This window comes from Shimia sp. R9_2, from assembly GCF_017743735.1.
In the GTDB taxonomy this organism is placed as follows: Bacteria; Pseudomonadota; Alphaproteobacteria; order Rhodobacterales; family Rhodobacteraceae; genus Shimia.
The window spans coordinates 56,787-114,093 of sequence record NZ_JAGHRO010000002.1 but is presented as its reverse complement, the minus strand read 5'-3'; the positions used below and the strand labels follow the sequence as shown (position 1 = coordinate 114,093).

General features: G+C 59.2%; 50 protein-coding genes, 1 tRNA gene and 1 pseudogene (2 of these 52 only partly in view). 32 read left to right on the top strand and 20 right to left on the bottom strand.

Translation table 11 applies throughout. The features are described 5' to 3' along the window. Positions 1-1,061 carry the 3' portion of a DUF6456 domain-containing protein gene (locus tag J7400_RS05085; protein ID WP_209060460.1) on the top strand. 22 nt of this gene lie to the left of the window's left edge, so 1,061 of the gene's 1,083 nt are visible here — the last part of the coding sequence; its start codon lies beyond the left edge, outside the window; its stop codon occupies positions 1,059-1,061. 90 nt (positions 1,062-1,151) lie between these two features. On the opposite strand, the gene J7400_RS05080 is transcribed toward J7400_RS05085, so the two are convergent. After that, complete coding sequence (locus J7400_RS05080; protein ID WP_209060457.1) at positions 1,152-1,700, bottom strand: peroxiredoxin; 549 nt, start codon at positions 1,698-1,700, stop codon at positions 1,152-1,154. Positions 1,701-1,919: 219 nt separating this feature from the next. Here J7400_RS05080 and lipA point away from each other — a divergent pair, with 219 nt between their 5' ends. Further along, entirely contained in the window at positions 1,920-2,870 is a 951-nt protein-coding gene (gene lipA, locus J7400_RS05075) for a lipoyl synthase (protein WP_209060455.1), read from the top strand. A 127-nt stretch (positions 2,871-2,997) separates the two neighbouring features. Here the strand turns inward: lipA and J7400_RS05070 are convergent, their stop codons facing one another. From J7400_RS05070 to soxR, 3 genes are all read right to left on the bottom strand, one after another. Next, positions 2,998-4,536 carry a trimethylamine methyltransferase family protein gene (locus tag J7400_RS05070; RefSeq protein WP_209060453.1) on the bottom strand — a complete coding sequence of 513 codons (1,539 nt, stop codon included), beginning with the start codon at positions 4,534-4,536 and terminating at the stop codon, positions 2,998-3,000. 277 nt (positions 4,537-4,813) lie between these two features. After that, the gene (locus tag J7400_RS05065) at positions 4,814-6,001 is read right to left on the bottom strand and encodes an aminotransferase class I/II-fold pyridoxal phosphate-dependent enzyme (protein WP_209060450.1); all 1,188 of its coding nucleotides are present in this window, start codon (positions 5,999-6,001) and stop codon (positions 4,814-4,816) included. A 246-nt stretch (positions 6,002-6,247) separates the two neighbouring features. Continuing rightward, positions 6,248-6,727, bottom strand: a complete 480-nt coding sequence (soxR, locus tag J7400_RS05060; protein WP_209060449.1) for a redox-sensitive transcriptional activator SoxR — start codon at positions 6,725-6,727, stop codon at positions 6,248-6,250. 97 nt (positions 6,728-6,824) lie between these two features. On the opposite strand from soxR, the gene J7400_RS05055 reads away from it, so the two are divergent. From J7400_RS05055 to J7400_RS05045, 3 genes are read left to right on the top strand one after another with little or no spacing between them, the layout of a single operon-like run. After that, positions 6,825-7,199: a VOC family protein gene (locus J7400_RS05055; RefSeq protein ID WP_209060447.1), complete on the top strand. Its 375-nt coding sequence runs from the start codon at positions 6,825-6,827 to the stop codon at positions 7,197-7,199. Next, positions 7,192-7,719 (top strand): EamA family transporter, encoded by a 528-nt coding sequence (locus J7400_RS05050; RefSeq protein ID WP_209060445.1) that lies wholly within the window; start codon positions 7,192-7,194, stop codon positions 7,717-7,719. The genes J7400_RS05055 and J7400_RS05050 overlap by 8 nt, the downstream gene beginning before the upstream one ends. Positions 7,720-7,737: 18 nt before the next feature. After that, positions 7,738-8,184, top strand: a complete 447-nt coding sequence (locus tag J7400_RS05045) for an EamA family transporter (RefSeq protein WP_348540145.1) — start codon at positions 7,738-7,740, stop codon at positions 8,182-8,184. Positions 8,185-8,238: 54 nt separating this feature from the next. Here the strand turns inward: J7400_RS05045 and J7400_RS05040 are convergent, their stop codons facing one another. After that, positions 8,239-8,586: an MmcQ/YjbR family DNA-binding protein gene (locus J7400_RS05040; protein ID WP_209060442.1), complete on the bottom strand. Its 348-nt coding sequence runs from the start codon at positions 8,584-8,586 to the stop codon at positions 8,239-8,241. Between the two features lie 241 nt (positions 8,587-8,827). On the opposite strand from J7400_RS05040, the gene cysS reads away from it, so the two are divergent. The 3 genes from cysS (at position 8,828) to J7400_RS05025 (ending at position 12,752) form a co-directional block, all read left to right on the top strand. Further along, positions 8,828-10,216 carry a cysteine--tRNA ligase gene (gene cysS / locus J7400_RS05035; protein WP_209060440.1) on the top strand — a complete coding sequence of 463 codons (1,389 nt, stop codon included), beginning with the start codon at positions 8,828-8,830 and terminating at the stop codon, positions 10,214-10,216. 81 nt (positions 10,217-10,297) lie between these two features. After that, complete coding sequence (gene cimA, locus J7400_RS05030; protein WP_209060438.1) at positions 10,298-11,929, top strand: citramalate synthase; 1,632 nt, start codon at positions 10,298-10,300, stop codon at positions 11,927-11,929. Positions 11,930-11,969: 40 nt separating this feature from the next. Then, on the top strand, positions 11,970-12,752 hold the full coding sequence (locus J7400_RS05025; protein WP_209060436.1) for a squalene/phytoene synthase family protein: 783 nt from the start codon (positions 11,970-11,972) through the stop codon (positions 12,750-12,752). A gap of 74 nt (positions 12,753-12,826) precedes the next feature. On the opposite strand, the gene J7400_RS05020 is transcribed toward J7400_RS05025, so the two are convergent. After that, on the bottom strand, positions 12,827-14,041 hold the full coding sequence (locus J7400_RS05020) for an MFS transporter (protein WP_209060434.1): 1,215 nt from the start codon (positions 14,039-14,041) through the stop codon (positions 12,827-12,829). Between the two features lie 213 nt (positions 14,042-14,254). Here J7400_RS05020 and J7400_RS05015 point away from each other — a divergent pair, with 213 nt between their 5' ends. After that, positions 14,255-14,887, top strand: a complete 633-nt coding sequence (locus tag J7400_RS05015; protein WP_209060431.1) for a DNA-3-methyladenine glycosylase 2 family protein — start codon at positions 14,255-14,257, stop codon at positions 14,885-14,887. A 66-nt stretch (positions 14,888-14,953) separates the two neighbouring features. On the opposite strand, the gene J7400_RS05010 is transcribed toward J7400_RS05015, so the two are convergent. The 3 genes from J7400_RS05010 to J7400_RS05000 form a co-directional block, all read right to left on the bottom strand. Beyond that, positions 14,954-15,484, bottom strand: coding sequence for an aggregation factor core (locus J7400_RS05010; protein ID WP_209060430.1), 531 nt, complete (start codon positions 15,482-15,484; stop codon positions 14,954-14,956). 134 nt (positions 15,485-15,618) lie between these two features. Beyond that, complete coding sequence (gene glnA, locus J7400_RS05005; RefSeq protein ID WP_209060426.1) at positions 15,619-17,025, bottom strand: type I glutamate--ammonia ligase; 1,407 nt, start codon at positions 17,023-17,025, stop codon at positions 15,619-15,621. Between the two features lie 39 nt (positions 17,026-17,064). Then, on the bottom strand, positions 17,065-17,403 hold the full coding sequence (locus tag J7400_RS05000) for a P-II family nitrogen regulator (protein WP_209060422.1): 339 nt from the start codon (positions 17,401-17,403) through the stop codon (positions 17,065-17,067). A 175-nt stretch (positions 17,404-17,578) separates the two neighbouring features. On the opposite strand from J7400_RS05000, the pseudogene J7400_RS04995 reads away from it, so the two are divergent. The 7 genes and pseudogenes from J7400_RS04995 to J7400_RS04965 all read left to right on the top strand — a co-directional run bounded on the left by J7400_RS04995 (position 17,579) and on the right by J7400_RS04965 (position 25,736). Further along, positions 17,579-19,257 (top strand): annotated as a pseudogene (locus J7400_RS04995) (NAD(P)H-hydrate dehydratase). A gap of 104 nt (positions 19,258-19,361) precedes the next feature. Next, positions 19,362-20,417, top strand: coding sequence for a Hint domain-containing protein (locus tag J7400_RS04990; RefSeq protein WP_209060419.1), 1,056 nt, complete (start codon positions 19,362-19,364; stop codon positions 20,415-20,417). Between the two features lie 72 nt (positions 20,418-20,489). Next, a tRNA-Leu gene (locus J7400_RS04985) sits at positions 20,490-20,574 on the top strand. 1,196 nt (positions 20,575-21,770) lie between these two features. Then, positions 21,771-22,763, top strand: coding sequence for a tRNA dihydrouridine(20/20a) synthase DusA (gene dusA, locus J7400_RS04980; RefSeq protein ID WP_209060416.1), 993 nt, complete (start codon positions 21,771-21,773; stop codon positions 22,761-22,763). 129 nt (positions 22,764-22,892) lie between these two features. Continuing rightward, on the top strand, positions 22,893-23,720 hold the full coding sequence (locus J7400_RS04975) for a sulfite exporter TauE/SafE family protein (RefSeq protein ID WP_209060412.1): 828 nt from the start codon (positions 22,893-22,895) through the stop codon (positions 23,718-23,720). Next, positions 23,714-24,505 carry a hypothetical protein gene (locus J7400_RS04970; protein ID WP_209060409.1) on the top strand — a complete coding sequence of 264 codons (792 nt, stop codon included), beginning with the start codon at positions 23,714-23,716 and terminating at the stop codon, positions 24,503-24,505. Before J7400_RS04975 ends, J7400_RS04970 begins: the two co-directional genes overlap by 7 nt. A gap of 166 nt (positions 24,506-24,671) precedes the next feature. Next, complete coding sequence (locus J7400_RS04965; protein WP_209060406.1) at positions 24,672-25,736, top strand: calcium-binding protein; 1,065 nt, start codon at positions 24,672-24,674, stop codon at positions 25,734-25,736. Positions 25,737-25,796: 60 nt separating this feature from the next. On the opposite strand, the gene J7400_RS04960 is transcribed toward J7400_RS04965, so the two are convergent. From J7400_RS04960 to ccmI, 3 genes are read right to left on the bottom strand one after another with little or no spacing between them, the layout of a single operon-like run. Continuing rightward, positions 25,797-26,030: a DUF1289 domain-containing protein gene (locus tag J7400_RS04960; protein WP_209060405.1), complete on the bottom strand. Its 234-nt coding sequence runs from the start codon at positions 26,028-26,030 to the stop codon at positions 25,797-25,799. Beyond that, on the bottom strand, positions 26,027-26,512 hold the full coding sequence (gene ruvX / locus J7400_RS04955) for a Holliday junction resolvase RuvX (RefSeq protein ID WP_209060404.1): 486 nt from the start codon (positions 26,510-26,512) through the stop codon (positions 26,027-26,029). The genes J7400_RS04960 and ruvX overlap by 4 nt, the downstream gene beginning before the upstream one ends. Beyond that, positions 26,509-27,738, bottom strand: coding sequence for a c-type cytochrome biogenesis protein CcmI (gene ccmI, locus J7400_RS04950; RefSeq protein ID WP_209060403.1), 1,230 nt, complete (start codon positions 27,736-27,738; stop codon positions 26,509-26,511). The genes ruvX and ccmI overlap by 4 nt, the downstream gene beginning before the upstream one ends. A 178-nt stretch (positions 27,739-27,916) precedes the next feature. Here ccmI and J7400_RS04945 point away from each other — a divergent pair, with 178 nt between their 5' ends. Continuing rightward, complete coding sequence (locus tag J7400_RS04945; RefSeq protein WP_209060402.1) at positions 27,917-29,164, top strand: sarcosine oxidase subunit beta family protein; 1,248 nt, start codon at positions 27,917-27,919, stop codon at positions 29,162-29,164. 119 nt (positions 29,165-29,283) lie between these two features. Here the strand turns inward: J7400_RS04945 and J7400_RS04940 are convergent, their stop codons facing one another. Next, complete coding sequence (locus tag J7400_RS04940) at positions 29,284-29,481, bottom strand: hypothetical protein (protein WP_209060401.1); 198 nt, start codon at positions 29,479-29,481, stop codon at positions 29,284-29,286. Positions 29,482-29,516: 35 nt separating this feature from the next. Here J7400_RS04940 and J7400_RS04935 point away from each other — a divergent pair, with 35 nt between their 5' ends. The 3 genes from J7400_RS04935 to J7400_RS04925 all read left to right on the top strand — a co-directional run bounded on the left by J7400_RS04935 (position 29,517) and on the right by J7400_RS04925 (position 33,487). Next, positions 29,517-29,846, top strand: a complete 330-nt coding sequence (locus J7400_RS04935) for a sarcosine oxidase subunit delta (RefSeq protein WP_209060400.1) — start codon at positions 29,517-29,519, stop codon at positions 29,844-29,846. A gap of 67 nt (positions 29,847-29,913) precedes the next feature. Then, positions 29,914-32,928, top strand: a complete 3,015-nt coding sequence (locus J7400_RS04930; protein WP_209060399.1) for a sarcosine oxidase subunit alpha family protein — start codon at positions 29,914-29,916, stop codon at positions 32,926-32,928. Further along, positions 32,921-33,487 carry a sarcosine oxidase subunit gamma family protein gene (locus tag J7400_RS04925; protein WP_209060397.1) on the top strand — a complete coding sequence of 189 codons (567 nt, stop codon included), beginning with the start codon at positions 32,921-32,923 and terminating at the stop codon, positions 33,485-33,487. The genes J7400_RS04930 and J7400_RS04925 overlap by 8 nt, the downstream gene beginning before the upstream one ends. 96 nt (positions 33,488-33,583) lie before the next feature. On the opposite strand, the gene J7400_RS04920 is transcribed toward J7400_RS04925, so the two are convergent. After that, positions 33,584-34,042, bottom strand: a complete 459-nt coding sequence (locus J7400_RS04920) for a hypothetical protein (RefSeq protein WP_209060395.1) — start codon at positions 34,040-34,042, stop codon at positions 33,584-33,586. Positions 34,043-34,286: 244 nt separating this feature from the next. On the opposite strand from J7400_RS04920, the gene J7400_RS04915 reads away from it, so the two are divergent. From J7400_RS04915 to J7400_RS04905, 3 genes are all read left to right on the top strand, one after another. Continuing rightward, positions 34,287-34,886, top strand: a complete 600-nt coding sequence (locus J7400_RS04915; protein ID WP_209060393.1) for a superoxide dismutase — start codon at positions 34,287-34,289, stop codon at positions 34,884-34,886. Positions 34,887-34,890: 4 nt separating this feature from the next. Continuing rightward, positions 34,891-35,775 (top strand): metallophosphoesterase, encoded by an 885-nt coding sequence (locus tag J7400_RS04910; protein ID WP_209060391.1) that lies wholly within the window; start codon positions 34,891-34,893, stop codon positions 35,773-35,775. Between the two features lie 125 nt (positions 35,776-35,900). Beyond that, entirely contained in the window at positions 35,901-36,662 is a 762-nt protein-coding gene (locus tag J7400_RS04905; protein ID WP_209060389.1) for a siderophore-interacting protein, read from the top strand. A gap of 3 nt (positions 36,663-36,665) precedes the next feature. On the opposite strand, the gene J7400_RS04900 is transcribed toward J7400_RS04905, so the two are convergent. After that, positions 36,666-37,217 (bottom strand): TIGR00730 family Rossman fold protein, encoded by a 552-nt coding sequence (locus J7400_RS04900; protein ID WP_209060388.1) that lies wholly within the window; start codon positions 37,215-37,217, stop codon positions 36,666-36,668. A 99-nt stretch (positions 37,218-37,316) separates the two neighbouring features. Here J7400_RS04900 and J7400_RS04895 point away from each other — a divergent pair, with 99 nt between their 5' ends. Together J7400_RS04895 and J7400_RS04890 are read left to right on the top strand one after the other, a co-directional pair. Continuing rightward, positions 37,317-39,080, top strand: coding sequence for a LysM peptidoglycan-binding domain-containing protein (locus J7400_RS04895; RefSeq protein WP_209060386.1), 1,764 nt, complete (start codon positions 37,317-37,319; stop codon positions 39,078-39,080). Positions 39,081-39,164: 84 nt separating this feature from the next. Next, entirely contained in the window at positions 39,165-40,985 is a 1,821-nt protein-coding gene (locus J7400_RS04890; protein ID WP_209060384.1) for an ABC transporter ATP-binding protein/permease, read from the top strand. Between the two features lie 54 nt (positions 40,986-41,039). Here the strand turns inward: J7400_RS04890 and J7400_RS04885 are convergent, their stop codons facing one another. From J7400_RS04885 to J7400_RS04875, 3 genes are all read right to left on the bottom strand, one after another. Then, the gene (locus tag J7400_RS04885; RefSeq protein ID WP_209060382.1) at positions 41,040-41,330 is read right to left on the bottom strand and encodes a DUF1294 domain-containing protein; all 291 of its coding nucleotides are present in this window, start codon (positions 41,328-41,330) and stop codon (positions 41,040-41,042) included. Between the two features lie 158 nt (positions 41,331-41,488). Next, positions 41,489-45,439 carry an efflux RND transporter permease subunit gene (locus tag J7400_RS04880; protein WP_209060379.1) on the bottom strand — a complete coding sequence of 1,317 codons (3,951 nt, stop codon included), beginning with the start codon at positions 45,437-45,439 and terminating at the stop codon, positions 41,489-41,491. After that, positions 45,439-46,722, bottom strand: coding sequence for an efflux RND transporter periplasmic adaptor subunit (locus J7400_RS04875; RefSeq protein WP_209060377.1), 1,284 nt, complete (start codon positions 46,720-46,722; stop codon positions 45,439-45,441). Before J7400_RS04875 ends, J7400_RS04880 begins: the two co-directional genes overlap by 1 nt. Positions 46,723-46,947: 225 nt before the next feature. Between J7400_RS04875 and J7400_RS04870 the strand changes: the two genes are divergently transcribed. From J7400_RS04870 to J7400_RS04855, 4 genes are all read left to right on the top strand, one after another. Then, the gene (locus tag J7400_RS04870; RefSeq protein WP_209060375.1) at positions 46,948-47,628 is read left to right on the top strand and encodes a hypothetical protein; all 681 of its coding nucleotides are present in this window, start codon (positions 46,948-46,950) and stop codon (positions 47,626-47,628) included. A gap of 41 nt (positions 47,629-47,669) precedes the next feature. Continuing rightward, positions 47,670-48,971 (top strand): PQQ-binding-like beta-propeller repeat protein, encoded by a 1,302-nt coding sequence (locus J7400_RS04865; protein WP_348540112.1) that lies wholly within the window; start codon positions 47,670-47,672, stop codon positions 48,969-48,971. A 48-nt stretch (positions 48,972-49,019) separates the two neighbouring features. Continuing rightward, positions 49,020-50,510 carry a ribosome biogenesis GTPase Der gene (gene der / locus J7400_RS04860; RefSeq protein ID WP_209060373.1) on the top strand — a complete coding sequence of 497 codons (1,491 nt, stop codon included), beginning with the start codon at positions 49,020-49,022 and terminating at the stop codon, positions 50,508-50,510. A gap of 235 nt (positions 50,511-50,745) precedes the next feature. Next, positions 50,746-51,729, top strand: coding sequence for a fatty acid desaturase (locus J7400_RS04855; RefSeq protein WP_209060369.1), 984 nt, complete (start codon positions 50,746-50,748; stop codon positions 51,727-51,729). A gap of 140 nt (positions 51,730-51,869) precedes the next feature. Here J7400_RS04855 and serS read toward each other — a convergent pair whose 3' ends face one another. Further along, on the bottom strand, positions 51,870-53,162 hold the full coding sequence (serS, locus tag J7400_RS04850) for a serine--tRNA ligase (protein WP_209060367.1): 1,293 nt from the start codon (positions 53,160-53,162) through the stop codon (positions 51,870-51,872). 77 nt (positions 53,163-53,239) lie between these two features. After that, on the bottom strand, positions 53,240-54,658 hold the full coding sequence (locus J7400_RS04845) for a pentapeptide repeat-containing protein (protein ID WP_209060366.1): 1,419 nt from the start codon (positions 54,656-54,658) through the stop codon (positions 53,240-53,242). Positions 54,659-54,841: 183 nt separating this feature from the next. Between J7400_RS04845 and yajC the strand changes: the two genes are divergently transcribed. The 3 genes in view from yajC to secF are tightly spaced (at most 42 nt apart) and all read left to right on the top strand, a layout consistent with a single transcriptional unit that may run on beyond the window. Further along, positions 54,842-55,126 (top strand): preprotein translocase subunit YajC, encoded by a 285-nt coding sequence (yajC, locus tag J7400_RS04840; protein WP_209060364.1) that lies wholly within the window; start codon positions 54,842-54,844, stop codon positions 55,124-55,126. A gap of 42 nt (positions 55,127-55,168) precedes the next feature. Beyond that, positions 55,169-56,830, top strand: a complete 1,662-nt coding sequence (gene secD / locus J7400_RS21155; RefSeq protein WP_209078263.1) for a protein translocase subunit SecD — start codon at positions 55,169-55,171, stop codon at positions 56,828-56,830. A 3-nt stretch (positions 56,831-56,833) separates the two neighbouring features. Continuing rightward, positions 56,834-57,307: the beginning of a protein translocase subunit SecF gene (secF, locus tag J7400_RS21150; protein WP_247738635.1), read on the top strand. 495 nt of this gene lie beyond the right edge of the window; 474 of the gene's 969 nt are visible here — the first part of the coding sequence; its start codon is at positions 56,834-56,836; the stop codon falls past the right edge of the window.

Sequence of the window (57,307 nt, the reverse complement as noted above, 5' to 3'; positions counted from 1 at the left end):
CCGAATTTCCGGATTGGGTGCCCAACAGTGTGGCGCGCTATGTGGCGCATACGGAGCAGGGGGTCTCTATTCGGGCGCTGGCACGGCGGGATGGCTGCCACGCGTCCACCGTGCTGCGGCAGATCCGCAAACTGGAGACCATGCGGGAAGATCCGCTGGTGGATGCGGCCTTGGCGCGGCTGCGTGACGATCAGAAAAGCGGGATCGCCTCGCCTTTGCTGGCAGCGGATGCAGATGGGCAGGATCTGCCCGGGGAAGCGGTTCTGCGGCGCGAGGGGATGCGTGTGCTGCGGCGGTTGTGCGAGACCGGGGCGGTGCTGGCGGTGGCCAGTGACATGGAGAACGCTGTGGTGGTGCGTGATGGGGGCACGCGCACCGCGGTTGTCACGCGCCAGATCGCGCAGGCCATGGCGCTGAAAGACTGGATCTGCGCCACGCAGGTGGGGCGCATTTCGCGCTATGCCATCACACCTGCCGGGCGGGCGGCCCTTCGGGAGATGCTTGCGGAAGCAGAAAACTCGGCGCAGGGGTTTTTAGAGGCGCAAAGCGCCTTTGAGGGCGGTCTGTCGCGGTTTGGATCACGGCGCATTCACCATGGGGGGCGGGCGCGGCAGGTGCGGTTCAACCTTACGGAAAGCCCGCTGACCGCGCTGGCGCGGCGGCGCGGCAAGGACGGGGCGCGGTTTCTAAGCGATGATCTGGTGGCCGCAGGGGAGCGGCTGCGGGAGGATTTTGAACTGGCGCAGATGGGGCCACGGGCGGGGCAGAATTGGGAACGGTTTTTGAGCGGGCCGAGAGGGGGCAGTTATCAACCGGACGGGGATGCGGGGCACGGATCAGAGATCGCGCGCCAACGTGTGGTGGAGGCGCTGGGGGATTTGGGTGTCGGGCTGGGCGATATCGCGCTGCGCTGCTGCTGTTATCTGGAAGGCTTGGAGGCTGCGGAGAAGCGGTTGGGCTGGTCGGCCCGATCCGGCAAGATCGTGTTGCGGATCGCCCTGATGCGGCTCAGGGATTTCTATCAGGCCCACAAAGGCGGCGCGGGCGATTACATCGGCTAGCTGGCCGGGGAGAGGCGCCGCAAGAGAGCGGCAAAAGAAAAGGGTCGGCGCGCCTGGCACCGACCCTCTGATTTGCCTCTGGCAAAGCGTTTACGCGGCGGTTTCTACGTTGGCAGCTTCCAGATACTTCAGCAGGTTTTCCGGTGCGCTCTCGCCATACGGGTCTTCGCCGTGGTTGTCTTCGAGACCTGGCTCTTCAAACCATGCCTCAACAACACCGTTGTTGATGATGGCAGCGTAGCGCCAGGAGCGCAGGCCGAAGCCGAGGTTGTCTTTGCGCACCAGCATGCCAACTTTGCGGGTGAATTCGCCGGAACCGTCAGGGATCACGTCGACGTTTTTCACGCCCTGAGCTTCGGCCCATTTGTTCATCACAAAGCTGTCGTTGACGGACATGCAGTAGATGTTGTCGATGCCGAGTTCCTGGAATTTGGCGAAGTTTTCTTCAAAACCAGGCAGTTGGTAGGTGGAGCAGGTCGGGGTGAACGCACCGGGAAGGGAGAACAGGATGACGCGCTTGCCTTTGAAGTAGTCATCGCTGGACATGTCCTGCCAGCGGAACGGGTTTGGGCCACCTACGGCTTCGTCACGCACGCGGGTTTTAAAGACAACATTGGGGACTTTTACGCCAACTTGCATCGATGTTTTCCTTAACAGATATTTGATTTGCCGTGATCTATAATGATTCCAAATTGGGGTGCAATGCTGCAGTTGCGTAAGAGTCTTTTGATCTTTGAAATTAACCAAATAGTTGTGCATTCCGGCGTCAAATGCATAGCTGTCATGCACTTCTGGTAGTGGCTGCCAGATTGACGTATGTTACATTCTGCAAACCCAGACGGTCGGGAGGACCCAGAATTGCGTGATCTGAAGCTGCCAGAGCAGCGCCACCCTGAGAAGGCGCACCGCAAGGACAATGCTCAGCCCAAAAAGCCCAAGTGGATTCGTGTGAAGGCGCCAACCGGCGAAGGCTATAACGCGACCAAGAAGATCATGCGGGAGAACAAGCTTGTCACCGTGTGTGAGGAAGCGGGTTGCCCCAACGCCGGTGAATGCTGGAGCCAGGGCCACGCCACCATGATGATCATGGGCGAGATCTGTACCCGCGGCTGTACCTTCTGCAACATTGCGACCGGTAAGCCTGACGGGCTGGATGCTTTTGAGCCGGGCCGTGTGGCCATGGCGGTGCAGAAGCTGGGGCTGAACCACGTGGTGATCACCTCGGTGGACCGCGATGATCTGGAGGATGGCGGGGCGGAGCATTTTGCCCAGACCATCCGCGCGGTGCGGCATCGCTCGCCCAAGACCACCATTGAAATTCTGACGCCGGACTTCCTGAAAGCCAAGCCGGGTGCGCTGGAAACCGTCGTGGAAGCCAAGCCCGACGTGTTCAACCACAATCTGGAAACCGTGCCGGGGCTCTATCTGGAGGTGCGTCCGGGCGCGCGTTATTTCCACTCCCTGCGTTTGCTGCAGCGGGTGAAAGAGCTCGATCCTTCGATCTTCACCAAATCCGGCATCATGGTCGGGCTGGGCGAGAAGGAGCCAGAGGTGAAACAGGTGATGGATGACATGCGCGCCGCGGATGTCGATTTCCTGACCATTGGCCAGTATCTGCAGCCAACACCCAAGCACCACGGCGTGGACCGCTTTGTGACGCCTGAGGAGTTTGCGAGCTATGAGAAAGCCGCCTATGGCAAAGGCTTCCTGATGGTTTCGGCCACGCCGCTGACACGCTCATCTTACCACGCGGGGGATGACTTTGCCCGCCTGCGCGATGCGCGTGAGGCGCAACTGGCAAAAGGCTGAGCACAGGTAAGCAAGGGAGAGGGGGCTTTGCCCCCATCGCGTCAAAGCAGCGATTCCCCCAAGGATATTTAGGGCAAGAGGAAAGGCGCCGCGATCAATCGGGCGCCTTTTGTTATTGGCGAAGGTGTTATTGTGGGAGGTGGATGTTGAAGCGGGCGCGGATCGCCTGATCCAGCTCCGGGTCAAACCGTGCAGAAGCGGTGGTGGCGAGGATCTCCTCTTTGCGCTTACGGGCGGTTTCTATCAGGTCTGGTTTGCCCACCTCAGCCCATTCCTTGGGCGAGGCCCGGTCGCCAAAGGTTGGATAGACATGGTCTTTCTGCATGCGCGACAGGGTGGCGTCTGTGCCCAGATAATGGCCGGGGCCGCCAAGGCAGACTTCGCGGATCTGCTCCAGCGCGAGGGTTTCCTCATCGACCTCAATACCGCGCACACAGCGCAGGGCCTGACCGATCAGATCATCGCCCAGGATCAGGCTTTCATGGCAGAAGCCCAACAGTGAGGCATGCATGCCCGCCGCCTCATAGACCATATTGAGGCCAGAGAGACCGGCCATGACATTGGAACACATCTGTTCCCAGCCCGCCTGCATGTCCGGCAGTTTGGAATCGCTGGCCCCGGCCGCCGCGCCGCCGGGCAGGCCGTAGAATTTGTGCATCTGGGCGCAGCCTGCCGAGAGCAGGGCCTGCTCGCCGGAGCCAACCGTCATGGCGCCACTGCGCAAATCAAGGCCAAAGGGCCAAGTGCCAAAGATTGCCGGGTGGCCGGGAGCGAGCGCGTTCACATAGACGATGCCCGCCAGACATTCCGCCGTGGCCTGTACAATTGCGCCTGCCACGGTGGACGGCGCAGTGGCCCCTGCCATGCCAGCAGAGAGCAGCAGCACAGGCATGCCGCCGCGAATGCAGGCCTCCATGACCTCGCAGCTTTCGGTGGCGAACTTCATCGGCGGCACCACAAAGCAATTGGTGTTGCTGACAAAGGGGCGTGCCCGCCAGGCGTCTTCGCCACCTGCGATCATATGCAGAAGCTCCAGCCCGTCGGCGACGTAATCAGGCTCGGTGAAGTTGACGCCGATGTGTTTCTTGGTGCCGGCACAGCAGGCGTAGATGGTGTTGTAGTCCAGCTCGCGGTTGTCGGTCACATCGCGCGCCACCATGGGGCGCTGCAGGAAGTGGATGTTTTCCAGCTGATCGGCGACGCGGGCGGCGTCGTGCAGATCCTGCAGCGTGCTGTCGCGGTACTCTTTGCCATCAATATCGACCATATGCACAGCGGCACCGGCGGTGCCAAAATGCACGCGGTTGCCGGAAAGCTGGAGATCATATTGAGGGTCGCGGCCGCGCAAAGAGATGTCTTTACAAGCCTTTGCGAGCATATCTTCGACCAGGGCGCGGGGGAAGCGCAGGCGGCCATCCTCGCCCAGAATTGCGCCTGCGGCGGTCATGATGTCGATGCCGCTTTGCGGGGCGTCTGCGAGACCGATCTGCTCAAGTGCATCCAGCGCGGTTTCGTGGATGCGCTGCATGTCGCGCTCAGTGAGCGGTTTGTACTGACCGCCTTCCATACCGGGGCGAATGGGACGGATGTCTTGTGTCAGCGGAGCTGCGCGGGACGCGCGACGGGCGGCGCGGCCGCCGGACCGGCGGGGAGATGGTGCATTCATGTTTGGGTCTGTCCTGTAAGTGTTGTGAGAAAGTGCTTTCTGACAACGTCTTACGGGCGACCCCGTGCCGCGCGGCCGCGTTCGGCCCCGATGGTGCGGCTCACCAGTTTGATTTTGCTGCGCACGCCTTGCATTGGCTCCTCCCAATACAAGGCAGTTTGTGGGGCTAAAATCGTCGCGTCCCGTCCAAAAGCGACATTTGTCGCGAACAGGCGTTTCACAATGATTTTAAACGGGATTTTAGCCCGAATTTCAGCGCGGTACCGGAGGCTGTTCCCTATGCAGGGACCTGCTCTGACAGCTTTTCAGCATGGGCCACGAGGGTGTGCAGCGCCGCTTCAAAGCGGTCGTCAGCAACCGTCATGGCAACGCGGATATGGCCGTGGGCGGATTGGCCGAAGCTCTCGCCCGGCATGGTGGCGATGTGGTGGGTGTCGAGCAGGGAGTTGGCAAACTCTTCGCCTGACAGGCCCGTCGCGCGCACGTCGAGCATGATATACATCGCGCCCTGTGCGGGGATCAGACCCACTGTGTTCTGCTCGCTAAGAATGGCTTTGGCCAATTCGCGGCGGCGTTTGAAGGGGGCGGAGACCTCTTCTTCCAAGGGCTCCCCTTGTGCCAGAGCAAAGACGGCGGCGTCCTGAATGAAGCCGGGAACACCGTAGGTGGTGTGGGTTGCAAGATTGATCAGATGGGTGATGGCCTCTTCCGGGCCGGCGATCCAGCCGATGCGGCTGCCGGTCATGGCGTGGCTCTTGGACATGGAACCGACCACCAGCGTGCGCTCGGCCATGCCGGGCAGGGCGCGGGGGCTGATATGATCGCCTTCCCAGACCTGCGTGTCATAGACCTCATCTGAAATCAGCCAGAGGTCATGGGTGATACAGACCTCTGCGATGCCTTCCAGTGTGTCGCGGCCGTAGACGGTACCGGTGGGGTTATTCGGGGTGTTGATCAACAGGGACGCCGCCCCTTTGGCGGCCTCGGCAGCGATCTCTTCGGGGCGGGGTTTAAAGGCGTTGTCCGCGTGGGTGCGGATTGGCACAGGCACCGCACCGACGCCGCGGATGGTGCCCGGGTAGGTGGCATAATAGGGATCGATATAGAGCGCACGCGCACCAGCGGAACAGGTTGCGGTATGCGCGGCAAAGAGCGCAGACTGACCGCCCGGTGTGATCAGGATGTTTTTGTAGCTGGTTGGCACGCCGGTGCGCTCGGTCAGACGGGTCGCCACGGTCTCGCGCAATTCCTGGGTGCCGGGCACCATGGCATAGCCGGTGTGACCGCCACGCGCGGATTGATCCATGGCAGCGAGGATAATCGGGTCGGTGCGGATGTCATGTTCGCCAATGGTGAGTTCGGTGACATTCACGCCCTCAGCCACCATGCGGCGGGCTTTGTAAAACACATCCCAGCCGTCAGATCCGCCGCCGGTGATGTCTGTCAGACGTTCAGATAGTTTCATGTCGCGCTCCCCGAATAGTTGTTGCGCCTGTGGTGGCTGATGGACGGGCCGGAAGTCAAATTCATTGTGGTGATGGGGGGCATTCCCGCCATTTGTGGCGGCGCGATGCTGAGTGATAAGGCGGATTGGAGCAGGCGCGCGATGTATGTGAGGCGGCTTGCGTGGCATTGATTGGAAGGGGCGCTGCCCCTGCCACATCTGCGATGTGGCCACCCCGGGATATTTTGCGAATGAGAAAGGCTGGCGCTACAGGTCCGATGGGGTGTCACCCATCAGGTAGCGCGGGCCGGTGCCGCGGGTGCGGGCGCGGTCGTCGGGGTTGTAGAGTTTGCAATTGGACAGGCTGAGGCAGCCGCAGCCGATGCAGCCGTCGAGCCGGTCGCGCAGGGCGGTCATCTGGGCGATGCGGTCATCCAGCGCGCGGCGGAACTGCTCGGAAATGGCCTGCCAGTCGGCTTTGGTTGGGGTGCGGTTTTCCGGCAGTGTTGCGAGGGCGGTGCGGATTTCGGAGATCGAAAATCCGAGAGATTGGGAAATCATCACGAAGGATAAGCGCCGGATATCCGCGCGTTCATAGCGGCGCTGTCCTGTGTCGGTGCGATGCGGAAAAACGATGCCTTGTTCCTCATAAAAGCGGATTGCGGAGGGCGCGAGGCCGGTGCGTTCTGAGATTTGACCGATGGTCAATCCGGTTGGTCGCAGGCGGATTTGTTTTGGTGATTTCATTACATCACTGTTTTAAAACGAAAAGAATGTCTTGCATTCAAGTTAACTTGAAGAATTAGCCTGTGTCCATGGATGAGTTTGAGAAAGGACCAGAGAGATGAAACTTGAGCATGTGAACCTGACTGTCCGTGACCCGAAGGCGACCGCCGCGATCCTGTGTGATTTGTTTGATTGGCAGGTCCGTTGGGAAGGTGATTCCATCCATGGTGGGTACAGCGTGCATGTCGGGGAGGCAGAAAGCTATCTCGCGCTCTATGCGCCGCCCGTGGATATTCAAAATGCGGAAAGCAGCTATTACCGGGCGGGTGGGCTGAACCATGTGGGGATCGTGGTGCGCGATCTCGACCTGATTGAGGCGCGGGTGAAGGCGGCTGGATTTGTGCCGACCAGCCACGCCGATTACGAGCCGGGGAAGCGTTTCTATTTCGATGGGCCGGATGAGATTGAATATGAGGTGGTGAGCTATGCCTGATACACGCGGAGTGGGCCCGGTGGGGCTGTTGTTGTGGTGTGGCGCGCTGTTGGGCGTTGGCTTTCCGCTGAGCAAGATTTCCTTTGCCGCCGGTGTGTCGCCGATGGTCTGGGCCTTGCTGGTGTCGATGGGCGCGAGCCTCAGCCTGTTGCCGGTGCTGGGGGTGCGGGGGCAGCTGTCATGGCCCAAGGGGCGCATGCTGCGCTATGTGGTGATCTCGGGACTGGTGAGTTTTGCCGGGATCAATCTGATGATCTTTGGTCTGGTGCCCAAGCTTGGTGCGGGGCAGGTCGGGATGATGTTCGCCCTGTCTCCGGTGGCCACGCTGGCGCTGTCTGTGTTGTTTGGCATGAAGGCGCCGGGTCGGCTGGGCCTTTGGGGCATCGGATTTGGTCTGATCGGGGCGTTGCTGGTGGCCTTTGGGCGGGGCGGCGTGGAGGGCACGCTTTGGTGGTCGCTTGCCGGGCTGGCGATTCCGTTGATTTTGGCGGCGGGTAATGTGTATCGCACGCTGGATTAGCCTGAAGGCGCGCATCCGATAGCGCTGGCGTTCTGGAGCCATGGGGTGGCGATTGTGGCGCTTATGGCGGTGATGATCTGGCGCGGTGATGGCGTGGACATTGGGAGCCTCTCTGCGGTGCCTTGGGCCGCGACTTTTCAGGTGGTTGCGGCGGCGCTGACCTTTCCGGCTTATTTTAAGCTGCAGCAGCTGGGCGGTCCGGTGTTGTTAAGCCAGATCGGCTATGTGGCGGCGGCGGTGGGACTGGTGATTGGTGTGCTGTTGCTGGGCGAGCGCTACGGGATGCTGAGCTGGATGGGCGCAGCGATCACGGCACTGGGCATCGCGCTCACGGTGCTGGCGCAGAGGAACCGGCCGTTGGATGTTTCGCTGCCGATGCCGCTTGGTCGGCGGACCCGCGCGCGGCTTGGAGCCTGTGCCGCGCCAGTGAGTGAAACATCCGCTCCACGTATTAAGGTGTTGTAATATCGCATTATAACAGAGATGGCCCGGGGCGCTGCGCTGCGGGCTGTTTCGCGCCTATGAGCTGCGCGCGGGCAGGCTTGCTTGCAGTTTTTTGGTCAGGCCGCTGCGCACGATGTCATAGGACACCAGAATGCGGTGGCGGAGCTCCTCGGGATCGGACTCCAGCGGCAGGTGAATCCAGCTGCGGTGGAAATAGGGCGCTTTGACGCCGACACCCGCATCAATCAGCATTTGCGCGGTTTCGATGCTGTCGGTTTTCACCGACACGCCGGTGTTCTGGCTGCCGATGCAGGCAAACATTTTGCCACCCACTTTCCACGCATCATGCCCGCCGCCAAAGGGATCAGACAGCTCAGCGCCCGGAAGGGCCGCGCAGATGGTGTTGACGGTGTCTCGGCTCATGCGCTGAGTTTGGGCGGAGGGCGACAGTGGGTCAACAGTGATTAGAGCGCACTTGAGGGCAGAGGTCTCTTGACGGTCGAGGGTGCGCCGCCTAGGGTCGCCCCTATGAAAACCGCACGCACCATCATTATTTGCTGCTGCATTACCTGCTGACATCGTCACGCGGGCCGGTCTTCTATTTCAAAAATGAGAGAGAGTTGGTAAGCCCGCCACGCGAAACCCGTGTGCTGAGGAGCCACTTATGACTGAGATCCGAACCGAGATCACGCTGCACAACACTCTGAGCCGTAAGAAAGAGATTTTTACGCCAATCAAAGCGGATGATGTGCGGATGTATGTCTGTGGGCCGACGGTCTATGATCGCGCTCATATTGGCAATGCGCGGCCTGTGGTGGTGTTTGATGTGCTCTACCGCCTGCTGCGGGAGGTCTATGGCCCAGAGGCGGTGACCTATGTGCGCAACTTCACCGATGTGGATGACAAGATCAACGCGCGTGCGGCCGAGAGCGGGCGGGCGATTGGCGAGATCACCGCGGAGACCACGCAATGGTATCTTGATGATATGGGGGCGTTGGGAGCGATGGAGCCCAACGAAATGCCGCGTGCCACGCAGTATATCGATCAGATGATCACCATGATTGAAAAGCTGATCGCGGATGGCTTTGCCTATGCCCATGACGGGCATGTGCTGTTTCGGGTGCGCAAGTATGACGACTACGGCAAGCTCTCGGGCCGTTCGGTGGATGATATGATTGCGGGCGCGCGGGTTGAGGTGGCGAGTTACAAAGAAGATCCGATGGATTTTGTGCTCTGGAAGCCTTCCAGCGAGGATCTGCCCGGCTGGGAGAGCCCCTGGGGCCTTGGGCGTCCGGGCTGGCACATTGAGTGCTCTGCTATGTCCTATGAAATTCTGGGGGCGTCTTTTGACATTCACGGGGGCGGCAATGATCTGATGTTCCCGCATCATGAGAATGAGATTGCCCAGAGCTGCTGTGCCAACAAGGGCGCGCCGATGGCGAACTATTGGCTGCACAATGAGATGCTGCAGGTGGAGGGCAAGAAGATGTCCAAGAGCCTTGGCAACTTTTTCACAGTGCGCGATTTGCTGGATGGGCATGATGGCAATCCCGGTGTGCCTGGGGAGGTGATCCGCTTTGTGTTCCTGAGCACCCATTATGGCAAGCCGATGGATTGGACCGCCAAGAAGGCGGCGGAGGCAGAGGCGACGTTGCGCAAGTGGCGGACGCTGACGGCGGATGTTGCGCCTGCTGCGGAGGTTCCCGCCGAGGTGCTGCAGCCTGTGGCGGATGATCTGAACACCGCAGGCGCGATTGCGGCACTGCACCAGTTTGCCAGTGCTGGCGATGCGGCCAAGCTCTTGGCTGGGGCGCAGTTCCTTGGGTTGTTGACCGCAGAGATGGGCGCATGGGCGGAAGGCGTTGATCTGTCAGCCTATGAGACACTTCTGGCAGAGGCGCGGGCCAAGGCGATGGAGACCAAGGATTTTGCCGAGGTGGACCGGATCAAGACAGCGCTCACAGAAGCCGGTGTTGAGGTGCGCATGAGCAAGGCGGGTGTTGAATTGTTGCCTGCCGCTGGTTTTGATGCGGCCAAGCTGGAAGAAATCTAGATGGCCACAGGCGGTCGGGCCTCAAACGGTCCGACTGAGATTATTGATACCAAGAAAAAGACGGGCCAGCGGGAGCGAGCAATGACCAAAGAACGCCTCTATCTCTATGACACCACGCTGCGGGACGGGCAGCAGACGCAGGGTGTGCAGTTTTCAACCGATGAAAAGGCACAGATCGCAGCGGCGCTGGATACGATGGGTATTGACTATATCGAAGGCGGCTGGCCAGGTGCGAACCCCACCGACAGCGCGTTCTTTGAAACCAAACCCAAGCTCAACGCGACCTTCACCGCCTTTGGCATGACCAAACGGGCGGGCATGTCTGCAGAGAATGACGATGTGCTGGCGGGTGTGCTGAATGCGGGCACGGAGGCGGTCTGTCTGGTGGGTAAGAGCCATGATTTCCACGTGACCAAGGCGCTGGGCATCACGCTGGAAGAGAACACCGAGAATATCGCCAAATCCATGGCCCATATGGTGGCGCGGGGACGGGAAGCGCTGTTTGATGCGGAGCATTTCTTTGATGGCTATAAGGCCAACCCGGAATATGCGCTGGAAGCGGTGAAGGCGGCCTATGAGGCGGGGGCGCGCTGGGTGGTGTTGTGTGACACCAATGGCGGGGCCTTGCCGCGTGAGGTTTACGAGATCACCAAGGCGGTGATTGCGGCGGGCATTCCCGGCGATCATCTGGGCATTCACACCCATAATGACACCGAACACGCCGTGGCCAACTCGCTGGCCGCGGTGGATGCGGGTGCGCGGCAAATCCAAGGCACACTGAACGGGCTGGGCGAGCGCTGTGGCAATGCCAATCTGACCACGCTGATCCCGACATTGCTGCTCAAAGAGCCCTATGCCAGCCAGTTTGAGATTGGCGTGTCCAAGGAAGCTTTGACCGGGCTGACGCGCACCAGCCGGATGCTTGATGACATCCTCAACCGCGTGCCGATGCGGCAGTCGGCCTATGTGGGGGCCAGTGCCTTTGCCCATAAGGCCGGGCTGCATGCCAGCGCGATCCTGAAAGATCCGAGCACCTATGAGCATATTGATCCGGCTGTGGTCGGCAATGCGCGCATCATTCCGATGTCCAATCAGGCGGGGCAGAGCAACCTGCGCAAACGGCTGAGCGACGCGGGGCTGGATGTGGCCAAGGGCGATCCGGCGCTGGGCGACATTCTCAACCGGATCAAACAGGCCGAGGCCAAAGGCTACAGCTATGATACGGCGCAGGCGAGCTTTGAGCTTCTGGCGCGCGATGCGCTGGGGCTGGGGGCGAGCTATTTTGATGTGGAGCGCTACCGTGTGATTTCCGAGCGCCGCCGCAATGCGCGCGGGGCGACGGTGGTGGAAAGCGAAGCGGTTGTGACCGTGCAGCTGCCCAATGGCGCCAAGACCACCAGCTATTTCAAAAACGATCACGCCGATGATCTGAGTGACGAAGGCCCGGTGAACGCGCTGTGGCAGGCGCTTAAGGCCGATCTTGGCCCGTATCAGGGTGTCATTGATGATGTGCGTCTGGTGGACTTCAAGGTGCGCATAACCAATGGCGGCACCGAGGCTGTGACCCGCGTGATCATAGACTTTGAGGACGACAAAGGGCGGCGCTGGGCCACGGTGGGGGTCTCTGCCAACATCGTGGATGCAAGCTTTGGCGCGCTTCTGGATGCGTTGAACTGGAAGCTTGCGCAGGACGGCACGCGGGTGGCGGTCTGATGCGGCTGCGCGCGCAGGTGAGCGCCGAGGGGCGGCGGTGATGGCACCAGATGCGGCAGAGGATATCGCTGCCTGCGCCGCATTGGTGCAGAAGGCGGACCCTGATCGGTTTGTCGCAACCATGGCGGCCAAACCGGCGGCGCGGGAAAAGCTTTTGCCGATCTATGCGTTCAACGTCGAGGTGGCGCGCGCACCCTGGGTGACGCAGGAGAGCATGATTGCGGAGATGCGCCTGCAATGGTGGCGCGACGCTTTGGAGGAAATCAAAGCGGGCGGGATGGTGCGCCGTCATGAGGTGGTCACGCCTCTGGCACTGGTGCTCGATGGCGAGAGCGCAGCACTGCTGGATCAGCTGATCGAAGCGCGGCGCTGGGACATTTATCGCGATCCGTTTGAAGATGCTGCGCATTTTGAGCGCTATCTGGAGCAGACCTCTGGCGGGTTGATGCAGGTGGCGGCGCAAGCGCTTGGGACCTGTGCGCCGGAGGTGGCGCAGGATGTCGGCTATGCGCTGGGGCTGGCCAATTGGCTCAAGGCGATCCCGGCGCTGGAAGAAGCCAAACGGGTGCCGCTGGTGGATGGACGCCCGGAGGCCGTGGCGGCGTTGGCGGAAACAGGTCTGGTGCGGCTGAAACGAGCGCGGGCAGGCCGGAGGGCCGTGAGCGCGGCGGCGGGACAGGCGTTCTTGGCCGCCTGGCAGGCGGAGTCGGTGTTACGTCAGGCGGCGCGGGAGCCCGAGCGGGTGGCCGCAGGGGCGCTTGGCATGAGCGAGTTTGGCAAACGCGCGGGCCTGATGTGGCGCGCGTTGTCGGGCCGTTGGTGAGACAAGTCAGACGCGGCGCCTTATGGCGCAACGTCGATTTTGAGTAATTTTGGCAGAATGAAGATAGCGCGGCTTTAGGCTGTCTCTTCCTGGGGGCGCAGCACCAGCCAGATCAAGGCGCCACCGGCCAGCATCAGGAAAGGCGCCATCGCGAGGTTGACGCTGGTCCAGCCGGCAACTGCGCTGCCGCCGGAGCAGTTCATCAGACCGCCGGAGGCCAGCGAGGCCACGGTCACACCGCCAAAGACGATGAAATCGTTCATGCCCTGCATGCGGCCGCGCTCGCTGGGCTCATGTGCGCCTGCCAGCATGGTGGTGGCCCCGATAAAGCCGAAGTTCCAGCCAAGGCCCAGCAGGATGAGCGCGATGAAGAAGTTTTCAAGCTCCACGCCCTGAAGGGCCACAGCGCCGGCTCCGGCGAGGATCAGGAGACCAAGAGCGAGGATTTTCTCAACCCCAAAGCGCGCGATCAGGTGGCCGGTGAAGAACGACGGCGCAAACATCGCCAGCACGTGGGCGGTGACCACATCGGCGGCGTCGTTCTGCTCAAAGCCACAGCCCACCACAGCGAGGGGCGTGGAGGTCATCACAAGGTTCATCAGCGCATAAGACACCATGGCGCAGATCACGGCCACGGCGATGCGGGGCGTGGTGATCAGCTCCCAGCGGCTGCGGCCTTTTGGGGCGTCCTCGGTCGGGGCTTCGGGCGTTGGGATGTCGATGAACAGAAAGAGCAGCGAGCCGACCACATTGAGGGCAATCACGCCGAAGTAGGTGCCCATGAAAGGCACGATCATCGCATCGGAGGTGACTTTGACCAATTGCGGACCGACAATCGCGGAGAGCAGACCGCCTGCCATGACATAGGAGATGGCTTTGGGCCGGAAGGCATCAGAGGCAGTGTCAGCAGCGGCAAAGCGGTAAAAACCCTGCGCGGACATATAGATACCGGTCATAAAGGATCCCAGCAGGAACACCGGAAAGGAGCTGAGATAAAGCCCGTAAGCGCCAATGGCGCCACCGAGTGCGCCGCCCAGTGCACCGAGCAGGAAACCCACGCGGCGGCCGTATTTCTGCATGATGTTGGAGATCGGCGTGGCCGAGAGCATGGAGCCCAGAACGATCAGCGAAATCGGCAGGGTTGCGAAACAGAGGTTGGAGGCAAGCGATTGCCCCGCAAGGCCGCCAATGGTGAAGATCATAGGCATCTGGGCGCCAAGGAAGGCCTGTGCCAGAACCAGAATGAATACGGTACGGCGGGCGCGGGTGTCGTCTACTACAGTGCTCATGCGCCAAGCGTTAGCTTGTTCACTAGCTCAGGTCCAGCGTTGCGACATCATTAACGCATCACGATATGTGAATGTGTTTATTTGCAAGTGTGATTGCGCAGGAAACGGGTTGCGATTGTTGCTGTGCCGGGTAGGCGGGCTGGCAGCGGTTTCAGGAGTTGAGTGGCGCGTGGTGTGCGCCTAAAGCTTAAGACGAAAAGAGGGAGGCGGGCGATGGCCGTGGGTCGGATTATCAGAACGGATGCCTGTGTGGCGGAAGGGGCCGCTTGGCTCGCGGGGCAGGATGCACGGTTTGCGCGCGCGCTGGCATTGACCGGAGATTTGCCCCTGCGGCTGCGGCCGGATGGGTTTGACCAGCTCTTGAGCGCGATTGTCAGCCAACAGGTGAGCGTGGCTTCGGCGGCGGCGATCTGGGGGCGGATGCAGGAAGCGGGGCTGGTGACGCCTGAGGCCGTGATGGCTGCGAGCGAAGAGGATTTGAAGGTTGTGGGCCTAAGCCGCCAGAAGATGCGCTATGCGCGGGCTTTGGCGGCAGAAGGCATCGATTTTGACGCGCTGCGCGAGGCTCCAAATGAGGTGGTGTTCAAGACCCTGACCAAAGTGAGCGGCATCGGCATCTGGACGGCAGAAATCTATGCGATGTTCTCGCTGGGCCGCGCAGATGTGTTTGCGCCCGGCGATCTGGCGCTACAGGAGAGCGCACGTATGCTGTTTGACTTGCCGGAGCGCCCCAAGGAACGGGCGCTGCGGGAGATGGCGGAGGCGTGGTCCCCCTGGCGCAGCGTGGCGGCGCGGCTGTTGTGGGCGTATTACCGGGTGGATAAGGGGCGCGAAGGGGTGCGGTGAGGCATCCTTTCTGAAGAGATAAAGTCATAGATCAGATAGGTAGCAAGCTATGTGGCGCGTTTTTCTTTAGCTTTCAACGCTGTCTGAACAGGTGTCGTAGGGCAAAGAAGCCATTGAGCGCTGTGAAAATGCTACTTCGCTATGCTGGCCTCTGTGGTCGATTATAAGACGGCTGCCTTCAATCTCGGTATTGGAAACGATGATCTCACGCCGTCCGCCGGTGTCGTCCACGTCAATGGTGAAGGCCAAGGTTTCGCCAGCGGGCAATGTTTCAATATCCAAGTGAACTTGGGATTGACCGTCACGCACGTGGGGTTGGCGCTTAAGCGCTTCGGCGTTTCGCTGGAGTTCGAAAGGTTGAAATACCTCGACGCCTGCGCCGCTGGAGCTGACGTCAAAGATCAGCCCGGCCGGTGAGCCTGACAGATCAATGGTCACAGTTGCATCAACAAGTGCGCAAGCGGAGGTGTTTGAGATTTCAAAGCGATCCTTCGGCGCGCCCTCTATAAAACGCGCGGTGATGCTTGTGTCGGCAAAAGCGCCGGATGTATAGGCGCTGAGACAGGCCGCTGTAGCGACGAGATGAATGAGCCTCATGTGACCCTCCCTTGATGCTGCGATTACGGTGCAAGCAATCTGTTGGATCAAAGAGTAGTTTTTGCCTTACGGATGAACCGATACAAAAAGGGCGCCCCGAAGAGCGCCCTTTCTTTTCACTGTCCCGTTACAACTTAGCAGCTGTAGTACATGCCGAATTCGACTGGGTGCGGGGTGTGCTCGTAGTGCTCCACCTCTTCCATCTTCAGCTCGATGTAGCCTTCGATCTGGTCTTTGGTGAACACGTCACCTGCCAGCAGGAAGTCGTGATCTGCGGTCAGTGCTTCCAGAGCTTCGCGCAGGGAGCCACATACGGTCGGGATGCCAGCCAGTTCTTCAGCAGGCAGATCGTAGAGGTTCTTGTCCATGGCTTCGCCTGGATCGATCTTGTTCTTGATGCCGTCAAGGCCAGCCATCAGCAGCGCTGCGAAGCACAGGTATGGGTTCGCGGATGGATCTGGGAAGCGGGCTTCAACGCGCTTGGCTTTCGGGCTTTCGGTCCATGGGATACGGACACAGCCGGAGCGGTTGCGTGCGGAGTAGGCGCGCAGAACTGGTGCTTCAAAACCCGGGATCAGACGCTTGTAGGAGTTGGTCGATGGGTTGGTGAAGGCGTTCAGGGTTTTTGCGTGCTTCAGGATGCCGCCGATGAAGTACAGAGCTTCGTCAGACAGGTCCGCATATTTGTCGCCTGCAAAGAGCGGCTTGCCGTCTTTCCAGATGGACATGTTCACGTGCATGCCGGTGCCGTTGTCGCCGTAGATCGGCTTTGGCATGAAGGTGGCGGATTTGCCGTAAGACGCGGCCACGTTGTGGATCACGTATTTGTACTTCTGCAGCTCGTCTGCCTGCTTGGTCAGGCTGTCAAAGATCAGGCCCAGCTCGTGCTGACAGGACGCCACTTCGTGGTGGTGCTTGTCAGTTTTCATGCCCAGACGCTTCATGGTGGAAAGCATCTCGGAGCGCAGGTCGTGGCTGTCGTCGGTTGGGTTTACCGGGAAGTAGCCGCCTTTGACGCCAGGGCGGTGGCCCATGTTGCCCATTTCGTATTCGGTGTCGGTGTTCCAGGAACCGTCGATCGCATCAACTTCGTAGGATACTTTGTTGATTTTGTTCTCAAAGCGAACGTCGTCGAACAGGAAGAATTCTGCTTCCGGGCCCATGTAAGCCACATCGCCGATGCCGGAGGACTTGAGGTAAGCTTCGGCTTTTTCGGCGGTGCCGCGTGGGTCACGCTCGTAAGCTTCGCCGGTGTCCGGCTCAACGATGGAGCAGTGGATGCAGATGGTTTTTTCGGCATAGAACGGATCGACATACGCAGAGGTGGTGTCCGGGATCAGTTTCATGTCGGAGTTTTCGATGGATTTCCAGCCAGCGATGGAGGAGCCGTCAAACATGAAGCCTTCTTCGAGGAAGTCTTCGTCAACGAGATCCACGTCCACGGTCACGTGCTGCAGCTTGCCGCGTGTGTCGGTGAAACGGATGTCGACATAGGCCGCATCTTCGTCTTTGATCAGCTGGAGAACTGCGTCTGCGCTCATTCCCTTTGTCCTTCTGATTGCTTTAGAATTTAAGTGTGATTACAGCGCGTCCGGACCGGACTCGCCGGTACGGATGCGAATGGCTTGCTCCACTGGGGAGACAAAGATCTTGCCGTCGCCGATCTTGTCGGTTTTGGCAGCGCTCACGATGGCCTCGATTGCGCCGTCCACCTGATCGGATTCAAGCACAACTTCGATTTTCACCTTGGGCAGAAAATCAACGACATATTCAGCGCCGCGATAGAGCTCTGTGTGACCCTTCTGGCGACCGAAGCCTTTGACTTCGACAACGCTCAGACCCTGGATGCCAAAATCCTGCAGTGCTTCTTTCACTTCATCAAGCTTGAACGGCTTGATGATGGCTTCGATCTTCTTCATGTGGAGGCTCCTCCTCAGGTGCGTTCTTGTCAGTTGACAGACCACTTTCGATTGGGGGTCACAATTGGATAGGGTAACACATTGTGAATGCGCCTATCGGAAACATGCTGTGTGATTAAAAAATAGGCAATAAGGCGCGCAAATAAGCGGAATTGAATCGCAGGATGCATCGAGAATGAGCGAAATTTTGACGGCTGCCCAAATGCGCGCCATTGAGCAAACCGCAATTGAGTCGGGCGAGGTCACCGGACTGGAGCTCATGGAGCGGGCCGGGCGGGGTGTCGTCGAGGCGATTTTTGAGCAATGGCCGGCGTTGGGTGATGCTGGCGCTTTGCACGACAAGCCGCTCCGAGAGGATGGTTTGGAAGGCGGTCAGGCCCCAAATGCAGTTTCTGATGGGGGCCAGCCCCCATACCCCCGGGATACTTCCGGAAAGAGAAAGCGCGCGGTTGTGCTTTGTGGGCCGGGCAACAATGGCGGGGATGGTTTTGTGGTGGCGCGGCTGTTGCATCAGCTTGGCTGGGAGCTGGAGGCGTTTCTTTATGGGAATGCAGAGAAATTGCCACCTGATGCACGTGAGAACTATGAGCGGTGGTTGGAGTTGGGGGCGGTCCGCACGCGCGCGATTGATCCGCCACCATTGTTGGATGATAGTGTGCACATCGAAGGTCCTTGCGATCTTGTTGTCGATGCGCTGTTTGGCACCGGGCTGACGCGACCTTTTAGGTCAATTTTCTCTATGTTCGCGGATCAGAATTTGCGCAAGGTCATGGCAGAGGCTGGCTGTAAGGTTGTGGCAGTCGATATTCCCACCGGCTTGTGCAGTGACAGCGGCGCTGTGTTGGGCACATGTATTCCGGCAGACCTTGTGGTGACCTTCCACCGCAAAAGCTGGGGCATGTTCTGAAAGACGGACCAGCCTTTTGCGGGGCTGTGACAGTGAAAGATATTGGTCTGCTTGAAAGGCATGGTCAGGTGATCCCGGAGGAGCAGCGCGTGCGGGAGGTGGTGAACCTGCCTGTCGATTTGGATAAACAGGCGCCGCACCACAAATTCTCTCATGGTCATGCGCTGATCCTTTCCGGTGGTTCCGGCAAAACCGGCGCGGCGCGGCTTGCGGCACGTGGGGCGTTGCGAATTGGCGCAGGGTTGGTGACGCTTGGGGTGCCGCCAGCGGCGCAGCAGGAGGTGGCCTGTCAAATCACCGCGCTGATGTTGCAGCGGGTGTCGGATGGCGAAGCGCTGGCAGAGGTCCTGCAGGGTCAAAGGCTCAATGCACTTTGCCTTGGCCCCGGATTGGGGCAGGAGCGTGCGCGGGATTTGGTGCCTGTGGCGCTGAAGTCAAAGCGTGCAACTGTTCTGGATGCCGATGCGCTGAGCGCTTTTGCGGCGGAACCAGAGCAGCTTTTTGAGATGTTGCATGAGAGTGTCGTGCTCACCCCGCATGGTGGCGAATTTGCGCGGCTGTTTCCGGATATTGCCGAGCGACTGGCTGTGCCGCCAACCAAAGGCCCGGCTTACTCCAAAGTGGATGCCACGCGCGCGGCGGCGGCGCGGGCAGGGTGCACGGTTTTGTTTAAGGGGTCGGATACGGTGATCGCCTCCCCCAATGGAATGTGTGGGGTGCACGCGGCGGTGTATGAGCGCAGCGAGCCCTGGTTGGCGACGGCAGGTTCCGGGGATGTGCTTGCGGGTTTCATCACAGGGCAGTTGGCGCGTGGATTTGCACCTCAATATGCGGCGGAAACGGCCGCATGGCTGCATGTGGAATGTGCGCGGGTCTTTGGCCCCGGATTGATTGCGGAAGATTTGCCCGAGACCCTGTCTCAGGTGCTGCGCACACTGTTGAAATGAGGTGCTGCCGCGCGGTTTGAGGCTTTTGGGGGGCGATTCAGCAGTTATCAAGCTCTCTTTGTCATGCTGGGGCCACTCAGACTGACACAAGGCGCGCATGTACAATGGAACGGTACAGCTTTTGGGCGTTGGGGGAATCTCATGTTTCCCTCTCCGGCAACAGTATTTTGGACGGGATCACACAGGGCGACGGCAGTCACCTTGTGGGGGAGATTATCACGCTGAATGACAATGCGTGGGAAGAGATTTTTGTCCGCGACGATGATGCCAATGTTGACGACAATGACAATTCGCAAGTGCTTGATGGAAATCAGAGTTTCGATGGTGTCACCTATGGCGACAATCTGCGACTTGAGGCGGAGTACGAATTTGTTGTGCAAGACATCAGCACTGGGGAGACCTACCGTATCCTGTCGGTGAACTTCAACAATTCGCAGGTCAGCTTCAGCACCGTGGAGGGCTTGGCCTTTGTTGACAGCTTCCCGCCCATCGGTGTGCCGCTCAAGATTATCTCGGCTAAAGAAGGCCCCGGCGGCAACGCACCGGTGCATGAGAGCGAGCTCGCTGCGCCGCCGTGTTTCACCACCGGCACAAAAATCGTCGTGAAGGGCGGCGAAAAGGCGGTGGAAGCGCTGGAAGTCGGGGATGAGGTGCTGACGCGCGACAATGGGTTTCAGAAGGTCCGCTGGCTGGGGCAGGTGTCTGTCTCCGGTGCGGACCTCAAAAGCCATCCGCAATTTCGCCCGATCCGGATCAGACGGGATGCCTTTGGACCAGGGATGCCGCATCGTGACATGCTGGTTTCACCGCAGCATCGGGTGCTGCTGTTGGGCTGGCGCGCAGAGCTCTGGTGCGGGGAGCGCGAGGTTCTTGCGGCGGCCACACATCTGGTGAATGACCGCACAGTTACGGTGGCCCATGATGTGCCTGCGGTGACCTATGTGCATGTGCAATTTGACCAACATGAGATCATCACCTCTGACGGGTTGGCCACGGAGAGCTTCAATCCCGGCCCGCAGTCGCTCAAGGCGCTGCCAAATGCCAGCCGTCGGGAGCTGTTTGCCTTGTTTCCCGAGCTGAAAACCGGCGCTTATGTCAGTGAAACAGCGCGTCCTGTGGCCCATCAGCGCGAGGCGCAAATCATCGCGCAGGCGATTTAGAAAAAACCTGCGCCGGGAGTGCGTTTTTCCTCTCGCATCCCGTTTCAAGCTTTGCTAAGACGCGCGGACCGTGCGGGTGTGGCGAAATTGGTAGACGCACCAGATTTAGGTTCTGGCGCCGCGAGGCGTGGGGGTTCAAGTCCCTCCACCCGCACCATTGGCTCAATGAAAGAGCCCTATTTGCAGAAAAATCAGAGACTTAGACTTGTTGACGCACAGATAATGCGACACACAGCGTAGACACATTTCAATGGGTCTGCACACGAAACTCAAATACATTGATATGGTGTGTAAAGATAAAACCACCCCACGTTACCGCCGCAGAATACGAACTCGCATTCAGGCCGCTTTGGGTCGGTAGTGGTTTCAAGTCCACTTTCGCCAGAAGTCAGGGGCTAGGATGATCGCTGTATGGGAAACTATTTGCGTGAGTTTGATCGGTTGGTTGTCGAAACCACAAAGCGGATGAAAGGCGAAGACAACCGAAGCCCCGCGATGCTTTGGCGTGATGCCATCTTGAGAGCCGAGGGTCTCAAGATGGGGTCCAAGGTCTGGACCGTGACGAAGCGCGCACCATTGTTGCCGAAGGCTCGGTCAAGCAAGGCGAAGACCCCCTTGTGGTTAAGGCTGTCTTGGTTCCGAATTTGGAAGCACCTGCGATCACGCTTTTGGATGCCCGTAACATCTACGCTGAAGAGCGCGTTCAGGGGGGATGCTGACAAAACCAAACGGCTTGAACGTCATGTCTCCCGAATGGAACACGTTTTGGGTCCGCTTAAGGATATGCCTTTGGTCCCCCTCAAACGGGAACATGGTCGCGAGGTTCGCGACTATCTCTTGAACACGTATCGCAAAAAGGACGGAAACAAGCTCTCAGTCGATAGAGTCAGTCGAGAACTTTCCATTATGTCTGCAATGGTGTCGCTGGGTAGGAGGATCTGGAAGCGCGGTGTCATAGGGGCATCCTTCGCGGGCGTCAGGTTGGGCTGGTGAATTGCGCTGCAGATAGGGGGGTGAATTTGATAACGGGGTGTAAAGGCCCTGTCTAAATCGGCCAATTGGCTGTGTTGACGGAGGGGGGGTAGCTATCTCTGGGAGGGCGGCATTTTACCTTTTCTACCTTGGGTGGTTGTCGTCCCGGACTAGGATTCGCGTGGGCGACTCGTGCACGACGACGTCAGAAAGCGCGCTCAGATCAGCTGTGGTCGCAGCGATCCGAGCGCCTGCCTCTTTAAGCCGCAGAAGGATGTGCTAAATGAAAGGTCACCCGATTCATCATTGGGCTGCCTTTTGCGCGCAGTTGCGCGTGGCGATGCAGCTCCTCCAGACACAAAGCCGCAAGGAGCATGTGTTTTGAAGCCAGACCTACACTCCGCCGCACGCCTGTCCGTTGCACCCATGATGGATTGGACGGATCGCCATTGCCGGTATCTGCATCGGCTGCTGTCCAGACATACGCTGCTCTATACCGAAATGGTCACTGCGCCGGCGTTGGTGCGGGGCGGGGCTGTGCATTTGCTGGATTTCAGCGAGGAAGAACATCCTGTGGCGCTGCAGCTGGGTGGCTCGGACCCTGAGGAGCTGGCCAAAGCGGCCAAGCTGGCCGAGGCGCGGGGCTATGATGAGATTAACCTGAATTGCGGCTGCCCGAGTGATCGGGTGCAATCGGGCACCTTTGGCGCGGTTTTGATGCGCTCGCCGGAGCTCGTTGCGGATTGCATGAAGGCCATTCAGGATGCGGTGTCTGTTGAGGCGACGGTGAAATGCCGCATCGGGGTGGATGACCAGATCCCCGAAGAGGTGCTGCCGCATTTCATTGAAACCATGGCCAAGGCCGGAGTGCGCCGGATTTCGGTGCATGCGCGCAAAGCCTGGTTGCAGGGGCTCAGCCCGAAAGAGAACCGCGACATTCCTCCGCTGGATTATCCGCTGGTGCATCGCATGAAACAGGCCTTTCCGGAGCTGCATATCTCCATCAACGGCGGCATTGAGACCCTTGATCAGGCAGAGAAACATCTGGCGGACGGGTTGGATGGCGTGATGATCGGACGCTCTGCTTATCATACCCCGTCTGATGTGCTTTGTGCTGCGGATCGGCGGATTTACGGCGTGGGGGCGGACAGTGATCCGGTCGCCGTTGTGCAGCAGATGCTGCCCTATATCGAAGCGCATCTCTCGCAAGGTGGAAAGCTGCATCAGGTCACGCGCCATATGCTGGGCCTGTTTGCCGGTCGCCCCGGTGCGCGCGCCTGGCGGCGCTACCTGTCTGAAAACGCCACCGCAAAGACCGCCGGGCCGGACACCGTTCTGGCAGCCCTCAGCCATGTGACGCAATCCGCGGCCTGAGCAGCGCGTCTATGGGGGCGCGTTTGTAGCCCACGCAGATGACATTCCCGCCAGCGGCTTTTGCGCCGCTTGCAGGGGGCTGAAATTTCGGCTTTACCTTCGCGCGCGAACAAACCTGCGGAGCCGAAAATGTCCCAAGATCCAGCCCTTCTGTTGCAAATGCTTGTGCTTTTGCTTGCCATCGGCGCGCTTGCCGGGGTCCTTGCGGGACTTTTGGGCGTGGGCGGTGGCATCGTCTTGGTGCCTGCTTTTTTCTATGCGTTTTCCGCACTTGGCTATGACGGGCCGCAGCTGATGCAGATTTGTCTGGCGACCTCTCTGGCGACCATCATTGTGACCTCGCTGCGCTCTGTGGCGAGCCACAACAAAAAAGGTGCCGTGGATTGGGAGATCCTGCGTGGGTGGGCACCGGGCATTGCCGTTGGGGCTGTGATTGGCGTGCTGGTCGCGGCCAACCTGCGCTCGGTCACATTGCAGATTGTCTTTGGCGGTCTCGCGCTGGTGATTGGCGCCTATATGGGGCTGGGCAAAGCGCATTGGCGGCTGGGTCAGGCCATGCCCAAAGGGGCAGGGCGGCTTTCGCTGAGCCCGGCGGTCGGGTTCCTCTCTGTGCTGATGGGCATTGGCGGGGGCAGCTTTGGCGTGCCGCTGATGACGCTGTTTAACGTACCGATCCATCGCGCTGTGGCCACGGCGGCTGGATTTGGCGTCACCATTGCTGTGCCTGCGGTGATTGGTTTTCTGTTTATGGAGATCGATCCGGCCAGCCGCCCGCCGCTGACCATCGGCGCGGTCAATATGGTGGCGTTTTTCATCATCATTGCCATGACGCTCATCACCGCGCCGTTTGGGGTGAAGCTTGCGCATTCCATGGACCCCAAACCGCTCAAGCGCGTCTTTGCCGTGTTCCTGACGCTGGTGGCGCTGAACATGCTGCGAAAGGCCTTCGGATGGTAACCGATTTTGCGGCGCGCGGTTGGGCCAAGCTGCCGTATGATGCGGCGGTGCGCGATTGGGCAGCCTCCGCCTGGCAGGCCGGGCAGATTGCCAAAGATGCGCCGGAGCACGCGCTTTGGTGGGATTGCGAGAACACCTGGTTCATTGGTGTGGATGCGCTGCCAAATGACGCGGCGGGGGCGATTGGTACAGGACCAGCCCTGACCGGCGCGCCGGTGGAGACCCTTCAGGCGCTGTATGGTGAGGTTTTGCCGCTGCACCCCGGGCAGCTTTCCATTACTTATCCGGGTTACCCGAGACCGCGCATGGGCGAAAGTGAGGCCGGGTTTCGCTATCGTATCAAGCGGGACGCTGCCCATCTGGACGGGTTGCAAAAGGGCGAGGATGGCGGGCGCTATATTGCGGAGCCGCACGCCTGGATATTGGGTCTGCCGCTCACGGAGAATGTAGACACCGAAGCCCCTTTGGTGATCTGGGAAGGCAGTCACGAGATCATGCGCACGGCTTTGCTGGACGCGCTGGCGGCGCATCCGCAAGACATGTGGCATGCGGTGGATTTGCAAGCGCCCTATCAGGCTGCGCGCAAACAGGTGTTTGAGACGTGCACCAGGGTGAAGCTGATCGCCCAGCCCGGCGAGGCGATCCTGATGCACCGGCTGTCTGTACATGGAGTCTCGGCATGGGAGAGTGAGTCGGAGGATCTCCCCTCGTGTGAGTGTCGTGCCATTGCCTATTTTCGCCCGATACTGCCAGGCGGTGCGGTGGCCTGGCTTGCGAATACCTGAGGTTTTAGAGGCTGTTATCGGGAGATTTCGCGAACAGTTCGCCCTATAGGTGTGGATTGGATACAGCTGGGAAACGCTCGTTAACTAAGCATTTATTTTCCTAAAAATTGAGTTTAGATTTCGTCTACATCTTTATGCGAGTACGATTTTTAGGGGCACTGAATCGATGGAACTATTGATTTTGCTTGGGCTTGTGGCTGCTGGTGGCGCAGCGGCCATGGTGGCTGATTCTGACGGCGGTGATGATGACGTGTCGTTTGAAGAGCAGGAAGGCACCGAAGAAGGTGATGAGCTGCTGGGTGGAGATGGTCCTGACCGCATTGATGGTGGGGCAGGTGACGACACAATTGTGGGCGCAGGCAGCGGCGATGAGCTTTCAGGCAGCGCGGACAATGACAACATCCGGGGCGGACCTGGTGGGGATCGCATTTCTGGCGGTAATGGCGATGACGTGCTGCTCGGAGAGAATGGCAACGACACCATCCTAGCTGGCTGGGGCAATGACTCTGTGGATGGCGGCAGCGGATCTGATCGTCTCGAAGGCTCCAATGGCAATGACAGTATCGTTGGTGGCGACGACAACGACACGCTTCTGGGCGAAGACGGCAATGACACCCTGCTTGGCGGTTTCGGCAGCGATGTTTTGGATGGCGGCACTGGCAATGACAGCCTCAAAGGTGGCACCGACAATGATGAACTGAGCGGTGGCGATGATGAAGACACGCTGCATGGCGGTGATGGTGATGATACCCTTTTGGGTGGTGCAGATGATGATGCATTGATCGGCAATGGTGGCGCAGACCGTCTGGATGGGGGAGCTGGTGACGACGAACTGTTGGGTGTCGACCTTGATCGTAGCAACAGTGGTGTGTTTGTTGACGATAATGGCGCGGATACGCTGATAGGAGGATCCGGCGACGATATCTTCGCTCTGGGCTCTGGGGATTCTGCTGAAGGTGGCTCTGGAAATGATGTCTTCATTACCGGCGAATGGGTCGGGGAAGATAACCTGCCCCAGATTTCTGACTTCTCGACTACCGAAGACCAACTTGTGATCTATATTCCGACTTCGGAAACCCCGGCCGCGGTTACGGTCACTCCGTCGACAGAGCTTGGGGATGGTTGGTTTACCGTGACCTATGACGGTCAGGACGTTGCTGAAGTGTTCGGGCGCGGGTTTAGCGCGGCCAACGTAGCCGTGATCAACAGCGTGCGTGCTCCGGCTTCATAAACCTCACTGGTATACGAAGTTGTATAAATAGGGGCACGCTGAAGACGGGCGTGCCCCTTTTTACCGCTTCAGCCGTGCTGCCCGTCCACCGCGGCGTTGTTTGAGTTGTGGGGCGCGTGTGGGCAGCTCTGCCATGATCGTGCCGCGTTCGTCTTGGGACATCTGCGACCAGCGGGTGATCTCGTCGATGGTGCGCAGACAGCCGGTGCAGATCCGGGCTTCCGGATGCACAACGCAGACTTGTATGCACGGGCTTTCAACCTCGTTACGTTTCCAAACGCTGTCCTTGCTCACGTCGTGCTCCCCAAGTGGTTTAGTCGGTCCAAGACCCCTTGCAGGATATAGGAGGCGGCCACATGGTCGATCACCTCTGCGCGACGTTTACGTGACGTATCCGCCTCAAGAAGCGCCCGTTCTGCCGCCACGGTGGACAAGCGCTCGTCCCAGAAGCCGATGGGCACCGACACCAGCGGGGCGAGATTGCGGGCAAAGGCGCGGGTGGACTGGGCGCGGGGGCCTTCGGAGCCGTCCATATTGCGTGGCAACCCCAGGATGATCCCGCCAATGGCGCGTTCATTGAGGAGGGTCACCAGCCGCTGTGCGTCCACACCAAATTTCTTGCGCTTCACCGTCTCAATCGGCGTGGCCACAGTGCGTAGACCGTCGCTCACCGCCACACCGATGGTCTTGGTGCCCAAATCGAGCCCCATCAACGCTGTCATGGGCGCAAGATTGGGAGCGAGGTCTTCGATGGTTTCAAAAATGGTGGTGGTCATTGCAGCAACCCCGCACGTGCGGCACCGGCGCGCACGATCTCCAGCGCCTCCGGGACCGATACAAAGATTTGCTGCGCCTCGTTCCAGATCGCCTGCGCGCGCTCTGTTTCGCCGAGCACGCCATAAGAGCTGATCAGCTGCGCCCATTCCTGCGGAGTGCCACCTTCGGTCGCCAGACGGTCAGACAGCTGTGCCACCATTCCCTGGATCATCGCTTGCCGATCCTCCGCGCTCAGCTCTTCGGCGGCGGCAAGATCCTCGTCAGACGGGCCGACCGGACCAGCGTGCGGGGCAGGGGGCATTTTGTAATCCACACCGGCATACCAGGCGAGTTCTGAAATGGTGTTGCGGATGGCGGGCACCCAAGGGGCGTCTGCCGGGCTTTGGCGCAGGACCTGATCCCAGAGGCGGAAAGCGGCATCGGGGCGGCCGTTCTGCCACATCATCAGACCCAGATAGTAGCGGCCAAGATTGTTCAGCGGGTCAATCCGCAGGGCGGCGCGCAGGCTGACCTCGGCTTCTGGTGAGACATAGTTCTGCGCGCCTGCGATCAGCAAATTTGCATGCAGCACATAATCACCAGCCGTCGCATTGTCGCCTTTCAGCGCAATCACCTGTGCCTGTGCCTCATAAGCGGCTTTGTGGTTGCCCAAGGTAGATTCGTTGCGTGCCAGAAGCATTTGACCGCGCAGATCATCCGGTTTTTCGGCCACTGCCGCGCGCAATTTGGTCATCAGCTCGGCAAACTCAGGGTCAGGCGCGGGCAGGGGCACGGGCGTCTGCTCGGCTTCCATTTCCGCCTGAGACGGGCGTGCCTTCATGTCCTCGGCCAGGGTCTCCAGGCGCACCTGCAGAGGCATGTCCCGGTGTCCGGGGGTGCCAAGCCAGACATAGAGGCCAAAGCTGCTGGCCGCGACGATCAGCATCAGCACCGCCGCCATGGCCTTGGTGCCGCCACCGGTCTTTTCTGCATCGTTTTCATGGTTTTGCATCTGGGCGTCGGCGGCCAGAATGCGACGCGAAATTTCGGTGCGCATCCGCTCGGCATCCTCAGCGCCGATTACGCCTCGCGCCAGATCGCGGTCCACTTCCTTGAGCTGGTCGCGATAGACACGCAGGTCATAGGCGGCGGGGTGCTCTTCGTCCTCACGGCGCCGCAAAAGCGCCAAAGCCAACATCGCAGCGGTGATCCCGGTCAGCGCAGCGGCAACAATCCAGAAAATCATGGGTACTCCATCAAGTTGGCTCCCATGTAGTGTCGCATAGGGGGCTGGAAAAGGGAAAATCACACATCTGACACCCCATGTCGCAACCAGTCCTCAAATGGGCGCTTTAATCTCGGACGACGCAGGTGCAAAAAGATCATATTCTCAGATAAGTTGCCTCATATCGGAATCACGCATCATGAGAAGATATTCAGCCTTTGCAATCGCCCGCGAAGCCGCCCGCTACCACACTGGCTGGGAACGGGCTTGGCGCTCGCCGGAACCCAAGAAGAAATATGATGTGATCATCGTTGGTGCCGGTGGGCACGGACTGGCCACCGCTTTCTATCTCGGCAAGAACTTCGGTATCACCAATGTGGCGATCATCGAGAAGGGCTGGCTGGGCGGCGGGAACACCGGTCGTAACACCACGATCATCCGCTCCAACTATCTGCAGGATCCTTCCGCAGCGCTCTATGAAAAAGCGCGTTCGCTTTATGAGACCATGTCTCAGGACCTGAACTACAACGTGATGTTCTCCCCACGCGGCGTGATCATGCTGGCGCAGACCGAGCATGAGGTGCGCGGCTATCAGCGGACCGCACATGCCAATGCGCTGCAGGGTGTGAAGACCGAGTTCATCGGCCCTGAGCGCGTGAAAGAGCTGGTGCCGATCATCAACATCGATGGCCCACGCTATCCGGTTCTGGGCGGTCTCTGGCAGGAACGCGGCGGCACCGGTCGTCACGATGCTGTGGCCTGGGGCTATGCCCGTGCCTGCTCTGACATGGGCATGGACATCATCCAGAAATGCGAAGTGACCGGCGTGCGCCAAGAGGGCGGCAAGGTCACCGGTGTGGACACCACCAAAGGTCCGATTGACTGTGACAAGCTTGGTCTTGTTGTGGCGGGCAACTCCGGTGCGCTGGCCAATATGGCGGGCTTCCGCCTGCCAATGGAATCTGTTGCGCTGCAGGCGCTGGTGTCAGAGCCGATCAAACCCTGCATGGATGTGGTTGTGATGGCCAACACCGTGCACGGCTATATGTCTCAGTCTGACAAAGGCGAGATGGTGATCGGCGGCGGCACCGACGGGTTCAACAACTACACCCAACGCGGCAGCTTCCACCACATTGAGGAAACCGTGCGCGCGCTGTGCGAAACCTTCCCAATGGTCAGCCGCCTGAAGATGCTGCGCCAGTGGGGCGGCATCGTGGATGTGACCGGCGACCGTTCCCCTGTGATTGGCAAGACCCCGCTGGGCAACTGCTTCATCAACGCAGGCTGGGGCACCGGCGGCTTTAAAGCCATTCCGGGCGGCGGCTGGGCCACGGCTGAGCTGATTGCGAAAGGCGAACCAGGCCCGCTCTCAGCGGAATTTGGTATGGAACGTTTCATCGAAGGCCGCTTCATCGACGAAAGCGTTGCGGCCGGGGTGGCGCACTGATGGCGCATCTTTTCAATCTTCGTAGCCCGGCCACGCCGGGCCGCGCCCGACCCTCCCCCTGGGAGGGCGCTTTCAGCACCCACCCAGGGTCAGGCGCGACCCTTTCGAGAAACAACGGATTAAGAACCCTGAGAACTCACACCAATCTGGTGACTATTAGAAATCTCGGCGCTGTTGTTGGACGTCAGTTTGTTGTCAGGCTGATGGGTTTTCTTTTCGGAAAAACGGCGCTGGTATCGATAGCGCAGCCCAATTGCGATCGCGCCAATGGGCACAATCGAGAACATAATCAGACTAATTACGGTGCGTGTTTCCATAACAATCACCCTAGGAATGAAACGGGAGAGTTTCAATGCTAACCCTTCAATGCCCCTATTGCGGCGTTCATGCCGAAGAGACCGAACTGCACGCCGAAGGCGAAGCGCATCTGAAGCGTTTTGGCCCCGGCTCGGCGGATGAGGACTTTGAAGGCTACCTCTTCATGCGCGAAAACCCAAAGGGTGTGCATTTTGAGCGCTGGCGTCATTCCAACGGCTGCGGCAAGTTCTTCCTTGCGGCCCGCTGCACCATGACACTTCAGGTCTTTGGCACCTATTCCGCGCAGACGCTGGAGCCGCCACAAGACATCAAAGACAAGATCACCGCGACCTACCCGGGCTGGAGCTGGCGCGAGTTCTCCTGATCTTCATCTTGCCGAAATACTCCCGTCGGAGGCATCTGACGGATCAACCCATGCAAAGGGCTGACATATGAGCACAAGACTTTCCACAGGTGGGCGCCTTCTCAATCGCTCCAAACAGGTGAAATTCACCTTCAACGGCAAGCAGATGACCGGCTATGCGGGTGATACGCTCGCTTCCGCGCTTCTGGCCAACGATCAGATGCTGATGGGCCGGTCGTTCAAATACCACCGTCCGCGTGGGGTTGTGGCCTCCGGTGCCGAAGAGCCCAACGCTCTGGTGAACCTCGGGCAGGGTGGCAAGTTTGAGCCAAACCAGCGCGCCACCACCACCGAGCTGTTTGACGGCCTGTCTGCGACATCGCAGAACCACTGGCCCAGCCTTGAGATGGACATCGGTGTTGTGAACAACTACGCCGCGCGCTTCCTGCCGGCTGGTTTCTACTACAAAACTTTCATGGCGCCCGCGGCGGCCTGGAAACATGTGTTTGAGCCGATTGTGCGCCAGTCTGCCGGTCTCGGCAAAGCGCCAAAGGACCGCGATGCCGATCGCTATGAGCATTTCTATGCCTTCTTTGATGTGGTTGTTGTGGGCGGCGGTATCGCCGGTCTGCAGGCGGCCAAAGCGGCAGCTGACAGCGGTGCCAAGGTTCTGCTGATGGAGCAGACCGCCCATTGGGGTGGCCGCGCTGCTGTTGACGGCGGCACCGTGGATGGCCGCGATGTGGCAGACTACATCGACGCCACTGTGGCCGCGCTTGAGGCGATGGACAATGTTACCCTGCGCAACCGCATGATGGGGGCAGGGGTTTATGACCACGGCTACGTGCTGGGTTATGAGCGCCTGACCGACCACGCGCCGCTGACCGATGGTCCGCGTCACCGCCTGTGGCGCATCCGCGCCAAACAGATTGTCACCGCCACCGGTGCGATTGAGCGCCCGCTGTCTTTCGCAGGCAACGACATTCCCGGTGTGATGCTGGCCAGCGCCCTGCGCGACTATGTGGTGAACTTCGGCGTGTCCTCCGGCGACCGCACTGTGGTTGTCACCAACAATGACGACGCCTACCGCACCGCGATCGCGCTGAAGAAAGCCGGTCTGGATGTGCCTGCTGTGATCGACGCCCGCCCACTTGGCGGCGGCAAGCTGATGGATGAGGCGAAAGCGCTCGGCATCCGCGTTGAGATCGGCAAAGGCATTGCCAAGGTCCAAGGCGGCAAGCGCGTGGTTGGCGTTGCCATCTGCACGCAAGAAGGCGAAGGCGCTGCTCTGGAAGAGATCTCCTGTGACGCGGTGGCCATGTCTGGCGGCTGGTCTCCGGTGGTGCACCTCTGGTCCCACTGCGGCGGCAAGCTGATCTGGGATGAGACACAGGCGCATTTCCGCCCCGACGCGGACCGCGCACCAACAAGCCATGACGGCAAGCCATTTGTCGCCACCGCAGGCAGCGCAAGCGGCCCGCTCGGCTTGGCCGAAATTCTGGAGAACGCCCATGCGGCCGGTGTGGCTGCTGCGGCAGCGACCGGTTTTGACGGCGGCGCGGCAGAAGCTCCCAAAGGGGAAACCACTGCAGAGGCCGCAATGCAGGCTGTGTGGCTGATGCCGCAGGGCGCTGGCCCGAAACTGCGCATGAAAGCCTGGCTGGATTACCAGAACGACGTGAAGGTTTCTGACGTTCGTCTTGCGGCTCAGGAAGGCTATGAGAGCGTGGAGCACACCAAGCGTTACACCACGCTTGGCATGGCGACCGATCAGGGTAAGTTGAGCAACATCAACGGCTTGGCGGTTCTTTCTGATGCGCTGAACCAGCCGATCCCGGCGACCGGCACCACCACCTTCCGCCCGCCATACACGCCGATCTCCATGGGCGCGATTGCCGGTGAGGCACGTGACGAGGTGTTCCAGCCGATCCGCCGCACCACGATCCATGACTGGCATGAGGCCAATGAGGCCTTCTTTGAGCCGGTGGGCCACTGGCGTCGCCCGTACTGCTTCCCGCGCAAGGGGGAGACCCACGCGGATGCGGTGACCCGCGAGATCCGTCAGACACGGGACTCCGTGGGCCTGCTGGATGCCTCCACGCTGGGTAAGATCATCGTCAAGGGTCCGGATGCGGGCAAATTCCTCGACATGCTCTACACCAACATGATGAGCACGCTGAAGCCGGGCAAATGCCGCTACGGTCTGATGTGTAACGAGAACGGCTTCCTGATTGACGACGGCGTTGTCGCCCGCATCGACGAGGACACCTATCTCTGCCACACCACCACCGGGGGCGCAGAGCGCATCCACGGCTGGATGGAAGACTGGCTGCAGTGCGAGTGGTGGGACATGAAGGTCTTCACCGCCAATGTCACCGAGCAATATGCACAAATCGCGGTTGTGGGCCCGAACGCTCGCAAGGTGATCGAAAAGCTTGGCGGCGATATGGATGTCTCCAAAGAAGGCCTCGCCTTCATGGAGTGGAAAGACGGCAAGATTGGCGAATTTGACGCCCGTGCTTACCGGATTTCCTTCTCTGGCGAGCTGTCCTACGAGATCGCCGTGCCAGCGAGCCAGGGCCGCGCCTTCTGGGATGCGCTTCTGGAGGCAGGCAAAGAGTTCAACATCATGCCTTATGGCACCGAAGCGCTGCACGTGATGCGGGCCGAAAAAGGCTTCATCATGATTGGGGACGAAACCGATGGCACTGTGATCCCGCAGGATCTCAACATGCAGTGGGCGATCTCCAAGAAGAAAGAGGACTTCCTCGGCAAACGTGCGCAGACGCGGGATCACATGGCCTCTGAGGATCGTTGGAAGCTGGCAGGCTTTGAAACCGTGGATGGCTCTGTCATTCCGGATGGCGCCTACATCGTGGGCACCGGCACCAATGCCAACAACCAACGCAACGTGCAGGGCCGTGTCACCTCGACCTACTATTCGCCAACGCTGGATCGCGGCATCGCAATGGGCCTGATCCACGGCGGTATGAAACGCCTCGGTGATGTGGTTGAGTTCAACAAAGTGGACGGCACCACCGTTCAGGCCAAAGTGGTCGATCCGGTGTTCTATGACAAAGATGGGGAGAAGCAGAATGTCTAAGGCTGTGAGCGCCCTGCAAGGGGCATCGTTTGAGGGCTTTGCAAAAGTCGAGGAAACTGGCCTGCGTGGCATGATCACCCTGCGTGGTGATCTGGCAAGCGCGGAAATGGCGGCAGCGGTGAAAGCTGCCACCGGAGCCGACATGCCTGCGCTGCGCAAAGTGGTCACCGGGGACAAAGGCGCGGTCGCCTGGATGTCGCCGGATGAGCTGTTGGTGGTTGTGGACTATGCAACGGTCAACAACACTGTGGCTGTGCTGACAGAGGCGCTGTCTGGCGTTCATGCGCTGGTGGCCAATGTCTCTGACGCCCGTGCGGTTTACCGTGTGTCTGGTGAACACAGCCCTGATGTGCTGGCCAAACTGGCACCGGTGGACTTTGGCAAAGATGCCTTTGGCGCGGGCGACATCCGCCGCTCCCGCTTTGCCCAAGTGCCGGCTGCGGTCTGGGGCAATGCGGATGGGAGCTTTGAAGTGATCTGCTTCCGCTCTGTGGCACAATATGTCTTTGACCTGCTCAAAGTCTCCGCGGAGAAGGGCGGCGAGGTCGGGTTTCACTAAGCCCCGCTTGGCCTCCACAGTCTAGGGGCGCGGCGGCTTACCTGAGAAAAAGAGAGCACCGGCGCGATTGAAATAGATCGCCCGGTGCTTTTCATTTCAGGCCTTGTGAAAATCGCAAACGCCGCTGCCGCGATAGGTGGTCTCGCTGCCACGTAGCGTGCCCGCACGAATGGTGATTTTGCCGGTTTGGGTGTTGAGCGAGGCAACATAGTGCAAGCTCACCATCCTATCGGTCATAACCGCGCCATTTGGGTTCACTTCCAGTTCAACAGGCAGCGTCCACTTGAGTTTGGCCTTATTCTTTTTCCGGGTCACCTTAACAGGCGTCGCACGGCCGGCAAACCGCATGCCCACGCCATCCACCACAAACACATTGCCATTTCGGTGCATGGTGAAAGCATAGGCGGGCGCAATCCAATCCCCGCCTTTGTCGCCGGGTTTCATTTGGCAGTTGATCAGCATGGATGCCGTTGGCAGCTGTGTCGCCAAGACCGGTGCCGCACCAAAGATGAAGAGCGCGGCTGCGGCCGTGCAGCGCAGGAAAGAGGTTGGCATTCAATATCCCTACTATAAGAGTCGGATTTTGTATACACGCCTAAGGAGACCCATCCAACAGGCCAGTTGGCGTAAACCTTTGCGAAAGCGCCCGATCTGTGCCGCTCCGCGCTTTGGGACGCCTACCGATGACACAAAACCGGCGCGGCAAATCAGGAAGTTTTCCGCTTTGCCCTTGACCTTACCTGCCATTCAGCCCCATCTGTCTTCACATAAAATTCGCGCAACAGAAGAGGATGCTGCAATGGCTTTCGAACTCCCCGATCTTCCTTACGCTCACGACGCTCTGGCCGACAAAGGCATGTCCGCTGAGACGCTGGAATTCCACCATGACCTGCACCACAAAGCTTATGTCGACAACGGCAACAAGCTGATCGCGGGCACCGAGTGGGACGGCAAAACGATGGAAGAAATCATCGTTGGCACCTATGACGCAAACGCAGTTGCGCAGAACGGCATCTTCAACAACATCTCCCAGCTTTGGAACCACAACCAGTTCTGGGAAATGATGGGCCCTGGCGCATCCGCAATGCCGGGTGAGCTGGAAAAAGCGCTGGTAGAGAGCTTTGGCTCCGTTGAAGAGTTCAAATCCCAATTCGCCGCCGCAGGCGCTGGCCAGTTCGGCTCCGGCTGGGCGTGGCTCGTGAAAAACGCAGACGGCTCTCTGGCGGTGACCAAGACCGAAAACGGCGTGAACCCGCTCTGCTTCAACCAGACCGCTCTGCTGGGCTGTGATGTGTGGGAGCACTCCTACTACATCGACTACCGCAACAAGCGCCCGGCGTATCTGGACAACTTCCTGAACAACCTGGTGAACTGGGAAAACGTCGCATCCCGGATGTGATTGCGTGACCCGTAGAGGTTTCATCAAAGGCCTGCTGGGAGTGATCCTGGCAGGCTTTTTTGCGGCCACTTACGGCTTTTTTATTGAGCCTGCGTTGCGCATTCGGGTGAAGCGCTGGCGCATTCGCCGTGAAGACTGGACAGCAACACCGTTAAAAATCGCTGTTTTGTCCGATCTTCATGTGGGCGAGCCTTTTGTCGGGCTCAAACGGGTGGCCCGATTGGTCAAACGCATCAATGCGTTGGATGCGGATCTGGTTTTGTTGCTGGGTGATTTTGCGGCGGGGCATAGGTTCATCACCGCTCCTGTCAAAATTCAAGATGTTGCGCCGATCCTTGGCGATATCAGAGCCAAATACGGGGTGTTTGGCGTGTTGGGCAACCACGACTGGTGGGATGATTTGAGTGCGCAGAAGCGCGGAAGTGGCCCTAATCTTTATGCCGAAACACTGAAAGAAAACGGAATACCTGTTCTCTCAAACCAAGCGATGAAGCTTAAGGAGCCGGGCATTTGGCTCGCGGGGCTTGAAGATCAGCTCGCGATCCTGAAAGGCCATGGGCGTTTTGCGGGTCTGGATGATCTCCCCGGCACTTTGGAGCAGATCGAAGACGACGGTGCGCCGGTTGTGCTCATGGCGCATGAGCCGGATGTGTTTCCCAATGTCCCCTCACGTGTCGCTCTTACACTCAGCGGGCACACACATGGCGGGCAAGTGCGCTTGTTTGGCTGGTCGCCGATTGTTCCTTCGCGTTACGGCAACCGCTTTGCCTACGGGCATGTGAGGGAAGAAGGGCGGGATTTGGTGATCTCAGGCGGCATCGGCTGCTCGATTATGCCGGTGCGATTTGGAGTGGTGCCTGAAATCACGGTGATTGAGATATCCGCGTGAGGTGGCGATCCGTCCCATGCAAATGCAGGCAAGCAATCTGTATTTGGAGTAAATTTATTTCTTGATAAAAATAATCGGATTATTAAGTCTGCGGTGTTGTGGAGATGTCAGATCAGGGGACCAACATGCCAAAACCGCCGCCCAGAAAACTTGAAGTGCTCCGCACCGAGCAGATCACACCAAATATGCTGCGCGTGACACTGGGCGGTGCAGATCTGGCGGGTTTCCCTGAAGGGCGGGAGGGCGGCTATATCAAGCTGCTCTTCCCTGAGGCATCTGTTAGCACACCAGAGCGGCCGGTGATGCGCACCTATTCCATTCGGGCTTTTGATGCGGCGCAAGGCACCTTGTCTGTGGATTTTGCGCTACATGGCGACGCCGGAGGGGTGGCGACAGAATGGGCGCAGGGGGCGCAGCCGGGGGATCAGATCATGATCGCTGGACCGGGCAGTATCCGGATGGCCGATCCGGAGGCCGATTGGCATCTGCTCGCGGCGGATATGACGGGCATTCCTGCGCTGATGTGCAATCTGGATCGCTTGCCGGAGAGCGCCAGCGGATATGTCGTGGTGGAGATCACCTCTGAAGCTGACAAGCAGCCGCTCTCACTGCCCGCTGGAATGGTGGTGCAGTGGATTGTGAACCCGACACCAGATCAGACCAAAGGCCGCCTTGTGGAGGCCATCAAGGCGCTCCCGTGGCGTGAGGGGCGGGTGAGTGTGTGGACGGCCTGTGAGTTTGACAGCATGCGCGCTCTGCGCAGCTATTACCGCACCGACCGCGGTGTGGACCGCGATCAGATTTATCTGTCCAGTTACTGGCGGGCAGGGCGCACCGAGGACCAGCACAAGATCGACAAACAAGCCGACAGCAAAGCCGCCGCCTGAGGCTTATGCGAGCGCGGCGTCGAGCATCGCCTGCAGCTCCGCCACATCGCTGGCAACCTGCACAAAGTCGCGCAGGGAGGCATCGGCAAAGCCTTGCGCGATCACATGATCCACAAGACCGATCAGCGGATCCCAGAAGCCGTTGATGTTCAGCAGCACGATGGGCTTGGCGTGCAGTTTCAGCTGCCGCCAGGTGAGCACCTCAAAGAACTCATCAAGCGAGCCCGCGCCACCGGGCAAAACCACGATCGCATCACAATTCATAAACATGACTTTTTTGCGCTCATGCATGTTTTCGGTTACGATGAAATTGGTGAGGTCGGTCTTTCCCACCTCCCATTCCAAAAGGTGTGTCGGGATCACGCCGAAAGTCTCTGCACCGGATGCCTGCGCGGCGTTTGCCACGGCTCCCATCAAGCCCACATCCCCCGCGCCATAGACCAATCGCCAGTTGTTTTCGGCAAAGCTTGCGCCAAACTGTTCGGCGGCTGTCTGATAGGCCGCATCCCCGCCGGAACGTGAGCCGCAAAAGACACAGATCGAGCGCGTTGTCATGAAATTCTCCAATATGATCAATGCTGTTTTGACCACAAATAAAGCGGTTGCTAAGGTCTCTCAACCAAGATGGCGACAGAATTTGGGGGTTTGTCGGCGATGACTGAGAAAGCATCAGGGCTCAGCGGAAATATTGTCTGGGTGGCCGGAGTTGTGGTGGCGATGGGCGTGTCCGTCTATGCGCTGGTTGCGACTGGTGTGCTGGATGGCAGTGCGCCGGAAGAGACCCCGGTCGTTGCCGCCGAACCTGCACCTGCACCTGCACCTCAGAGAAACACGTCTGAAGCGGCGGAGCCAGTGGACACAGCCGCAGACCCTGCGCTTTCTGATGGGCAAACTATCGCTGAGAGCGAAACCGCGCCGAAGGCTGTTGAACAGACCGTGATCGCTGATGCGCCGAAAGCCGAGGCGGCAGAAGCCCCAACAAACGACACCGCACAAACGGCTGCTGCACCTGTCACTGAGGCACCGACATTTGATCTTGTGCGGGTGGATGCAGAGGGCAACACTGTGGTCGCCGGGGCGGCTGCGCCCAATGCGGTTTTGGCCATTCTTCTGGACGGGGTTGAAATCGCGACCTCTCCTGCTGACAGCACCGGGCAATTTGCGGCCATTCTGTCGATTGCGCCAAGTGATGCGCCGCGCGTTTTGTCTTTGGTCGAGCGGCGCGACGCGGGCGATGTGCCTTCTGACGCGACGGTGATTGTGGCCCCCGTTCTGGCGGTTGCGGCACCCGTTCCAACGGTAGCAGAGGAGGCCGCGCCTGCCACCGATGTTGCGGCGGCTCAAGGGTCTGACACACCGGCCGCTGAGACCGAGCTGGCTGAGGGCGAGAACGTCCAGACTGAAGCCGACGTGGCCGTGGCTGATGCGGCGACAGCTGAAACCGTTGAGACGGCGGAGCAGGCGGCACCTGTCGCCGCTGCCTCCAAAGCACCAGCGGTGATCGTCTCAGATTCCCAAGGGGTGCGCGTTTTGCAGCCCGCAGCGCCGGCGGACACATCTGAAGAAGTGCTCGCGGCGGTCTCCATTGACTCGATCAGCTACACAGACACGGGCGCGGTGATGGTCTCCGGGCGCGGCGCGGCGGGGCTGTTTGTGCGGCTCTATCTGAACAACGCGCTTGCGGCCGAGGCGGCAGTGGACGCGAGCGGTATGTGGAGCAGCCAATTGGCCGATGTGGCGGGTGGGCTTTATGAGATGCGTGCCGACGAGGTGGACAAGAGCGGTAAGGTGACCTCTCGTGTGCTGACACCGTTTAAGCGCGAAACACCTGAGACTGTGGCCCAAGCGCGGGCGCAGGCTGATGCCACTGCTGCCAATCAGCAGACTGTGGCCGATGCGGCCCCAGCGAATGAGGAAACCACCGCTGCTGTACCCGTTGAACCAATGGAGAGCGCGGATCAGCCAGTAGCGTCTGTGGAGCAGGCCGAGCCCGCGCAGGTGGCAGTAGCGCCTAAACCTGAAGAGACTGTAGAGGCCGCAGCGGCCGCCGAAACCGCGACTGACACAGCTGAAAGCACCGCGCCAGACGTGACCACCGCACTTGAGGCGCCGTCACCCGCGCCGGAAGCGGCAGCGCCGAACGTTGCGCAAGCAAGCGAAGATGCGCCTGTTGCCAGTGCGGAGAGTGCACCGGTTGTGACAACCGCCTCAACATCTGAGGCCGCACCATCGGCGGAGGCCACCAAGCCAGCGGTGCAGATTGTCACCGTACAGCCTGGCTCCTCGCTTTGGGCGATTGCGCGGGACCGCTACGGCGAAGGCCTGATGTATGTGCGCGTTTTTGAGGCCAACAAAGAGAAGATTCAGAACCCGGACCTGATCTATCCGGGGCAAGTCTTTGCGGTTCCTGAACAATAAGCATCTGAGACATGTTGCAGGGGTGGCATGTCCTGCTGCCAGTGATTAAGTTTGCCCGGCTCACCCACAAGCAAGGCAAGCAGCATGGCACAATGGCACACGGCCTCTGAAGAAGAACTGGCCCGTAACGAACAGCGCTCGGGCTGGCGCACCATTCGCAAGGTCGCCCCGCGTCTTTGGCCTGAGGATCAGCCTTGGGTGAAGCGTCGTGTGATTTTGGCGATGCTGATGCTGATGGCCTCCAAGATGGTCGCGGTCTATTCGCCCATGCTTTACAAAGCGGCGGTGGACGCGCTGGCCGGAGAGGGCGTGCCGCCGCTCGCATTGGGCGCGGTCGGGCTTACCGTGGCCTACGGTATGGCACGCCTGATGACCAACGGCTTTCAGCAGCTTCGGGATGCCATCTTTGCCAAAGTGGCCCAGCGTGCCTTGCGCCAACTGGCGCTGGAGACCTTTGAGCACATACACCGCCTGTCGATGCGTTATCACATCACCCGCAAAACCGGTGGGCTGAGCCGCATCATCGAGCGCGGGGTGAAGGGCGTTGAGTTCCTGCTGCGCTTTCTGCTGTTCTCCATCGGGCCCTTGGTGCTTGAGCTGCTGATGATCTCCGCGATCTTCTATTGGTTGTTTGACGCGCGCTATCTCGCGGTTGTGGGTGTGACCATTGCGATCTACATCTGGTTCACATTCAAGGTGACTGAATGGCGCGTGAAGCTGCGCCGCGAGATGAATGATCAGGACACGGACGCCAATCAGAAGGCCATCGACAGCCTGCTCAACTTTGAAACGGTGAAGTACTTTGGTGCAGAAAAGCGCGAGGCCGCGCGCTATGACAGCGCCATGGCGGGATATGAACAGGCAGCTCTAAAGACCTCATATTCCTTGGCTTTCTTGAATTTTGGCCAGTCGTTTTTGATCACCTCCGGCCTTGTGATCGTCATGGTTCTGGCCGCCATTGGGGTGCAGAATGGTGACCTGACGGTGGGCGATTTTGTCATGGTCAATGCCTATATGATCCAGATCACCATGCCGCTGAATTTCCTTGGCACGGTCTACCGCGAAATTCGCCAGGCGCTGGTGGATATGGGCGAAATGTTTGATCTGCTGGAGCAGCCCTCCGAGGTGGCGGACAAACCCGATGCCAAGCCGCTTGCGATTGGTGCTGGCAATATTCAGCTCGACAATATTGCCTTTGGCTATGAGCAGGAACGTCCCATTCTGAAAGGCGTGAGCCTGGATGTGCCGGGTGGTCAGACAGTTGCGATTGTGGGCGCCTCCGGTTCCGGGAAATCCACCATCGGGCGGCTATTGTTCCGATTTTATGACGTGCAGGGCGGTGCGCTGCGTATTGATGGGCAGGACGTGCGGGATGTGGCCCAAGAAAGCCTGCACGATGCCATTGGCGTGGTGCCGCAGGACACGGTGCTGTTTAACGACACCATCCGCTACAACATTGCTTACGGGCGGGACGGCGCTACAGAAGAAGAGATCATCGAAGCGGCCAAGGCTGCGCAGATCCATGACTTCATCGCGGCCCTGCCGGAAGGTTATGACACGGCTGTTGGGGAGCGCGGGCTGAAACTTTCCGGGGGTGAAAAGCAGCGTGTTGGCATTGCCCGCACATTGCTGAAGAACCCGCCCATCCTGCTTCTGGATGAGGCGACCTCGGCGCTCGACACAGAAACCGAACAAGGCATCAAGGAAGCTCTGGCGCGCGCCGGGGAAGGCCGCACGGTGATCACCATCGCACACCGTCTCTCAACCATTGCGGAGGCCGATCGCATTGTTGTCTTGGAGCAGGGCGAAGTGATCGAGCAGGGCACCCACGCCGCACTTCTGGACAAACAGGGCCGTTATGCGCAGCTTTGGGCCCGTCAGCTGGCGGATGAAGACGCGGCTTAAGATGGGCGCTGTCCGGGTTTTTACGCTCGGGCAGCGGTTTCAAGTCAGCTGGTCTTAGGTGGCGACATAGAGCGGCGCGCCAATGATCAACACCAACTGAAGCCAAATAATTCTGTTTAGTCGCGCGCAGAAAGGCTGTTTGCGGGTTTTGTGACGAAAGCGCTTTTGCGCCCATTTTGCGCCGGGGCTGCCGCCGATCAGCGCGAGACACAAAAGGCGGTTTTCTGGCACGCGCCAATTGCCTGACAATGCGCGCCGTTTGTCCACGTAGTAGGCTGCGAAGCAGGTCAAATTGATCAGGCAGAGATAAGCCGCACTGGCGATGAGAATGCTTGAGGCGTTCATTGAGGTTTAGCTTATAATATTTTGAAAATAATATTTAAATTCTGATTTCGGCGCTGCCGCGTTTGCGCTTGGCTACCTGTGGGTTTAGGCGGGATTTTGATCTGCAAATAGAAAAAACGCGCCCGTGGGCGCGTTTTCTTTTTTAGGTGGTCTGAGGCTTACTCCGCCGCCTGAACACCGCTTGGATCAGGATCGTCGTTGGCGGCTTTCTTCTCACCAGCGCGCGGGGCCTCCACTTCGGGTGCGAGCGCTGCAGGATCCATCTTGTCTGCATGGACTTCCTCAACCTCTGCGGTGAGGCCGTCTTCATCCCAGATGATCAGCGGATGGCGTACTTTGCGGGCTTCGCGGCGCAGGGCCCAATCCTGACCCGCGCGCGAGGCGCGGCCAAAGGAGAGGCGTGCCAGAAGCCGCATCATCCAGCCAAAGTAGGTGCCTGCCCAGACCCGCAGGGCCAGCATGGACGGGGTGAAGATCAGCGTCAGCACGGTTGCGATGCCAAGGCCAAAGACCACCGCGGTTGCCAGCTGTTTCCACCACAGGGAGGTCGGGCTGTCGATTGAGTAGCCGCCATTGATGAAATCAAGGCTCAGGCCAAACATCATCGGCGCAAGGCCCGCCATGGTGGTGATGGTGGTCAGCAGGACCGGACGGATACGGCTTTGCGCGGTGCGCACTATCGCCTCAATCCGGGGCATGTATTGGGAATATTCCTGATAGGTGTCGATTAGAACGATGTTGTTGTTCACCACAATCCCCGCCAGCGCCACGATGCCGGTGCCGGTCATGATGATGGAGAAGGTCTGATCCATCACCAGCATACCTACAAGCACACCTGCGGTGGACAGAACCACGGCCAGAAGCACCAGCACCGAGTTGTAGAAGCTGTTGAACTGCGCCAGCAGGATCACGAACATCAAACCCAATGCGGCGGAGAATGCACTGGTCAGGAAGTCACCGGATTCTTCCTGCTCCTCCTGATCCCCGGTCCATTCCCAGCTCACGGAGCTGTCAAAGGGGGAAGTGTTGAGCCATTCAGTCAGGACCTCGATCCGCTCCGTCGGCGTCATCGGATCTAGAGTGACTGTGGCATTGCCGTTCTCAAGTTGTGCATTGATCTCATCAAGGCTCACGCTTTGCGCAACCTCTGGAACATTGTACCGCGTGGTTTTGGGGTCAGAAAACAATGACTTTAGCCAGCCGAAGAAACCGGTGCGAATTTCGACGAAAGTCACGTTGTAGGGGTCCCCTGCAAGAGCGTCTTCTTCGCTAACCTCATAGCCGAACCCAACGTCAAGCACGCCTTCTTGAACAACATTGCCGTCGTCGTCCAGAGGGTAGATTTTTAGGATCTCGATGCCTTTGACGATATCCGCTTTCACGTCATAAAAGCGTTCCTGATCAATACGGCTGATCGAGGCGCGCTTTGGCACCGGGGTGCGGGTGATGAAGTTTGAGAGTGGGACAAGGCCTTCGTTGGTGCGCACCTTGATACTGTCCAGGGTGGAGAGCACGCGGTCATTTTCAGGCAAACGCAGGCGGATTTCGATTTCTTCATCGCTGCTGTCCACGCGCATGGTGTCAAGCAGGATGCCGCGGGTGACAAGCTGTACCATCGCGCCCACCGTGGCCACATCGGCGCCATAGCGGCCGGCTTTCTCCACATCCACGTCGATCTGCCAGTCGATGCCGGGCAGGGGCAGGGTGTCCTCCACCAGTCTCAGGCCCGGGGTGGCTTCAAACGTGTCGCGCGCGGCAAGCGCTGCGGCGTTTAGCCCGTCCCAGCCATCGCCGCGCAGGCGCAGGTGGATCGGTTTGCCGGAACCGGGACCTTGCTCGATCGGTTTGGTCTCCACAAAGAAGCCCGGCAATGTGGCCAATTCCGCATTCAGCTCGTCAAGCACCCGGTTGCCGCCATAGGCCGGTGCAGTGACTTCGCGTTCCAGAAGGCCAAAGAACCACTCTTCGCGCACCGTTGGGCGCTCTTCCCAGGCGATGATCTCAAACTGCACCTGACCGATTGTGTCCGGTGGGGTGTTTTCGCCGCCACCCGGGCCACCGGTGTCGAGCCCGCCTTCGCCCGCAAAGGAGAAGACATTGCGCACCGCCGGGTGGGCCATAATTATCTCTTCCGCGGCGCGCACCATCGCGTCTTTCTCCGGCAGGGAGAGGTTGCCACGGGCACGCACAAAGGCGGAGGCCTGCTCCGGCTCGGTTTCCACAAAGAACTCAACGCCGTTGTTGTTTTCACCAAAGTAGTTGAGAACGTTCACTACAGTGGCAATCACCGCAATGATGGAGATAATCGGCATGATTGGATTGCCGACAATGAAGCGGATCAGGTGGCCGAATGGGTTCAGCCGATAGCCGCTTTTCACGGCGCGGCGTTTGAATTGCAGCTCTGCGGCGCTGAGGGTGATTGAGGCGGCAAAGGCTGATACCACAAAGAGCACACCACCGACGAGCAGAGGTGCCATGCCGCTGCTGTCTGCAGGCATCAGATAGCCGGGGTTCAGCATCTGCATCACGCCTGAGAACATGCCCCAGAGTGCCACCGGCACCAACGCGGCACGCACAACCCAAGGCAGGCGCGCGCGCAGAACATCGGAGGCGTGGGAGAACATGCGGCTCATCCGGCCGGAAATCCCGCCAACAACGGGCAGATAGATCAGGGCCACAAGCAGGGAAGCAGACAGCACGAAGATCATGGTCACGGGCAGCATGCCCATAAATTCCCCGGGTACACCGGGCCAGAACAGCATCGGCAGGAAGGCACAGAGCGTGGTCGCCGTGGAGCTGATGATCGGCCAGAACATCCGTTGAGCCGCTTCCACATAGGCATGCATCGGGCCGGTGCCCTCTTTGATGCGCTTGTCGGCGTATTCCACGACCACAATCGCGCCGTCCACCAACATGCCCACCGCGAGGATCAGACCAAACATCACCATATTGGAAATCGTTACGCCCATCAGCGCGAGGAAGGCAAAACACAGCAGGAAGGAGGCCGGAATGGCAAAGCCCACAAGCATCGCCGCGCGGCTGCCAAGGGCGGCGAGGATCACAATCATGACGAGCGCAACAGCTGTGAGCACAGAGCCTTCCAGCTGGCGCACCATGGAGCCAACGGTTCGGCTTTGATCGTTTGAGGTGCCCACCTCGACAGCGGCCTTGAGCTCTTCAGGCCAGCTTTCCTGCGCCTCAGCCAGTGTCGCCTTGATCTGCTCCACCGTGTCGATGATGTTGTAGCCCTTGCCCTTCACAATCTGCAAAGCCACGGTCTTTTCACCGTCAAAACGCGCGGTGCCTGCGCGGTCTTCAAAGGTGAAGTTGATCTCTGCCAGATCGCCCAGCGTGATCACTCGGTCGCCGTTGGTTTTGACGGGCAGGGCGTAGATGTCCTGCACGCCGTCAAAGGAGGAGGGGATCTTAACAGAAAATGTGCCTTGGGCGGTTTCCACCTCACCGGCGGCAATCAACTGGTTGTTGTTGCGCACCACATTGATCACCTCAACGGCGGTGATGTTGTAGGACTCAAGGCGCAGCGGGTCGATCACCACTTCGACCATTTCGTCCCGGTTGCCCGCAATCGGTGCTTCCAGTACCGCGTCAATCGCTTCAAACTCGTCCTGCAAGTCCTTGGCAAGGCGGGCCATTGTGCGTTCCGGTACATCGCCGGTAAGATTCACAATCACAATCGGGAACTCAGAGAAGTTGATCTCTGTGATGGTGTATTGCTCCGCCCCATCCGGGAAGTTGGCTTGCGCGGTGTTCATCGCATCGCGCACATCGGCGATGGTGGCGCTCTTGTCCCAGCCAAACTCAAATTCCAGCAGTAGAGAGGCATGGTTTTCCGACGCGATGCCGGTCATCTGGTCCAGACCGTCCAGATCAACCGCCTCGGTCTCCATCGGTTTGACCAGCAGGCTTTCGGCATCTTCTGCCGAAATCCCGGGGAAGCTTACGGAGACATAGAGGATCGGAATGTCGATATCCGGCTCACCTTCCTTGGGAAGGCTGGCATAAGAAAATGCCCCCACCACGAGTGAGATCGCGATGAAGGCAAGGATCATTCGGGCCCGTTCAGAGGCCCATGTGATGGCGCCGGTCATCAGTTCAGCTCCCGGATTGTTGGGGTCACTTGCACGCCGGTGGTGACAAATTCCTGACCAACGACGATCACATCCGCCATCTCCGGCAGGCCGCCAAGCCAGACACCTGAGGTGCTGTCGCGCAGGATTTCTGTGGCGGCAAAGAAGACCTTGTCGTTTTCATCCACCAGCCGCACGCCCAGCGTGCCTTCGTCGTTCAGGGTCAGAGCCGATTGCGGGAGGAGGTGTGCAGCAGCCCCGTCAGCGGAGATCGCGATCTCTGCGGTCTGACCGTCGCGGATGCTGAGATCAGGGTTGGGGACGGAGATTTCCACACGGAAGGTGCGGGTGGTTTCATCTGCGGAGCGTGAAACAAATGTCACCTGACCCGAGACCTCTTGGCCGGTGGTTAACCGTGCGCCCGCCAGCGCGCCCTCATAGACGCGGGCGATCTCTGTCTCTGGCACAAAGCCGACGATCCGGATCGGGTCCAGACGCAGGACGGTGCCGCAAAGGCTGCCTTGCTGCATCAGGCTACCCAATTCGGCGGTTTTGCTTTCCAGAAGCCCGTCAAACGGGGCCTTGATGGTCAGGCGCTCGATTTCCTTCTCTGCAGCGGCGACCAGAGCCATCGCCGATTCGATGCCTGCTTGGGTCGACTCAAGGCCGGAGGTCGCGGATTGCACCGCCGCCTCAGCAGCTCGCACACCTGCCGCCGCGCTGGCCACGCGGGTGGAGGAAGCAAAGCCGCCCTCAGAGAGTTTGCGTGCCGCGTTGTCGTTGATCAGGGCTTCCTCAAGCCGCGCCTCGGCTTCGATTTTCGCCGCCGCTGCGCTTGGGATTCGGGCTTTGGCCTCACTCAGCCGTGCGCGGGCTTCCGCTAGTACGGCCTCGCGCGTGCCTACATCAAGGCGGCAGAGCTGTTGGCCAGCAGTGACGTGCTCGCCGCGCCGCAGCGGTTCTGAGATCACCAGCCCGCTGGTTTCAGCGCGCACTTCGACCTCACGGTCCGCTTCGGTCTGTCCTCTGAGGATCACGGCGCTGTCGATCTCGCGGGCCACGCTTTGCAGGACCACCACGCGGATCAGATCCTCTGAAGGTTCAGCATCGGTCGAAGCGGGAATTTCTGCATTATCAGCGGCTTGCGCTGTCGAACTTGCCGCGGTGTCGGTATCTGTTGGAACAGCTGTGGCGGTGTCTGCGGCATCGCCGCTGGCAAAGGCCAGAAGACGCTCGCGCTCAACCACGATCATGAAAAGAAAACCGGTGACCAAAATCGCAGTGAGGAACGGAATAAGTCGCATCTGCTGTTCCCTGTAGGTTTATTGGAGCGCGGAGCGCACAAAATAGTGAAGGTTATATTGGCGCTTCTGCATATAGAAACAACCTGTAGTACGCTATTTTGAACTCATCAGTTCAGAAAATGTCAACCTGATGAAAATTCAGTGATGATTTGCACAAGCTCCGCCCAGCTCTTGGCACTTTGAAAACAAACCGATAAGACAGAGCGAACGAATAGGAGAGCAGGCGTGAGCAACACCGACAGTTTCATCGAAGAAGTCACCGAAGAAGTCCGTCGCGACCGCCTGTTTGGCCTGATGCGCCGCTATGGCTGGATCGCGGTTTTGCTGGTGATTGCCATCGTTGGTGCGGCGGCTGCAAATGAAGTGCGCAAAGGCAACGCCCGCGATGCGGCGCAGGATTCCGGCGACGCAATCATCAAAGCGGTGTCCACAAGCGATACGCAAGCGCGTGTGGCTGCTCTGGCCGATCTGAAAACCGAGTCGCCCGATGCGCAGGTCGTCTCTGATATGTTGCTGGCCGCACATCAGCTTGAGCTTGGCGCAGGCACAGACGCGTCTGAAACATTGGAAGGCATCGCAACCAGCGGGTTGGATATGCCGGAAATCTACCGTCAGATTGCAGCCTTCAAGGCGGTACTGGCTGAGGGCAAAGACACACCCGCCGCGGAGCGTCGTCTGGCACTCGAGAGCCTTGCCACACCGGGCGCACCATTGGCGCTTTTGGCGCGTGAGCAGCTTGCGCTTCTGACGTTGGAAGAGGGGGACGCGGAAGGTGCGATCACCCAGTTGCAGGATTTGATTCAGGACGCCGCAGTGACAGCAGGCTTGCGCAACCGCGCGGCTCAGTTAATTGTGGCTCTTGGCGGAACACCGGCTGAAACCAACGGACTGGTGGTTGGTCAGTAACCTGACCGCAAAAAGACGATAACGGGGTGGGGGCCTGTTCAGTGACACGTAAGACTTTGATGCTGGCAGCGGTGGCCACTGCAGCGCTACTCACAGCCTGCGCCGAACCAGAAGTCATTCTGCCCGGTGCCCGCGAAGATCTGGTTGCACAGCCAGAGGTGCCTGAAAACCAGAGCCCGGCGATCAATCTGCCGTCTCAGGTGCAGAACGCCAGCTGGACCCACCGTATCGGCTCGCCCAAATATCGCACCGCCAATGCGGCGCTGTCCGCGCGTCCAACCGTGGCTTGGACGGCCTCCATCGGCAAAGGTGAGTCGCGCAAGACCCGCATCACAGCTGATCCGGTTGTGGCAGACGGGCGCATCTTCACCGTGGATGCCGAGGCGACCATCAGCGCGACCTCAACTTCTGGCGAGACCCTGTGGAGCCGTGATCTGACCTCACCGCAGGACAAGACAGGGCAAGCGTCAACCGGCGGGCTGGCTTATGGCGATGGCAAGGTTTTTGTCACCACTGGGTTTGGCGCATTGACCGCGCTTGATCCCGCAACCGGCGCCGTGCTCTGGGAGCAGAAGCTGCAAGCAGTCGGCAGCGGCACCCCCACAGTCTATGACGGACTGGTTTATGTGGTCTCTGGCGACGCCACCGGCTGGGCGCTGGAAACAGACACTGGCCGTGTGGCCTGGCAGCTCGTGTCGCTGCCCAACGTACAGAACGTGCAAAGCCCTGCCGCGCCTGCGGTGACAGATCGCCTTGTGCTCTTCCCTTATGGCTCCGGTGAAATTCAGGCGGCTTTCCGTCGCGGCGGTGTGTCGCGCTGGTCCGCAGGCCTGTCAGACGTGCGCCCGGGCCGCTCGGTCAACACGGTTGGCGATATTTCCAGTGATCCGGTTGTGGTCGGCAACACTGCCTATGTGGCCAACCATTCTGGCCGTATGGCGGCCTTTGACATGGAAACCGGCCAGCGCAACTGGACCGCCGATCATGGCGCGCTCAGCCCGGTGTTCCCGGCTGGTGGATCGCTGTTCTTTGTGTCTGAGCGCAATGTGCTGTTGCGCATCAATGCGCGTGACGGCAGCCGCATCTGGGGCGTGCAATTGCCGCAGTTTGTGAAAGACAAGCCGCGCAAGCAATCGACGCTGCATGTCCACTATGGCCCCATTCTTGCAGGCGGGCAGCTGGTGGTGGCCTCCTCTGACGACAAGATCCGTTTCTACAATCCGCAGGACGGCGCCCTGACAAACACCGTCGATTTGCCCCATGGCGCGGCCACAAACCCGATTGTGGCGGGTGGCGTGCTCTATGTGGTGAATCGCAAAGGTGAATTGTACGCTTTCCGTTGACGCAATAATGGTATATCGGAGCGACTTCAGACGTTCCGGAGATCTGTCATGAGTTTCACGCTCGCCATTGTGGGCCGCCCAAACGTGGGCAAATCCACCCTGTTCAATCGCCTTGTCGGCAAAAAACTCGCGCTGGTGGATGACCAGCCCGGGGTGACGCGCGACTTGCGGGAAGGCGATGCCAAACTGGCCGATCTGCGGTTTACCGCGATTGATACGGCGGGTCTGGAAGATGCCACCGATGACAGTCTTGAGGGCCGCATGCGCCGGCTGACGGAACGTGCGGTGGATATGGCCGACATCTGTCTCTTCATGATTGATGCGCGGGCAGGGGTCACCCCCACCGATATGATCTTTGCTGAAATCCTGCGCAAACGCGCTTCCCATGTGATCCTTGCCGCCAACAAGGGCGAGGGTGCAGCTGCGGATGCCGGTGTGCTTGAAGCCTATTCCCTAGGCCTTGGTGAGCCGATCCGCCTTTCGGCAGAACATGGTGAGGGTCTCAACGATCTTTACACCCAGCTCATGCCGCTGGCGGATGAATTTGCCAAACGCGCCAAAGCGCTGGATGACGAAGTCGAGACCGATGTGGATCTCGACGGAGACGAAGCCGATGAAGAGATTGATCCCGATGCGCTGCGGCCGTCTCAGATGCTCACCGAGCGTCGGCCTTTGCAGATCGCCGTTGTGGGCCGTCCGAATGCCGGTAAATCCACACTGATCAACAAGATCATTGGCGAAGACCGTCTGCTGACCGGTCCGGAAGCCGGGATCACCCGCGATGCCATCAGCCTGCGCACCACCTGGGACGAGACCCCGATGCGGATCTTTGACACCGCCGGGATGCGCAAAAAGGCCAAGGTCCAGGACAAGCTGGAAAAGCTCTCTGTGGGCGACGGACTGCGCGCGGTGAAATTTGCCGAGGTTGTGGTGGTTCTGTTGGATGCGGCCATTCCTTTTGAACAACAGGATCTGCGCATTGCCGACCTTGCGGAGCGCGAGGGGCGCGCGGTGATTGTTGCGGTCAACAAATGGGATGTGGAAGAGCACAAGCAGGAAAAGCTGCGCGACCTCAAAGAAGCGTTCAACCGTCTGCTGCCGCAGTTGCGCGGCGCGCCGCTCATCACGGTATCGGCCAAAACCGGCCGTGGGTTGGAGCGTCTGCATGATGCCATTCTTGATGCCTATGACACGTGGAACCGCCGCATTCCCACCGCTGCCCTCAATCGCTGGCTCGTGGAAATGCTGCAACAGCACCCGCCACCCGCGCCGCAGGGCAAGCGCATCAAGCTGCGTTATATGACCCAAGCCAAGACCCGCCCGCCGGGCTTTGTGGTGATGTGTTCCCACCCGGACAAGATTCCCGAGAGCTATTCTCGATATCTTATCAATGGCTTGCGGGAGACTTTTGACATGCCCGGTACGCCGATCCGCTTGACCATGCGCGGACAGGGCGACAAGAACCCCTATAAGGGCAAGAAAAAATCCACGCCTTCGCGCCTGCGCAAACACATCAAAGGGCGTGGCGCCCCGCACTGAGGGTGCAGATCGCAGAACTGATTTGAGGGTCGTCCATTGGGCGGCCCTTTTTGCTGAAATGACAGGCAAGGCCTTGCCACATCAGCAGCTTTTGGCGACCCCGCACGTTGCCGAAGGTCAATTTCGCGTTATAGTTGGCGAAGTTGAGCCAATTTCTGATTGGTCGCGTATTTGAAACAAACCCAGGCCATTTTTCAGGCCAAGGCGGAAATTTATTTGAACAGAGGGTTTTGCGATGGACATTCGCGAGCGCTTGAAAGGCTATACAATTCAGGATGACCGTATCGGCGCGGTCAGCTTCTTTGGCACCTTTGTTTTCTATTTTGCCACCCTGTATCTCGCCATTGCCCATGAGGGCACATGGTATCTGCAGGTGCCGCTGATGGTGGTGAACGGGCTCTCAGCGGTGCGGCTGTATGTGTTGCAGCATGACACGGGCCATGCCTCGCTGTTCAAAAGCCGCAAACACAATGACTGGGCCGGGGAGGCGCTGTCTGTGGTGACCTTCGCGCCCTATGCGGCGATGCGGCACAACCACAATATGCACCATTCCCATCTGGGCAATCTGGACCACCGCGACACCGGCGAAATCCACACGATGACCCTGCGCGAGTGGGAGGTGGCCGGGTTCTGGGAGCGGCTTTATTATCGGCTCTACCGCAATCCTTTTGTGCTGATCCCGCTGGGCAGTCTATATACCTATTTCATCCGCTACCGCTGGCCCAAAAGCGCCTCAAGCATGTGGCGGTCAGTGGTGCTGCACAACCTGGTGATCTTTCTCTACATGGGGGTGATTGTCACGCTGGCCGGATGGAACGGGCTGTTGATCTGGTTCCTCAGCGCGCTGTTTGGCGGCATGGTGGGCGTGTTTATGGTCTACCTTCAGCATAATTTTGAGGACACCTATTGGGATCGCCGACCGGATCTGGACCCGCGTCTGGCGGCGCTGCAAGGCTCTTCTGCGCTGGATCTGGGCTGGTGGATGGATCTGGCCTCCGCCAATATCGCTTATCACGACATCCACCATTTCAACGCGCGCATCCCGCATTACAACCTGCGCAAATGCCATCGGATGATCCGCGATGAATATGGATTGTCAACGATCAAATGGCCGGAGGCGCTGCGCTCGTTTTCGCTGAAGCTTTGGGATGAAGAGGCGGAGCGGTTGGTGCCCTTCCCGAAGAAAGGCGCGACACAAAGCGCGGTGGCGGCGGAGTAGGCCGTAGACAGGGGAGCGAGGGGCCAGCCCCTCTTGCCCTCACGGGCAATTCACCCCGGGATATTTGAAGAATGAGAAGAAAAAGCGCGGCCACCGAGGAGGATCGGGGCCGCGCTTAATTTTGTCTGAGTGGTCAGGTGTTAGGCCAGTTTGCCTTCTGCGGTCAGAACGGTTTTGCCCCCCAGATAAGGTGCAAGCACCTCTGGCAGCACCACAGAACCGTCGGCCTGCTGGCCGTTTTCCAGAACCGCGATCAGGCAGCGACCCACCGCGAGGCCCGAGCCGTTGAGTGTGTGCACATATTCCGGCTTGCCGCCATCGGCGGGGCGGAAACGGGCGTTCATGCGGCGGGCCTGAAAGGCGCCGGTGGTGGAGACAGAGCTGATCTCGCGATAGGTGTCCTGACCCGGAATCCACGCCTCGATGTCATAGGTGCGGCGCGCGCCAAAGCCCATGTCGCCGGTGCAGAGCACCACGGTGCGATAAGGCACACCGAGTTTTTCCAGCAGACCTTCGGCGCAGCGCAGCATGCGCTTTTGCTCGTCTTCACTTTTGTCCGGATGGGTGATGGAGACCATCTCCACCTTTTCAAACTGGTGCTGGCGCAGCATGCCGGAGGTGTCTTTGCCCGCGCTGCCCGCTTCCGAGCGGAAACACAGGGTGTGTGCGGTCATGCGGATCGGCAGGGCGCTTTCTTCCAGAATGTCACTGGCGACCGAATAGGTCAGCGGCACCTCAGAGGTCGGCACCAGCCACCAGCCATTGGTGGTCTGATAGCTGTCTTCGCCAAATTTCGGCAATTTATCCGTGCCATACATGGCCTCGTCACGCACCAAAACCGGCGAGTTCACCTCGGTCAGCTCGTTTTCATCCACATGGGTGTCGATCATGAACTGTGCCAGCGCGCGGTGAATGCGGGCCACTGCGCCTTTGAGCATCACGAAGCGCGCGCCGGAGATTTTCGCGGCGGTTTCAAAATCCATCGCGGCGGTGACGCCTTTGATGTCAAAATGCTCGACAGGTTCAAAATTCAACGCGCGTGGGGTGCCCCAGCGGTTGACCTCGACGTTGTCGTCTTCATCCGCACCCTCAGGCACGTCATCCGCCGGTAGGTTGGCAATGCGCGCCAGCGTGTCGGTCAGCTTGGCGTCAAGCTCTTTGGCTTCGTTCTGCATCGCCGCGACTTCGGATTTTTTCTCAGCCACAAGCGCGCGCAGCCTTTCAAACTCGGCCTCATCGCCTTTGGCTTTGGCGGCACCAACCTCTTTGGCGGCGGCTTTCTGGGCGGCTTGGGCGGCCTCAGCGGCGGCAATCTTGGCGCGGCGCTCTTCATCAAGGGCCAGCACGGAGGAGGACATGGCCGCATCCCCACGGCGGGTCAGGGCGGCGTCAAAAGCGGCCGGGTTCTCGCGGATCGCTTTAATGTCATGCATCTCATGTGTCCTTTAGATGAGGGTGATTCACAGTGCCGCCTATATGCCGGAGCGCGGGCGGGAGGGGAAGAGTTGTGTTACATCGCACGCGGCCCTGGAACAGAGAAACCTTTTGATCTGGCCCAGTTACAATGCGCGCTTCGAAAGTTTTTGTAGCTGCTGTCTGCCGAAGGCCAACTTGAGGGTAAAGCGAGGCTGTTAGGGAGTTTTGTACTAGAGTCGCCAAAAACTTTGTCTAAGTGCCCCTCTATTTCAGAAACACTTGTAAAATCTACATTTCTTATGGACGCTGCTGTGAAGTCCACTTCAGAGAGTTTCGTTGTTGAGTCAAATTTACTTCGGTCAAGATCGGATCCTGAGAGATTGGCTGAATTCAGATTAGTGCCTTCCATATCGGTATCCGTTAAAACGCAATCTTTGAAGTTGGCTTTAGGAAATGTTGCTCCATGAAACTTCGAGCCCCATAGGCTGGCAGCAGAAAAAGTTGCCATTGTACCAGATACATAGCGAAAGTCAGACAACCAGATAATTGACCATTCAAAATTAGCGAAGGTTAAGTTTGCGCCCACGAAGCTTGAATCGTTAAGAACCGTAAACTGCAATTGTGCCGAATTTAGATTAGCTCCTTGAAGTGCCGCGTTTTTGAGGAGCGCGTTTTTGAAGTTGAGTTTCGTTAGCTCCATAGCCTGAAGATTCGAGCCGCTTAGATCGATTCCCACGGCTTCTGCCGATACCCCATCAATTGTGGTAAGCCGACCCAAGACTTGCACAGCATTCTGCATATCTGAGCGCTGAACTTCCAATCGGCGAACCCAATCTACTAGGATTTTAGGGTTATCTGTATTTGGCTCTGGAACGGCTGGATATACTTTAGACAATTCACGCACATAAACACTTAAGAGGCGGGAAACCCGCGCGGCTTCTTCTGGCTCTTCGCGTACCAACCCTTCCAACCGGTCAATTGCCGCATTCCGGCGCACAACGTCATCCTCCCAGACCGTTTCCCAGCCGCTGTCAGTTTCTTTCGACACCTGCCGCTGCGCATGCAAATCCGCGGCAGCCTCAGTGATCTTGTCATTAAACAGCGCAGCCTTCGCGGTCTCTGTCTGCTCTTGCGTCAGCTTCAGGCGCAGCACCGTAAAAGGCAGCGCCACAACTGCGCCCAATGTCGCCGTCAACGCCGCCAGTTGGATCAGCGGAAAGCGGTTGGCCGTGAAATCCTCTGCAAAAAACAGTTGATGCACAATCATGCCAATAGTGGCGATCAGCCCGCCAAACAGGCAAAGCGCCAATACCGCCCAGAAAACCGCCACCGCGAGAAACCATTTTGCAGGCCAGCGCTTTGCGCCAAGCGCCTCTTGCAACCGCGCAAACGTCGTTTCTTTCCCGCTGTCTGTTCGGGGCAGGGCCAAAAAGATCACGACTGCGGCAATCATGCTGCTCACAAATGCCGCTAGAAACTGGAAATCCTCTGTGGTGAGGGTGATCGTCGTCATGCCTGCCTCTGCTCGTAATGCATTTTCACACTAGGGTTGCGTCAATCACACGTCCACCCGACAAACGGCAGTAACGCATCCTGCATTTCCCATCATCTCGCCTTGCATGTGCCGCCAAGCCCACATAGGTTCCCTGCGACTTTGCGGGGCAACGCCTCGCCTGAATTTAGAGGACATAGACACATGCAAGAACTCGGCCAGTTTCTGCCGCTCATCCTGATCTTCGCGATCATGTATTTTCTGCTCATCCGCCCGCAGCAGAAGAAAGTTAAAGAGCATCAGGCCATGGTGGCTGGGGTGCGCCGTGGGGATCAGATCGTGACTCAGGGCGGGCTGATCGGCAAAGTGTCCAAGGTCAAGGACGACAATGAAGTTGAAGTCGAACTGGCTGAAAACGTGAAAGTCCGTGTGGTGAAATCCACCATCGCGCAGGTGCTGGCGAAGACCGAAGCGGCCAAAGCCGAATAAACCCGCGCACTTATAAAAGACACGACCAACAGGGCTGCAAACATGCTGCAAATCGACCTTTGGAAACGGGTCCTGATCTGGCTCACCTGTGCGGTGGGCCTGCTCTTGGCCACGCCAAATGCCTTTTATCCGAAGGTTGAGGCCCATAATGACGCGCTCGCCGCTATGGAATTCGGCGAGCTGAATGACGAGCTTGAGGAGGCGGTCGCGGCTTGGCCGTCGTTCATGCCAAGCCGTTTGGTGAACCTTGGTCTGGATTTGCGCGGTGGAGCGCATCTTCTGGCGGAAGTGAAGGTTCAGGACGTTTATGAAAGCCGCATGAAAGCGATGTGGCCCGAGGTGCGCGACCTGTTGCGCGGCGAGCGGGCCACCATCGGCACCATCCGTCTGCAGCCTTCGCCTGTGGATGAGCTGCGTGTGAAGATCTCCAAACCCGAAGCCATTCAGGAAGCCGCCACGCTGGTGCGCGGCCTGTCGCGTCCGGTGACGTCGATCACCGGGGCCGGGGCCTCTGACATTGTGGTGCGCACCGATGGTGACACCATTGTTGTGACCCTTTCTGATGCGGAAAAGCTCGCCACAGACGAGCGCACCGTGCAGCAGGCGCTGGAAATCATCCGCCGCCGGATTGACGAGGTGGGCACACGTGAGCCGACCATTCAGCGCCAGGGTGCGGATCGTATTCTCATTCAGGTGCCCGGCATTGGCTCGGCCTCTGAACTCAAAGACATCATTGGCACCACAGCACAGCTGACATTTAACCCGGTTGTGGGCCGCGTCTCTGATCCGGACGCCCCTGCGGGTGTGGGCAACGAAGTGCTGCCGTCACTGGATGAAGAGGGCGTCTACTACATCGTGGAAAGCGCGCCTGTTGTGACCGGTGAAGAGCTGGTGGATGCACAGCCAAGCTTTGACCAGAACAACCGCCCCGCTGTTTCTTTCCGCTTCAACCCAACCGGGGCACGCAAGTTTGGCAACTACACCGCTGACAATATCGGCAGCCCGTTTGCGATTGTGCTTGATAACGAAGTGATCTCCGCGCCGGTCATTCAGGCCCATATCGCGGGCGGCTCCGGCATCATCACCGGGCGCTTTACTGTGGAAGAAAGCACCAACCTCGCTGTGCTGCTGCGCGCAGGCGCTCTGCCGGCTGGTCTGGAATTCCTCGAAGAACGCACCATCGGTCCAGAGCTTGGCCAAGACAGCATCGAGGCAGGCCGGATCGCCTGTATCGTCGCCTTTGTCGCCGTGCTGGTCTTTATGTTCCTGAGCTACGGCACCTTTGGGCTGTTTGCCAATATCGCGCTGATTATCAACGTGGGCCTGATCTTTGGCCTGCTGAGCCTGATCGGCGCCACGCTGACCCTGCCGGGCATCGCGGGGATCGTGCTGACCATCGGTATGGCGGTGGACGCCAACGTGCTGGTGTTTGAGCGTATCCGCGAAGAGCTGAAATCGGCCAAAGGTCCGGCCCGTGCGATCGAGCTTGGCTATGAAAAGGCGCTTTCGGCCATTCTGGACGCCAACATCACCACATTCATCACCGCTGTGATCCTCTTTGCCGTGGGCTCCGGCCCGGTACGCGGCTTTGCCATCACGCTGGGACTTGGCATTCTCACCTCCGTCTTCACGGCGATCTTTGTGACGCGTGTGATGATCGTGATGTGGTTTGAGCGCCGCCGTCCCAAGACAATCGAGGTATAAGCCATGCGTTTGAGACTGGTTCCCCAAGAAACCAAATGGGATTTCTTCTCGCGTCCCACCCTGTGGCTGGGCATTTCCAGCGCACTGATGGTGGCGGCTCTTGTGAGCTTCTTCATTCAGGGTCTGAACTTCGGCATCGACTTCCGGGGTGGCACAACCATCCGCACCGAGAGTGCGCAGGAAGTGGTGGTCGGCGACTACCGTGAAGCCCTGGTGCCGCTGGAGCTCGGCGACATTTCCATCACCGAAGTGTTTGATCCCACCTTTGAGGCGGATCAGCATGTGACGATGATCCGCATTCAGGCCCAAGAGGGCGAAGAGGCAGTGACATCTGACGTGATCGAACGTGTTGAGGCGCAGCTGAAAACCGTGGTGTCTGACATCAAGTTTGTATCGGTTGAGTCCGTTGGCCCCAAGGTCTCCGGTGAGCTGATCAAAACAGCGGCGATTGCGGTGCTGTTGGCGATTGGCGCGGTT

Coding starts and splice junctions, on each gene's coding strand:
- J7400_RS05080 (WP_209060457.1), bottom strand. CDS start 1,700: ATGCAAGTTGGCGTAAAAGTCCCCAATGTTGTCTTTAAAACCCGCGTG.
- J7400_RS05070 (WP_209060453.1), bottom strand. CDS start 4,536: ATGAATGCACCATCTCCCCGCCGGTCCGGCGGCCGCGCCGCCCGTCGC.
- J7400_RS05065 (WP_209060450.1), bottom strand. CDS start 6,001: ATGAAACTATCTGAACGTCTGACAGACATCACCGGCGGCGGATCTGAC.
- soxR (WP_209060449.1), bottom strand. CDS start 6,727: ATGAAATCACCAAAACAAATCCGCCTGCGACCAACCGGATTGACCATC.
- J7400_RS05055 (WP_209060447.1), top strand. CDS start 6,825: ATGAAACTTGAGCATGTGAACCTGACTGTCCGTGACCCGAAGGCGACC.
- J7400_RS05050 (WP_209060445.1), top strand. CDS start 7,192: ATGCCTGATACACGCGGAGTGGGCCCGGTGGGGCTGTTGTTGTGGTGT.
- J7400_RS05040 (WP_209060442.1), bottom strand. CDS start 8,586: ATGAGCCGAGACACCGTCAACACCATCTGCGCGGCCCTTCCGGGCGCT.
- cysS (WP_209060440.1), top strand. CDS start 8,828: ATGACTGAGATCCGAACCGAGATCACGCTGCACAACACTCTGAGCCGT.
- cimA (WP_209060438.1), top strand. CDS start 10,298: ATGACCAAAGAACGCCTCTATCTCTATGACACCACGCTGCGGGACGGG.
- J7400_RS05025 (WP_209060436.1), top strand. CDS start 11,970: ATGGCACCAGATGCGGCAGAGGATATCGCTGCCTGCGCCGCATTGGTG.
- J7400_RS05020 (WP_209060434.1), bottom strand. CDS start 14,041: ATGAGCACTGTAGTAGACGACACCCGCGCCCGCCGTACCGTATTCATT.
- J7400_RS05015 (WP_209060431.1), top strand. CDS start 14,255: ATGGCCGTGGGTCGGATTATCAGAACGGATGCCTGTGTGGCGGAAGGG.
- J7400_RS05010 (WP_209060430.1), bottom strand. CDS start 15,484: ATGAGGCTCATTCATCTCGTCGCTACAGCGGCCTGTCTCAGCGCCTAT.
- glnA (WP_209060426.1), bottom strand. CDS start 17,025: ATGAGCGCAGACGCAGTTCTCCAGCTGATCAAAGACGAAGATGCGGCC.
- J7400_RS05000 (WP_209060422.1), bottom strand. CDS start 17,403: ATGAAGAAGATCGAAGCCATCATCAAGCCGTTCAAGCTTGATGAAGTG.
- J7400_RS04990 (WP_209060419.1), top strand. CDS start 19,362: ATGGAACGGTACAGCTTTTGGGCGTTGGGGGAATCTCATGTTTCCCTC.
- J7400_RS04975 (WP_209060412.1), top strand. CDS start 22,893: ATGTCCCAAGATCCAGCCCTTCTGTTGCAAATGCTTGTGCTTTTGCTT.
- J7400_RS04970 (WP_209060409.1), top strand. CDS start 23,714: ATGGTAACCGATTTTGCGGCGCGCGGTTGGGCCAAGCTGCCGTATGAT.
- J7400_RS04965 (WP_209060406.1), top strand. CDS start 24,672: ATGGAACTATTGATTTTGCTTGGGCTTGTGGCTGCTGGTGGCGCAGCG.
- ruvX (WP_209060404.1), bottom strand. CDS start 26,512: ATGACCACCACCATTTTTGAAACCATCGAAGACCTCGCTCCCAATCTT.
- ccmI (WP_209060403.1), bottom strand. CDS start 27,738: ATGATTTTCTGGATTGTTGCCGCTGCGCTGACCGGGATCACCGCTGCG.
- J7400_RS04945 (WP_209060402.1), top strand. CDS start 27,917: ATGAGAAGATATTCAGCCTTTGCAATCGCCCGCGAAGCCGCCCGCTAC.
- J7400_RS04940 (WP_209060401.1), bottom strand. CDS start 29,481: ATGGAAACACGCACCGTAATTAGTCTGATTATGTTCTCGATTGTGCCC.
- J7400_RS04935 (WP_209060400.1), top strand. CDS start 29,517: ATGCTAACCCTTCAATGCCCCTATTGCGGCGTTCATGCCGAAGAGACC.
- J7400_RS04930 (WP_209060399.1), top strand. CDS start 29,914: ATGAGCACAAGACTTTCCACAGGTGGGCGCCTTCTCAATCGCTCCAAA.
- J7400_RS04925 (WP_209060397.1), top strand. CDS start 32,921: ATGTCTAAGGCTGTGAGCGCCCTGCAAGGGGCATCGTTTGAGGGCTTT.
- J7400_RS04920 (WP_209060395.1), bottom strand. CDS start 34,042: ATGCCAACCTCTTTCCTGCGCTGCACGGCCGCAGCCGCGCTCTTCATC.
- J7400_RS04915 (WP_209060393.1), top strand. CDS start 34,287: ATGGCTTTCGAACTCCCCGATCTTCCTTACGCTCACGACGCTCTGGCC.
- J7400_RS04905 (WP_209060389.1), top strand. CDS start 35,901: ATGCCAAAACCGCCGCCCAGAAAACTTGAAGTGCTCCGCACCGAGCAG.
- J7400_RS04900 (WP_209060388.1), bottom strand. CDS start 37,217: ATGACAACGCGCTCGATCTGTGTCTTTTGCGGCTCACGTTCCGGCGGG.
- J7400_RS04895 (WP_209060386.1), top strand. CDS start 37,317: ATGACTGAGAAAGCATCAGGGCTCAGCGGAAATATTGTCTGGGTGGCC.
- J7400_RS04890 (WP_209060384.1), top strand. CDS start 39,165: ATGGCACAATGGCACACGGCCTCTGAAGAAGAACTGGCCCGTAACGAA.
- J7400_RS04885 (WP_209060382.1), bottom strand. CDS start 41,330: ATGAACGCCTCAAGCATTCTCATCGCCAGTGCGGCTTATCTCTGCCTG.
- J7400_RS04880 (WP_209060379.1), bottom strand. CDS start 45,439: ATGACCGGCGCCATCACATGGGCCTCTGAACGGGCCCGAATGATCCTT.
- J7400_RS04875 (WP_209060377.1), bottom strand. CDS start 46,722: ATGCGACTTATTCCGTTCCTCACTGCGATTTTGGTCACCGGTTTTCTT.
- der (WP_209060373.1), top strand. CDS start 49,020: ATGAGTTTCACGCTCGCCATTGTGGGCCGCCCAAACGTGGGCAAATCC.
- J7400_RS04855 (WP_209060369.1), top strand. CDS start 50,746: ATGGACATTCGCGAGCGCTTGAAAGGCTATACAATTCAGGATGACCGT.
- serS (WP_209060367.1), bottom strand. CDS start 53,162: ATGCATGACATTAAAGCGATCCGCGAGAACCCGGCCGCTTTTGACGCC.
- J7400_RS04845 (WP_209060366.1), bottom strand. CDS start 54,658: ATGACGACGATCACCCTCACCACAGAGGATTTCCAGTTTCTAGCGGCA.
- yajC (WP_209060364.1), top strand. CDS start 54,842: ATGCAAGAACTCGGCCAGTTTCTGCCGCTCATCCTGATCTTCGCGATC.
- secD (WP_209078263.1), top strand. CDS start 55,169: ATGCTGCAAATCGACCTTTGGAAACGGGTCCTGATCTGGCTCACCTGT.